Origin of the sequence: Exercitatus varius (genome assembly GCF_029577735.1) — a bacterium.
GTDB classification, from domain to species: domain Bacteria; phylum Pseudomonadota; class Gammaproteobacteria; order Enterobacterales; family Pasteurellaceae; genus Exercitatus; species Exercitatus varius.
Genome location: NZ_JARQTO010000006.1, coordinates 1 through 49,067 on the forward strand (window position 1 = coordinate 1; position 49,067 = coordinate 49,067).

Below are 49,067 nucleotides of genomic sequence, written 5' to 3' on the forward strand. Positions count from 1 at the left end.
AAGGGTACCGAAAGGTACCCTTTTTATTGCAGTTTATCGTGAAGTGTTGATATGAAGAATTCTGCCAGTCGGAAATATTTGTATTCGATTCGCTTTATGCCGTCGGCCAAAGAATTATAGATGAACGTTGCGGTAAGCTTATATCCAAGGTGACAGTCAATTTATTCAGACGGATGATGCTATGAACGACAATTTTGCCTTTAACAACGTTCACGTTATGGAAAACAAAAAAGAGCGGAATCAAAGATTCCGTTATTTTTTATAAAAAAACTTGATTTTATTCGGTCTATCTAGTAATTAATTAATCTCACACAAACATAATCTTAATCATAAGGAATAAAACATGAAAAACGTTGGTTTTATCGGATGGCGCGGGATGGTCGGTTCCGTATTAATGGATCGTATGCAGCAGGAGCAGGATTTTGCAAATCTTAATCCGGTTTTCTTCACCACCTCTCAAGCGGGGCAAAAAGCGCCGGTATTCGGCGGCAAAGAAGCGGGAACGTTGAAAGACGCTTTTGACATCGAAGAATTAAAAAAACTGGATATTATCGTCACCTGCCAGGGCGGAGATTACACCAATGAAGTTTATCCGAAACTGAAAGCCGCCGGTTGGGATGGCTATTGGGTGGACGCCGCTTCCGCGTTACGCATGGAAAAAGACGCCATCATCGTCTTGGATCCGGTGAACCAACACGTTATCGCCGACGGCTTAAAAAACGGCATTAAAACCTTTGTCGGCGGTAATTGTACCGTCAGTCTGATGTTAATGGCGCTAGGCGGTTTATTCGAACGCGATTTGGTGGAATGGATTTCTGTGGCGACTTACCAGGCCGCTTCCGGCGCCGGCGCCAAAAATATGCGCGAACTGGTTTCACAAATGGGTTTATTGGAAAAATCCGTCAGCGCGGAATTAGCCAATCCGGCCTCTTCCATTTTAGAGATTGAACGCAAAGTCACCGCCGAAATGCGCGCAGACAGCTTCCCGACGGACAATTTCGGCGCCGCATTAGCGGGCAGTTTAATTCCGTGGATCGACAAATTGCTGCCAAGCGGTCAAACTAAAGAAGAATGGAAAGGCTATGCGGAAACGAACAAAATTCTGGGGTTAAGCGACAACCCGATTCCGGTGGACGGCTTATGCGTGCGCATCGGTGCATTGCGCTGCCACAGCCAGGCGTTCACAATCAAACTGAAAAAAGATATTCCGTTAGACGAAATCGAACAAATCCTGGCTTCACATAACGAATGGGTGAAAGTGATCCCGAATGATAAAGAAACCACCTTGCGCGAATTAACGCCGGCGAAAGTCACCGGCACCTTGAGCGTGCCGGTTGGGCGTTTACGCAAATTGGCGATGGGACCCGAATATTTGGCGGCTTTCACCGTGGGCGACCAATTATTGTGGGGCGCCGCAGAACCCGTACGCCGAATCTTGAAACAGTTAGTGGCTTAAAAGAAAAAGTGCGGTCAAATTTAACCGCACTTTTTGTTTCCTCCCGAGAATAACGAAAGAAAATTCCATGTATCGAGAACCGCATTTTGGCAAATTCGCGCTGAGCCGGCTGGCTCCGTTCGCGGAACAGTTTCCCGTTCAATATATGGACGGGCAGAACGGCTGTCGTCTGGCGTACCGTTATTTTCATCATCAGGCGCATTGCAAATTAGTGATTCTGGTGAACGGACGGGCGGAAAATCTGCTGAAATGGACGGAAGTCGCTTACGATTTTTATCATCGCGGTTATGACGTGCTGGCGTTTGATCACCGCGGACAAGGCTTTTCACAGCGTCTGTTGCAGGATAAGCAAAAAGGTTATTTGGACGAGTTCCGTTTTTATGTGGCGGACATGGCAAAAATTATCGAAAAATCGACCGCACTTTTTGCTTACCAAAGCCAACATATTCTGGCGCATTCCATGGGCGGCCTGATTTCCTCCTATTATTTGGCGGATTATGACCACCGCATCACTAACGCCGTGCTTTCCGCGCCGTTTTTCGGCATGCCGCTGAAGCATCCGATTCGGGATCAGCTTATCATCGGTTTGATGTTGCTGCTCGGGCAAGGCGAGCGTTATGTATTCGGCAAGCAGCCGTATCGTCCGGTGCATGTTTCGCTGAACGATTTAAGCAGTTGTGCGACGCGAATGAGATGGATGAATCGGGTAAACCGAAAACATCCCGAGTTGGGATTGGGCGGGCCGACTTTCCGCTGGGTCCATTTATGTTTGCAGGCGATTCGCCGTCTGCCCCGGGTTTTGCCGAAAATCGATATTCCCGTGCTGATTCTGCAATCGGAACAGGAAAAGATTGTGGCGAATAAAAATCTTGAAAATCTGACCGCACTTTTACCGCAGGGTAAATTGGAACAAATCCCGCTGGCGAAGCATGAAATTCTGTTTGAAAAAGATGCGGTGCGGGAAAATGCGCTGCAGAAAATCTGGACATTCATGGAAAATCCGTTAAATTGAACGTGCACTTTTATGCGCGATGATTGTCATAATAAACGCGTTAATGCGGCGTGCGTTAACGAAATTTCAATTTTTATCAGAAGGAAACTCAAATGGCGGCAGAACAGGCCCAAGAAACCGTTCCGAACATTGATGTGCAGGAACAGGCAAGTAAAGTGATTGACACCGTAAGTTCTATGAATATGGACACTTTACTTCACGACTGGATTATTCCGTACGGCACCAAAATTTTATTGGCGGTCGTTATTTATGTGGCGGGCAAATGGATTGCGCGGTTAATCAGTAAATTGTTAGGTAAAGCGGCGTTGGCGTCCACCAAAGACGAAATGCTGCAGAGTTTTGTGTCATCCATCAGTTATTTTCTGATGCTGTTAATCGTTATAATTGCGGCATTGTCGCAGTTGGGCATTAACACCAGTTCGTTGGTTGCTCTTATCGGTGCGGCGGGTTTGGCTGTGGGTTTGGCGTTGCAAAATTCGCTGCAAAATTTCGCGGCAGGCGTGATGTTGTTGGTGTTCAAACCGTTTCGTAAAGGGGATTTGATCGAAACCGGCGGCATGACGGGAACGGTGGAACAAATGGGATTGTTGGTGTTGGAATTGCGCACTGCGGACAATAAAACCGTATTAATTCCGAACGGCAAAGTGTTCAGCGACAGCATTGTGAATAATTCGGCGAATAAAACCCGCCGTATCGATTTTATTTTCGATATCGCGTACGACGCGGATATTGCCACGGCCAAAGAGATTGTTGCGCGCGTATTGGACGAGGATCCGCGCGTGCTGAAAACACCGGCGCCGACGATTGCGGTCGGTGCGCTGGCGGCAAGCAGCGTACAATTATTTGTGCGCCCTTGGGTGAATACGCCGGATTATTGGGGCGTGCATTTCGATGTGACGGAACGAATCAAGCTGGAATTTGATAAAGCGGGCATTGACATTCCGTTTGCACAAATGGATTTACATTTGCCGGAAAACGCAACGATTTCCACGAAATAATATTCTTCCCGCCCAAAGACAAGGCGAAACCATCTTACTTAAAAATCAAGGCCCGAATTACACCGGGCCTTTAATTTTATTCAGCATGCGATAAGTATGCTTGCTTAAATATCCATTTATTTCCTGATTTTTTAAAACAAGTTTAGTTTTTATTTTACGAGATTTAATCCTTTAACTTAATATAAATTTAGTTTTAAATTCTAAGATTCTATTATATGCGATATTTTTGTTATTTTAGTGTCGAAATTTAAAAGCTAAATCGAACTATTAACCTTATTTTATATATTGACATTATTCCGAATTAGCGCAATATTTAACCTATTCGATTTAAGCTGAAGGAATCCGTTATGCGCGCACTTAAACAGATAAGTCATTATCTTACAAAATTTACCGCTCTTTTTATTATTCTCACCGCCTGTGTGACTTTTTATGCTCCCGATTTGTTCGCTTGGGTGAAAGGTGATGCCCAGGTGTTGGTGTTGGGCGTTATTATGCTTTCTATGGGGATGACGCTCGGCGCCAACGATTACAAAATTCTGGCTCGGCGTCCCTTTGATATTTTCGTCGGCGCGGTGGCGCAATACACCATTATGCCGTTTGTTGCGATTGCCATTGCCAATATGTTTAATCTGTCTCCGGGTCTCACTTTAGGCCTGGTGTTGGTGGGTTGTTGCCCGGGCGGTGTGTCGTCCAATATTATGAGTTTTTTATGTAAAGGTGACGTGGCTTTTTCCGTGGGAATGACCACCGTTTCCACTATTATCGCACCGGTCATGACACCGCTGTTGATCAATTACCTGGTGGGCGAAAGTATTGATATGGACGGCTGGGCGATGTTCAAATTTATGCTGTGGGTGACGATTTTACCGGTAGGCGTCGGCTCCGCATTCAACATTTTTTTCCATAAAAGAAAATGGTTCCACGACGTACAAGCCACGATGCCGGGTGTGGCGGTGATCAGTTTTGCCTGTATCGTGGGCGGCGTAGTGGCGGTTCACGGCGCGAAATTTCTGGAATCGGGGTTGATTATTTTCGCTTGTATCGCTTGCCATAACGGCATCGGTTATGCATTAGGTTATTTTGTCGGCGAATTAGTCGGCATGACTACCGCCAAAAAACGCACCTTATCCATTGAAGTGGGCGTGCAAAACGCCGGTTTGGCAACGGGATTAAGTTCCAAATTCTTCCCGACCAGCGCGGAATCCGCCATTGCCTGTGCGGTGTCTTGCGTATGGCATTCCATTTCCGGCACCATTCTGGCGAACTTCTTCCTGTGGTGGGATAAAAAACAGGGTAAACCGGTTTCCACCGTACATTCCGTGGCGGAAAGCTGATTCGGACATCTCGCTATATCTTAAAGTGCGGTAAATTTTGACCGCACTTTTTGTTTATCACGACTTTCTCTTCCGACCTTGAACTTGCTTCTGGTAAAAGTGCGGTCGAATTTTGCTAAGTTTTTTTTAAAAATTTGAAGTTCGTCACATTTATTACAAAAATGTTACATAAATGTAAATTTACACTTTACGTTATTCACAATCGAGGCGTATAGTGTAAATATCAATCAGAAATCGCTGATTTGATAACCAATGGCGAATTTGACTTTATTTCTTGCGGAGGTAGCGATTATGTCAACATATTATTTTTTACCAACCAGAAATGTATTCGGCGAAAATGCAGTTGAAGAAGTCGGCACATTAATGAAAAGTTTAGGCGGCAACAATCCACTGATTGTGACCGACGCGTTCCTTGCCAAAAGCGGCATGGCGGATCAATTGTCCGCCGTATTGAGCAATGCGGGATTAAAACCGGTAATTTTCGGCGGTGCCGAACCGAACCCGACGGATAAAAACGTGGAAGACGGCGTGGCGTTTTATCATGAACACGGCTGTGATTCCATCATTTCCCTGGGCGGCGGTTCTTCTCACGACTGCGCCAAAGGTATCGGCTTAATCGCCAGTAACGGCGGACGCATTCAGGATTACGAAGGCATCGACCGTTCCCATAATCCGATGGTGCCGCTGATGGCGGTCAATACCACGGCGGGGACGGCGTCCGAAATCACTCGATTCTGTATCATCACCGACACGGCGCGCAAAGTCAAAATGGCGATTGTGGACTGGCGCGTCACGCCGCAAATCGCTGTGAACGATCCGCTGCTAATGAAAGGCATGCCGCCAAGTCTGACCGCAGCGACCGGCATGGATGCGCTGACTCATGCGATTGAAGCCTACGTCTCCACCGCCGCCAATCCGCTTACCGATTCCGCGGCGTTAATGGCGATTACCATGATTCAGCAATATTTGCCGAAAGCGGTGGCAAACGGCGAATATATGAAAGCGCGCGATAAAATGGCATACGCGCAGTATTTGGCGGGAATTGCCTTTAACAATGCGTCTCTCGGTTACGTGCACGCCATGGCGCATCAATTGGGCGGCTTCTACAACCTGCCGCACGGCGTTTGTAACGCGATTCTGCTGCCTTATGTGGAAGAGTTTAACCTCATCGGCAATCTCAACCGATTCCGCGACATTGCCAAAGCCATGGGTGAAAATATCGACGGCTTATGCACCGATGACGCAGCGTTGAAAGCCATTGCCGCCATTCGTCGGCTAAGCAAACAAGTGGGCATTCCGGCCAATCTGCGATTGCTCGGCGTGAAACCGGAAGATTTCGACGTGATGGCGGAAAACGCGATGAAAGACGTGTGTATGCTCACCAATCCGCGCAAAGCCACCAAACAACAGGTTATCGAAATTTTCCAACGGGCTTATGACGGCGATTAATTTTCCCAAACGCGATTGTAAACCTGTCCTCTAAAAAGTGCGGTCAAATTCGACCGCACTTTATTTTTCTGTTTCGCAATTAATGGTAAACTAAGCGGAATTTTTGAGACAACCAAACAGGATACAGAATGCGTACGAGTCAATATTTATTTTCAACCCTAAAAGAAACCCCGAATGATGCTCAGGTGGTGAGCCATCAGCTGATGTTGCGGGCGGGCATGATTCGCCCGATGGCGTCCGGTTTGTACAACTGGCTGCCGACGGGTATTAAAGTGTTGAAAAAAGTGGAAAATATCATTCGCGAGGAAATGAATAAAGGCGGTGCCGTTGAAGTGTTAATGCCGGTGGTGCAGCCGGCGGAATTGTGGCAGGAATCCGGTCGTTGGGAACAATACGGTCCCGAACTTCTTCGTTTCAGCGATCGCGGCAATCGCGATTTCGTACTGGGGCCGACGCACGAAGAAGTGATTACCGATTTGGTGCGTCGTGAAGTCTCTTCTTACAAGCAACTGCCGCTGAATTTATATCAAATCCAAACCAAATTCCGCGACGAAGTGCGCCCGCGTTTCGGGGTGATGCGTTCCCGCGAATTTGTGATGAAGGACGCTTATTCCTTCCACACCACGCAGGAAAGTCTGCAACAGACTTACGAGGTGATGTATCAGGTTTATACCAATATTTTCAACCGGTTAGGTTTGGATTTCCGTGCGGTGCAGGCGGATACGGGTTCCATCGGCGGTTCCGCTTCACACGAATTTCAGGTGCTGGCATCCAGCGGCGAGGACGACGTGGTGTTTTCCACCGAAAGCGATTTCGCCGCCAATATCGAACTGGCGGAAGCGATTGCCATGGGCGAACGCCGGGCGCCGGGCAAGCCGATGGAATTAGTGGATACGCCGAATGCCAAAACCATTGCGGAATTGGTGGAACAGTTTAATCTGCCGATTGAAAAAACCGTGAAAACCTTGATCGTGAAAGGCGCAACGGAAGAAGCGCCGTTGGTCGCGTTAATTATTCGCGGCGATCACGAGTTGAATGAAATTAAAGCGCAAAAACATCCGTTGGTGGCGGATCCGCTTGAATTTGCCGATGAAGCGGAAATTAAGTCGAAAATCGGTGCCGGCGTGGGATCATTAGGGCCGGTTAATCTGAATATTCCGGCGATTATCGACCGTTCCGTCGCTTTGATGTCCGATTTCGGCGCCGGCGCTAATGTTGACGGTAAACATTATTTCAACATAAATTGGGAACGCGATACGGCGATGCCTGAAGTGTTCGATTTGCGCAATGTGGTGGAAGGCGATCCGAGTCCGGACGGCAAAGGGACGCTGCAAATCAAACGCGGCATCGAAGTGGGGCACATTTTCCAATTAGGCAAAAAATATTCCGAAGCCATGAAAGCCACCGTTCAGGGCGAAGACGGCAAACCGTTGGTGATGACCATGGGATGTTACGGCATCGGCGTGACCCGTGTGGTGGCGGCAGCGATTGAACAGCATCACGACGAACGCGGAATTATCTGGCCGAGCGATGAAATTGCGCCGTTCACCGTCGCTATCGTGCCGATGAATATGCATAAATCGGAAAGCGTGCGGGCATTTGCGGAAGAATTGTATCAAACCCTGAAAGCGCAAGGCGCGGACGTGATTTTTGATGATCGCAAAGAACGTCCGGGCGTGATGTTCGCGGATATGGAGCTCATCGGCGTGCCGCATATGTTGGTGATTGGCGAGAAAAATCTCGACAAGGGCGAAATCGAATATAAAAACCGCCGCAGCGGCGAAAAACAGATGATCGCCAAAGATCGGCTGCTTGCGTTCTTAGCGGAAACCGTGAAAGCGTAATGCCATAAAAAACATTGAAAAAATCGACCGCACTTTTGAGCCGAAACGGCTTTAAAGTGCGGTCATTTTTGTCTATTATGTTCTTAAGAATGCTATTATTGAGGGGGGATTCAGAGAGTAATTATTCTTATTGCCTCTTGAGGGAACAATGCCATTGCTATAAAAGGGATATTATAATCTTCTTAAATATCTGTGATTCTACTAAAGTATAAAAATTACGATGTTTGTTTTAGTGGTTTTTTCTTCCAACGTTTAGCAAGCCATTCAAATTCTTGATAAAAGGTCTTATTATTTTGTTTACGGCGGATTTCATAAACCAATGGACAAAGCCTATCCCACATCGATGTAATACTAGTGTATTGCATTTGTTTATAAATTTTTTCTTCAAAAGCTTTATTACGAATGCTTTGTGCAATAAACTCATAGCGATTGAGTAGCATTGTGATTTGTTTGTATCGTTCGGATTGTTGCTCTTTTTCTTGGAAGTAGATTACAACAAATGAATTTTCATTATCCCGTGCAAGATTGAATACTGCAAATTTCGCTTCACGCAATTCTACATCTTGGTTTTCTTGTAACAGAACATCAATCGTTGTACGTTTTCTTGCCATTCTTCCATTATGATGGATAGCTAATACTGCCATAAGAGCAGATAAAACTACGGCTCCTGTTTGAATCCAGAAGCCGTAACTTTCACCAAGAAATCTTGCAGTTTCATTCATTAGAAACCATCCCAACCTTCATTTAAATCGAATTTGTTCATTGTTTCCTCCTTTGCCTTTTTAGACTAAAAAAGCTTACTAAAGTTCTCTTTAGCAAGCTAACTACATTCAAATGTACGTTAAAGAACAATGATTACTGTCACTAATCAACATTTTGTTTAATGTTGATTATTATAATCTGATTACTTAGTCTGTCAATATGACTGTCAACATTATGCAACTATTGTTAGTGTTTTATATTTTATAATAAAGTGCGGTCAATTTTTTATGAGTTTTTTTCCTGCCGGCGGAGCGGGCCGCTTAACAGGGTTTGAGTGTCGCCGTAAGCGGTGACTTTGCCGTTATCCATCAGAATAACCCGTTGGGCCAGCGCCTTAATTTCGTCCGGGCTGTGCGAAACATACAAAATCGGAATCCGGATTTCGCGGGAAAGGGTTTGCAGATAGGCAAGCAGTTCCCGTTTACGCGGTAAATCCAGCGCGGACAGCGGTTCGTCCATCAGTAGTATTTCGGGGTCGGTGAGCAAGGCGCGCCCGATGGCGACCCGTTGTTTTTCGCCGCCCGAAAGCGTGGCGGGGTAGCGTTTCAGTAAAGCTTCAATGCCGAGTAAATGTAAAACTTGCTGAAAATCGACCGCACTTTTCTTCTTCATGCCGTAACACAAATTGCCTTTCACCGTGTAATGAGGAAACAGGCGCGCGTCTTGAAACACATAGCCGATGTGGCGTTTGTTCGGCGCAAGATTGATGTGTTGCGCCCGGTCCACCAGAGTTTTGCCGTTCAGGCGAATAAAACCGCTATCCGGTGTGAGCAGACCGCTTATCATGTTAATCAACGACGTTTTGCCCGAACCGGATAAACCGAAAACGGCGGTGACGCCTTGCGCCGGAATTTGCAGATCGGCTTCCAATTGGAATTCGCCCAGGGTTTTGGTGACGTTGATTTCCAGCATGTTATTCCCGTCCTAATTTTGCTTGAGTGTGTTTTGCCAGCCATTCGGAAATCAGCAGGGAAATCAGCGAAATAATGATGGCGATGAAACAAAGTCTTGCCGCCGCGCCTTCCGCATTAGGCGTTTCGATAAAAGAATACATGGCGAGCGGAATAGTGCGCGTCACTTCGGGAATGTTGGATACGAAAGTGATGGTGGCGCCGAATTCGCCGAGGGAGCGGGCAAAACCTAAAATCACGCCGGCTAAAATACCGGGCGAGGCTAATGGCAGCGTCACGGTGAAAAAAGTGCGCAAAGCGGACGCGCCAAGGGTGCGCGCCGCCTGTTCCAGTTTGATATCGATGCTTTCAATGGCAAGGCGAATAGCACGAACGACCAGCGGAAAGGTGACGATCGCCGAAGCCAACGCCGCGCCGTGCCAGGAAAAAGAAAAGCTGAAGCCGAACCAATCCGACAGAAATTTGCCGATAACGCCGTTGCGTCCCATGGTGGTGAGCAATAAATAACCGATTACCACGGGCGGCAGCACCAGCGGCAAATGAATAATGCTGTTCAGCACGGATTTTCCCCAAAAGTGGCAACGGGCCAACAGCCAGGCGGTGGCAATCGCCGGCGGCAGGCTGGATAAAATTGCCCAGAAGGCAACTTTCAGGCTCAACCGAATGGCATCGATTTCCGCCTGGGAAAGAGTGATATATTCGATCATATAACGAATTCGTATAGAAAAAAACACGAGATACCTCGCGTTTTTTATTTATATCAATTACTTACGGGCGATAGGCGGCACAAAACCCAAACCTAAATCCCAAGGTTGTTCAATCCAGGTGCCTTGCGGAATGTCGATCACGTAATCGTCCACTAACGGCGCGCCCGCCGGTTTGGCGAAGACGGTAACGAATTTGGCTTTCGGATACATTTTGCGGATTTCTTTCGCCGTATTGCCGGTATCGACTAAATCGTCCACCACGATAAAACCTTCGCCGTCGGTTTCGGCGGCATGAAGAACGCGCAATTCGCCTTGCTGGTCGTGATCATAACTGGCGATACACACGGTTTCCACATGGCGAATACCGAGTTCGCGCGATAATACGGCCGCCGGGAATAAACCGCCGCGGCTTACCGCAATAATTCCTTTCCATTGTGAAGCGGGCAATAGACGTTCCGCCAGTTTGCGGCTATGCATTTGGAACATATCCCAAGTCACCACATATTTTTCACTCATAATTTCTTCCTTTCGACCGTTTCTAAAATGGCGTAAGGATAACCCGAAACGGGTTTTTATGCTATCATTTTGCATCAAAGTGCGGGCAAAAATCCGCAGATTTTTAGAAAAGGAAAAAATATGTCAGAAATTCAAACGTTACAACCTGCAAAATTATGGCAATGGTTCGATAAAATTTGTGCGATTCCTCATCCTTCATATCATGAAGACGCTTTGGCGGAAGCGATCGTGGCTTGGGCGAAGAGCAAAAATCTGTTTGCGGAGCGGGATGAGGCGGGCAACGTGTTGATTCGCAAAGCAGCCTCCAAGGGCATGGAAAACCGCCCGTCCGTGGCGTTGCAGGCGCATTTGGACATGGTGCCGCAGGCAAATGAAGCGACCCATCACGATTTTCTCAAGGATCCGATTCTGCCGCGGATTGAAGGCGATTGGGTGCGCGCCGGCGGCACCACGTTGGGGGCGGATAACGGCATCGGTATGGCATCGGCTCTGGCGGTTTTGGACAGTGACGATTTGGCGCATCCCGAACTGGAAGTGCTGCTCACCATGACGGAAGAAGCCGGTATGGAAGGCGCTGTGGGATTGCGCCCGGGCTGGTTGCGATCCAAAGTGATGATTAATACGGACACCGAAGAAAGCGGCGAAATTTATATCGGTTGCGCGGGCGGTGAAAATGCGGATTTGAAACTGCCGGTGAACATGCAGCCCAATAAATTTCCCCATTGTTTCGAGGTGGCGATTAAAGGCTTGCGCGGCGGACATTCCGGTTGCGACATTCATACCGGACGCGGTAACGCCATTAAATTATTAGGCGTATTTCTGACCGCACTTTCCTGCGCGACGGAAGAGTTTGCCATTGTCGCGATACGCGGCGGTTCCGTGCGTAATGCGATTCCCCGCGAAGCTTTCGTCACGCTGGCGTTGGATGATGCGGACGCGTTACATGCCGTAGTTGAGACGTTCAGAACGCATTTGAAAGCGGAATTAACGGAAGATTCGAATGCGCAAGTGTTGGTGAATCGGGTGGCATTGCCGCAACAAACCTTTGATGCCGCCAGCACGCAAACCGTCGCTCATGTGCTGAATACGCTGCCGAACGGCGTGATTAAATTCAGCGATACCATCAAAGATGTGGTGGAAACTTCGTTAAGTATCGGCGTGTTAAACATGAAAGAGGGCGCATTGCACGGCACGATTCTGCTGCGTACGTTGATTGAGCACGGCACCGATGAGGTGAAAGCGGAGTTAAACGCGCTGGCGCAGCAAAGCGGCGGTGAGGTGACGTATTCCGGTTATTATCCGGGTTGGGAGCCGCATCCGGACACCGAGATTTTAGCCTTAACCAAGCGAGTTTATTCGCAGGTGATCGGTAAAGAGCCGAAAGTCAAAGTGATTCACGCCGGTTTGGAATGCGGTTTGCTGAAGAAAATTTATCCGGAGCTGGAGGTGATTTCTATCGGACCGACCATTCGCAACGCCCATTCGCCCGACGAATGCGTGCATATTCCGGCGGTGCAAACCTATTGGTCGGTGTTAACTCGGGTGTTAGCCGATATTCCGGCGAAATAACCGACGATTATTAAGTTTGATAGACATAAAGTGCGGGCAAAAAATACGATGTTTTTCATAGGATCCGCCTTTGGCGCAAAGTCGAAAAAACGTTGAAAAAATTGACCGTACTTTTGTAAACGAATTTGCCCACTCCTAGCGAAGCCGCCGGCATAGCCAACATTCAAAAAAACGTCGTATTTTTTATTCGCAATTCTTTTAAGGATTGCTCCCAAGGGCCGTTGGTAAAGCCAACGTTCAAAAAGCGATGGTTTTTGTGACCGCACTTTTACTTTATTGCGCCAGCGCCTGTCGCAATTTGCCTTGATGACGGTTTAACAATTGTACGGCGGCGGCTTTTTCCAATCCGCTGAGAATCATCATAATCGCCAGCTTGGCGTTGTTATCCGCCCGTTGCAGGGTTTGTTGCGCCGTTTCTTCGCTGCATTCCGTCGCCTGCATCACAATGCGAAGAGCGCGAGCCCGCAGTTTTTCGTTGCTCGCCTGCACGTCCACCATAAGGTTTTGATAGCATTTGCCCATTAAAATCATGCTGGCGGTGGTGAGCATATTCAGCACCAGTTTTTGTGCCGTGCCCGATTTCATACGGCTTGAACCGGTCAGCACTTCTTGTCCGACTACGGTTTCAATGGCGATATCGGCGATTTTTGCCATGGCGGAGCCGGGATTGCTGGCGACGGCGATTGTCACCGCATTCAGGGATTTGGCATAGTTCAAGGCGCCGATAACATAAGGCGTGCGCCCGCTTGCGGCGATACCGACTAAGACGTCTTTGGCGCTAAAACGGATTTTCTCCAAATCCGTTTGTCCTTGTTGCGGATTGTCTTCCGCGCCTTCGATGGGACGGCGTAATGCCTGTTCGCCCCCGGCGATGATGCCTACCACCATGTCCGGCGATACGCCGTAAGTGGGCGGACATTCCGAGGCGTCTAACACGCCCAGACGCCCGCTGGTGCCGGCGCCGATGTAGATTAAACGTCCGCCCTGCCGGAAGGCGGCGACGATTTTTTCCACCGCCTGCGCGATTTGCGGCAGACATCGTTCCACCGCAAGAGGAACCCGCTGATCTTCCCGATTGATGATTTTCACGATTTCGAGGGCGTTCAAGCGGTCGATGTCCATTGAATCGGTATTGCGTTGTTCCGTTACCATTTGCGCCAGCGATTGCAGTAAATTTTGTTCTGTCATGTTATTCCTTCGGATAAATTACGCCCAAACTGACCGCACTTTGCGCGCCCGTTACGGCGGGTAAATTGCTCGGCAACCGATTCATGCGGCAATAAGCCAGCCAGGCAAAGGCTGCGGCTTCTACATAATCCGCGTCCATGCCGTATTCTGTTGTGACGGCGGTTTGCCAGTGCGGCAAAGCGGTTTTCAACCCTTGCATAATTAACGGATTGTGAGCCCCGCCGCCGCAGACCAGCAATCGGCAAGGCAAAGAAGTGCGAATTCGGTTTAATTCCTGCACAATGCTTTGTACCGTCAGTTCCACCAGGGTTCGTTGTACGTCCCGGGGCGAAAGTGCGGTCAGATTTTCCTGTTTTTTTGCCAGCCAGCGCAGATTGAATAATTCCCGCCCTGTGCTTTTCGGCGCGGGTTGGCGGAAGAAAGGCTCGTCCAACAGCGCGGTTAACAACGCTTGATTTACCTTTCCGGTTTTCGCCCATTCGCCGTTTTTGTCGTAACGCTGGCCCAGATGTTGTTCAATCCAGCCGTCCAGCAAGGCATTGCCCGGCCCCACATCGTATCCTGTGGTGACGGCGTGCGGATTCAGAATAGAAATGTTGCTGATACCGCCGATATTCAGCACGACGGTTAAATACTGCGGTGAGGCAAAGACCGCTTGGTGAAAAGCGGGGACGAGAGGTGCGCCCTGTCCGCCATATGCCATGTCTTTACGGCGGAAATCGGCCGCCACGGTAATGCCTGTGCGGGCTGCGACCAGATTCATGTCGCCAATCTGCATGCTGAAAGGGAAGTTGCCCTGCGGTGAATGCCAGATCGTTTGCCCGTGGCAGCCGATAGCTTGGATTTGTTCGGCGGAAACGCCCTGTTCGGCGAGAAATTGATTGGCGCTGTAGGCGTAAAGTAGCCCGAGTTGATGATCGATTTCGCCCAGATTTTGCAGACTGGTGCCGCCTTCATGCAAAAGTGCGGTCAATTTTTGCCGCAAATTTTCAGGCATCGGCGTGAAACCGCTGGCAACAATACGAAAGGGCTCGTGATGAAAATCCACTAATGCCAGGTCTACGCCGTCCAGGCTGGTACCGGACATCATGCCAAGATAATAATTGTTCATTTTTTATTCCGAAAAATGTGCCGAAATAAAGCCCGAGCGCTTGCCCGGGCTTGGTGAGATCAGGCGTCCGGTTCGTTTAAGAAACCGCCGCTTTGATGTTGCCATAATTTGGCGTATAACCCGTGTTGCGCCAGCAATTCCGCATGGGTGCCCTGTTCTACGATTTTTCCCTGATCCAACACGATCAGGCGATCCATCGCCGCGATGGTCGATAAGCGGTGGGCAATGGCGATAACGGTTTTGTTTTCCATCATTTTGTCCAGGCTTTCCTGAATCGCCGCTTCCACTTCGCTGTCGAGGGCGCTGGTTGCTTCGTCCAGCAGCAGTATCGGCGCATCTTTCAGCATCACGCGGGCGATAGCAATCCGTTGGCGTTGCCCGCCGGATAATTTCACTCCGCGTTCTCCCACATGAGCGTCGTAACCGCGACGACCCTGCGCATCGCTTAGCTGCGGGATGAAATCGGCGGATTCCGCGCGTTCCGCGGCGGAAATCATGTCCGCTTCAGTGGCATCCGGACGACCGTAAATAATATTGTCCCGCACCGAACGGTGAAGCAAAGAGGTGTCCTGCGTCACCAGACCGATTTGCGCGCGCAGACTTTCCTGTTTCACGTCCAATACGTTTTGTCCGTCAATGGTAATGGTGCCGCTTTGCGCTTCATAGAAACGCAGAAGCAGGTTAACGATAGTGGATTTTCCGGCGCCGGAACGTCCGATTAAACCGACTTTTTCACCCGGTTTGATGGTTAAATTGAAATCCCGTAACAAAGGTTTGTCCGGCGAGTAGGCGAAATTGACATGATCGAATTTGATTTCTCCCCGTTCAACCGTTAATGAGGCGGCATTCGGTTTATCCACGATGGTGTGAGGTTTGGAGAGGGTTGTCATGCCGTCGTTCACGGTACCGATGTTTTCGAATAAACGGGCGGATTCCCACATAATCCAGTGCGCCAGTCCGTTAACCCGCAATGCCATTGCCGTCGCCGTCGCGATAGCGCCTACACCGACGGCACCCTGATGCCAAAGCACAATGCCTAAAACTGCGGTGCTTAAGGTTAAGAAAATATTACTTGCGTAAGTCAGGGTGTCTAATATTGTAGCCAGGCGCATTTGGGCGTGTACGGTGACCATGAACTCTTCCATGGAACTTTTCGCGTATGCCGCCTCACGGGCGCCGTGCGAGAATAATTTTACCGTAGTGATGTTGGAATAAGCGTCGGTGACGCGTCCCGTCATCAGTGAGCGGGCATCCGCCTGACGTTCCGCCGTGCGAGCTAATTTGGGAATTAAAAAATACAGAATGCAGGCGAAAATGGCAATCCAGAGAATGAACGGCACTAACAGCCAACCGTCGAAGGAGACTAAAATCGCTCCCGAGGTAATGAAATAAACCCCGACATACACCGCCATGTTGGCGACGGTTAACACGGTATCCCGCACGGCAAGGGCGGTTTGCATGACTTTTGCCGAAACCCGGCCGGCAAATTCGTCTTGATAGAAACTTAGACTTTGTCCCAGCATTAAACGGTGGAAATTCCAGCGTAACCGCATGGGAAATACGCCCTGCAGAGTTTGCAGGCGCACGGCGGAAGTTAAAAACGTCCACCCGATACTGACGACCAGAACAACCGCCATGCCGATGAGATAATGGCCTTTTTCAGCCCATAAAGTCGCCGGCGTATAGCTACCGAGCCAGTCGACGATTTTTCCCATAAATTGGAACAACAGGGCTTCAATGACGCCGATCCCGATGGTCAGAAAGGCAAAAAAAGCGATCCACCCTTTTAAACCGTCCAAACTTGACCAAATAAAGCCCCAAAGTCCTTTACGCGGCGCTTCCGGTTGTCCTTCCGGATAGGCATCGATACGGCTTTCAAACCATGTAAAAATTTTATTAATCATTCTTTGTGTTATTACCTTAAGCGAAAAATAAAGGCAACATGAAAGTTCTGTTGCCTTAAAGTGCGGTCATTATACCGTTTATTTTTCAACCATCCAATGATTTTTCAAACGCTTGCGGAACGCCGCCGCTTTAATCAAAAATCGAAGCTGTCGCCGTTTCCGATAAAATCGGCGAAATCATCAGAACTGAAACCGTGCGATATCATATAACGCCAGATTTTTTGCTTAGATTGCGGATTTTGCTTTTTGTGATAATCGGGAAATTTTTTATTGAGTACCGTATGCACTATTTGGTTCCAGTTGAGATCGCTTTCCGCTAACACCTCTTCGATAATCACCGGCGGAATACCCTTTAACCGGATAAGCTCTTGCTTGATTCTTGCCAATCCGTAGCCTCGTTGAGCGCGGAAATTCAGATAATTTTCGGTAAAACGGAGGTCGCTTTGCCAATTTTTCTGTCTGCAGTGCACAATAACCGCTTCAATATCTTCTTCACAAAAGGCTTTTTCTTGCATTTTGCAACGAATTTCATATTCGCTGTATTCTCGGCGGGCGAGCAAATTCATTACATAACCGAGAGCAAGCCGGAAGTTGGTCGTATGGGTTTCCGTAATTTCCTGGTGCATATTGTTTATCACTGACTTAGATTCTGTCCGGGTTTATCTGAAAGGGCCGTTTTGATGGAAAAAGTGCGGTGGAAAAACGTTGAGATTTTTCACCGCACTTTGCATGTTCACGAGCCTTACCGGTTAATGCTTATTCAAAATCGGCGCTGTTATCAGATTCATCAATTTCACTGTTTTTACCGGAACCGTCAAGCTCGGCGATCAGCGATTTTTCCGGATTTGCCTGGAATTCCGCACGGATTTTACTTTCAAGTTCCGCCGCTTTTTCCGGGTTTTCAGCCAGCCATTTCATCGCATTGGTTTTACCCTGCCCGATTTTCTGACCTTCGTAAGCGAACCAGGCGCCGGATTTTTGCACCAGTTTTTGTTTAACACCCAATTCGATTAATTCGCCGTTTTTAGAAATACCTTCGCCGTACATGATTTGGAAATCGACCGTACGGAACGGTGCGGCCAGTTTGTTTTTTACGACTTTCACGCGGGTTTCGTTACCGATGATTTCTTCACCGGCTTTCACGGAGCCGATGCGGCGGATATCCAAACGGACGGAAGAGTAGAATTTTAATGCGTTACCGCCGGTTGTGGTTTCCGGATTACCGAACATCACGCCGATTTTCATGCGGATTTGGTTGATGAAAACTACCAAACAGTTGGAAGATTTGATTTGCGCGGTTAATTTACGTAATGCCTGAGACATTAAACGTGCCTGTAAACCGACATGCGCATCGCCCATGTCACCTTCGATTTCGGCTTTCGGCGTTAACGCCGCGACGGAATCCACGATGATGACGTCAATGGCGCCGGAACGGACGAGCGCATCACAAATTTCAAGCGCCTGCTCACCGTTATCCGGTTGGGAAATGAACAATTCTTTTACGTCAACGCCTAATTTAGCTGCATAAATCGGGTCGAGCGCGTGTTCCGCATCAATAAATGCACAGACTTTTCCCGCTTTTTGCGCTTGTGCGATAACGGAAAGCGTTAACGTCGTTTTACCGGAGGATTCCGGCCCGAAGATTTCTACGATACGTCCCATCGGCAAACCGCCGATACCCAACGCCACATCTAAACCGATGGAGCCGGTGGAAATGGATTCTACGTCCATATCCGGACGATCGCCGAGTTTCATGATTGCGCCTTTACCAAATTGTTTTTCAATCTGGCCCAATGCGGCGGCAAGGGCTCTTGATTTTTCTTCTGCGCTAGGTTTAATTTTATCGTTCGGAGTGGCCATATGAAATCCTTGAATAGGTTGATCTGTAAATTTGTGCATATATTATCTGGTATAAAACACAGTATCAAGTTTTTTTTAATCTTTTCGTTTGAAACCTGATCTTCATTCCAAAAAGAGAAAATTTCTCAGTATCTGTTCTCCGTATTCCGAAATGTAGGATTCCGGGTGGAATTGTACGCCGTAAACGGGCAAATGACGGTGCTGAACCGCCATAATGATCCCGTCGCCGCAGGTGGCGGTGATGTCTAATTGGCTCGGAAAATTCTGCTGCGATACCGCCCAGGAATGGTATAAACCGACGGTGAATTCCGAGGGCAAGCCGAAAAATAAGCGAGAATTTGACCGCACTTTTAGGCGTTGCGCGTGCCCGTGCCGTACGTCGGGCAGATTGAATAACGCGGCGCCGAAAAATTCGCAGAGCGTTTGATGCCCTAAACAAACGCCAAGAATGGCTTTTGACGTATGAAACCGTTTCAGCATGGAAAAAAGTTGCGGATAAGATTGAGGTACGTCCGGCCCCGGCGAAATCAAAATATGGCTGTAGTTTTCTATTTGATCCAAATCGAGTTTTTCCACGTCAACGACGTGAAAATGTACACCGATACGGCGGATTAAGTCCACTAAGTTATAGGTAAAGGAGTCGTGATTGTTGATAATTAACAAGCGTTGCATAAGTTTTTCAATTGGACGGAAATGTTCGGATTATAAATGATTTTCCTCTTATTTTAGGCTAAACTTTACTCCCTTTTTCAATTTAATTTATTGATTATGCCTTTCAATCGTTTTATTTCACAGGCAAATGCATTCGGAAAACGGCGCCGGCCTTTTTTCTTTCTGATTGATTTTGAACAGCGAAAACCCTTGATTTTTCCTTTATCGGAAGCGGTAAGCCAAGGCATTCGGTTTGATATCCGCGGACGAACCAATACGCCGGACGAAGAAAACGACCGATTGCCCGAACTGGAATTAACGGCGTCACCGATCGAATTCAAACGCTATAAAAACGGATTTGATTTAGTGCAGCGGGAATTACAAAAAGGGAATTCTTATCTGCTAAATTTAACTTATCCGACGGCGATTGCGACAAATTATAATTTGGCCGAAATTTTTCAACGCAGCCGCGCGCCCTATAAGCTTCTGCTTGATAAGCGGTTTGTGTGTTTCTCGCCGGAATGCTTCGTGCGAATCGAAGGGGAGCGCATTTTCACTTACCCGATGAAAGGCACGATTAAAGCTTCCGAGCCGGATGCGGAAAAACGATTGCTGAACGATGAAAAAGAACAGCGCGAACATTATACGATTGTGGATTTAATGCGTAACGATTTGGCGACGGTGGCGGAAATGATAGAAGTGCGGCGTTTCCGGTATGTGGAACGGGTCGGCAACGGCGAGCGCGCCGTTTTGCAGACCAGCTCGGAAATCTGCGGACGATTGCCCGAAAACTGGCAGGCGCATATCGGTTCAATTTTAGCCGAATTATTGCCCGCCGGTTCTATCAGTGGTGCGCCGAAAGAAAAAACGGTGGAAATTATTCGACGGGCGGAAGGGAGCGAACGCGGTTATTATACGGGCATTTTCGGTATTTTCAGCGGCGACGGCCTCGACAGCGCGGTCGCCATCCGTTTCATCGAACGGCAAGGAGAACAACTGTATTTTCGCAGCGGCGGCGGCATTACCCGTCACAGCGTCGCCGAAAACGAATACGCCGAATTAATCGCTAAAGTTTCTATTCCGTTAAAGGAGTAAACCGATGGAATTTCCGCTGATTGAAACCATTTGCATCGAAGGGGGCGAGATTCAGAATATCGCGTTGCATCAGCAACGTTATGAGCAATCTTTGCGACGGTTTTACGGCAAAAGTGCGGTCAAAATTTACGATCTTTTTTCGTTAATTCAAAATTCGACGGATTTTTCGCCCGCACTTTTTCAGCCGTTGGTTCGTTGCCGCGCGGCGTATCATCATTCGGCGGTGCGGCTGCAATTTTTCCCTTACCGACGCAAAGCTTACCGCGCTTTTCAGCCGGTGATTTGCGATGAGATTGATTATGCACTGAAATACAGCGATAGAACGTTGCTGAATCGGTTACTTGCACAACGCGGGCAGTGCGATGAAATCATGATTATCAAACACGGCTGGGTGACGGATTGCAGCATCGGAAATTTGGTTTTCCGCCGCCAGGGCGAATGGTTTACACCGGACACGCCTTTATTGAAAGGCACGCAGCGGCAAAAATTATTGAATGAAGGAAAAATCCGGGAAATAGCGATTTCCTTGCGGGATATGGATCGGTTCGATGAAATTCGACTGATTAACGCGATGAACGGGCTGGCGGACTGAAAACGGCGATAAGTTCGCCCACTTTTAAACGGCGTTCGGATTTTTGGCTGATACTTCGTTGCACCCGTATTTTTTTGAGTTTGGCGGTCTGGTAGATTTTACGCGTGAATTGGGTGTCGTGGTTTGAAATGACGACGGGAATGTTGCGCTCAAGCCGCGTTTGATGGGCTAAATCGGCCAGGGCTTTTTGGTGTTCGAGGGAAAAATCGTTGCCGGCATATTTCGTGAAATTACTGTCCTGCTGCAGTGGCGCATAAGGCGGATCGCAATAGATAACGGAATGTTCGTCGGCAAGACGGAACGTTTCCTGAAAATCACCGCAAATAAATACCGCACTTTGCGCTTTCTGCGCGAAATAGCGCATTTCCGTTTCGGGAAAATAATGGGTTTTGTGGGAACCGAAAGGCACGTTGAATTCGTTGTTGGCATTGTAGCGGCACAGGCCGTTAAAGCCGAAACGGTTGAGATAAACAAACAAAACGGAACGTAGAAAAGCATCGCGGCTTTGATTGAATTCCTGGCGCCGCGCATAATAATAATCCGCGGTGTTGGCGTCCGGATGAAAGAAAATCGGTTTGAGCGCCGCGATATAGCATTCCACATCCTGTTTCAGAATGTTGAACAGATTAATTAAATCGGGATTGATGTCCGCCAGAATGTAGCGTTCGTAGTGGCTGTTTAAGAACACGGAACCCGCGCCCACAAAGGGCTCGACCAAGCACGTTTTCTTTTTCGGCAACAGGCGGTTGATGTCGTCCGTCAGACGATACTTTCCGCCCGCCCATTTCAGGAATGAGCGGTTTTTAGCGGATTTTGCTTTATGAACGTGTTTGGTCATAAATATTAATCGGCTTGCGTGCAGGCGCGAATCGCCTCAAGAACCAATGTCGGATCGCTGTCCGTCGTCACATAGGCCTGACCTAAGGTTTTCAGCAGCACTAGCCGCAGTTTGCCCGCCAGTACTTTTTTGTCGCGCATCATGTGCGGCAGATAATCTTCCGGCTGCATGCCGTCCGGGCTGAAAGTCGGTAAGTTGGCGCGCGCGAACAGTTTTTCCAAACGGGCTACGTCGGTATGGGTTAAATCGCCGAGTTTTTCCGATAACGCCGCCGCCATCATGCTGCCGGCCGCCACCGCTTCGCCGTGTAGCCAATTGCCGTAACCGAGATGCGTTTCAATGGCGTGACCGAAGGTATGCCCCAGATTCAGTAGGGCGCGTTCGCCTTTTTCCGTTTCATCGTGCGCCACCACGTCCGCTTTAATTTGGCAGCAGCGGGCGATACAGTATTGTAAGTCCTGTTGATTTAACGCCACCAAATTGTCAATATGTCGTTCCAGCCATTCAAAGAACGGATAATCCAGAATGGCGCCGTATTTGATCACTTCCGCCAATCCGGCGTTCACTTCCCGCTTCGGTAAAGTATTCAGCGTGGTGGTGTCGATAATCACCGTAATCGGCTGATAAAACGCGCCGATCATGTTTTTGCCCAGTTCATGATTCACCGCCGTTTTGCCGCCGACGGAAGAATCCACCTGCGATAATAAAGTGGTCGGAATCTGGATAAATTTAATACCGCGTTGATAACTTGCGGCGGCATAACCCGCCACATCGCCGATCACGCCGCCGCCGAGAGCGATTAAAGTGGTGTCGCGACCGTGGTTTTGTTGCAACAGTGCGGTGAAAATTTGGTTTAACGAATCGAGCGTTTTATATTTTTCGCCGTCTTTCAGCAAGACGTGATCGACCTGACAACCGATTCGTTTCAGCGTGTTTGTCACGGTTTCAAGGTACAAAGGCGCAATGGTTTCATTCGTTACAATCATGACTTTGTCGCCGGATTTCAGCGGATAAACCGACGAATCCGTCAATAAATGCTCACCGATATAAATGGGATAACGACGTTCTTTGAGTTCAACATTTACACATTGCATAAGCGAATCCTTGAAAGGTTAAATGTGCGGTTTTCGGGCAATCGGGGAAAACCGTCGTTTTTTGTTGGCAATCCTTGAAGGGTTTGCTCTTTAGCCGTTCAAAAAACGTTGCTTTTTTTGACCGCACTTGGTTCCGGAAGGGTTATCCGTGGAAATTATCGATTAGTTCAATAATTTGGTTTGCCATCACTTTTGCGCTTTGTTCATCGGTCGGCAACGTGATGTCCGCCACTTCTTCATACAGCGGATTACGGATAACGGCTAAATTTTCAAGCACTTGGCGCGTGTCGTCAACACCTTGCAATAACGGGCGTTTTTTATCGCGCTGAGTACGCTCGAATTGTTTTTCCACGGTGGTTTGCAAATAAATCACAATACCGCGGGCGGATAAATGATTGCGGTTTTCCTTGGATAATACGACACCGCCGCCGGTGGACAGCACGATTCCCTGTTTTTGGGTTAATTCGTTGATAATGCGTTCCTCGCGTTTGCGGAAACCGTCTTCCCCTTCAATATCAAAAATCCAGCTGATTTCTGCGCCGGCGCGTTCTTCAATAACGTTATCGGAATCGAAGAATTCCATGCCGAGCTGTTGCGCTAACTGACGTCCTATGGTGCTTTTTCCCGCGCCCATAGGACCGACTAAAAATATATTACGTTTTTCTGCCATTGTTATTTTTCTTCAAATTAACTAAAAATTTGACCCCTGAAATGCAAAAAATCCAAGCGAAAAAAGAGGGATCACCTAAACCGGTGAATTATCGCAATAAATTGGGTGTTTTTTCAAGTTTATTCGGGCGCTTATTCTGTGTTTGTCAATAAAAGTGCGGGCAAAAATCGGCACGTTTTTTTCGGTTTCTGATGAAATTCGGTTATAAACAGGGCGTTGCGGCAGCAAAACGGCTATAAAAAATCTCCGTCGCGACGGCAATGTGCGGCGGAGATTTTTATTGCAAAACTTAATTAAAGTATTTCTTTGGCTTTTGCGACCACGTTTTCTACCGTGAAACCGAAAAGTTTGAATAATTGATCGGCTGGTGCGGATTCGCCGAAGCGATTCATGCCGACGATGCGGCCTTCAAGACCCACATATTTATACCAGAAATCGGCGATTTGCGCTTCAACGGCAACACGTTTGGTGACGGCACTCGGCAGAACGGATTCGCGATAGGCTTCATCCTGTTTGTCGAACACATTGGTGCTCGGCATGGAAACCACGCGAACCGCTTTGCCTTCCGCCGCTAAGGCTTCCGCCGCTTTCACGGCTAAATCCACTTCGGAGCCGGTGGCGATTAAAATCAGCTCCGGCGTGCCGGCGCAATCTTTTAAGATATAACCGCCGCGGGCGATGTTCGCCAGTTGTTCGGCCGTGCGTTCTTGTTGCGCCAGGTTCTGGCGGGTGAAGATTAATGCGCTCGGGCCGTCTTGGCGTTCAACCGCCGCTTTCCAGGCAACGGCGGATTCCACTTGATCCGCCGGACGCCAGGTTTCCAGATTAGGAATTAAGCGTAATGAAGCGGTTTGTTCTACCGGCTGGTGAGTCGGGCCGTCTTCGCCCAGGCCGATGGAATCGTGGGTATAAACGAATAAGGTGCGTTGTTTCATTAATGCCGCCATACGCACGGCGTTGTGGGCGTATTCATAGAACATTAGGAAGGTTGCGCCGTAAGGAATGAAGCCGCCGTGCAAAGCGATACCGTTCATAATGGCGGACATGCCGAATTCGCGTACGCCGTAGTTGATGTAATTGCCGTCTACATTTTGTTTTGCGCGAATCGGTTTTGAACCTGACCATAGGGTGAGATTCGAACTCGCCAAGTCGGCGGAACCGCCTAGGAATTCGGGTAGAATGCGGGCGTAAGCTTCAATGGCGTTTTGTGACGCTTTACGGCTGGCGATGGAAGCCGGGTTGGCTTGTAATTTTTCAATGAACGCCTGAGATTCTGTCGCCCAGTTTGCCGGTAATTCACCGTTGATACGACGCGTAAATTCAGCGGCTAATTCCGGGTAGGATTTGGCGTAAGCCGCGAATTTTTCATTCCATGCAGCTTCCGCCGCCTGCCCTGCCGCTTTTGCATCCCATGCGGCGTAAATATCCGCCGGGATTTCAAACGGTGCATAATTCCAGCCCAACGCTTTGCGGGTTAATGCGATTTCTTCTTCGCCCAGTGGTGCGCCGTGGCTGTCGTGGGAGTTGGCTTTATTCGGCGAGCCGTAACCGATAATGGTTTTGCAGATAATGAGGGACGGTTTTTCCGTTTCCGCTTGCGCCAGTTTTACCGCCGCCGCGATTTGTTCCGGATTATGGCCGTCGATATTGTCGATCACTTGCCAGCCGTAGGCTTCAAAACGACCTTTGGTGTTATCGGTGAACCAACCGTCAACATGTCCGTCAATGGAAATGTTGTTATCGTCGTAGAACGCGATTAATTTGCCTAATCCTAAGGTTCCCGCTAATGAACAGGCTTCATGGGATACGCCTTCCATTAGGCAACCGTCACCTAAGAATACGTAAGTGTGGTGGTCAACAATCTGATGATCTTCGCGGTTAAATTGCGCCGCTAGCGTTTTTTCCGCAATTGCCATACCGACGGCATTGGTGATACCTTGACCAAGCGGACCGGTGGTGGTTTCAACGCCCGGCGTATAACCGTATTCCGGGTGACCCGGTGTTTTAGAGTGAAGTTGACGGAAATTTTTTAAATCTTCGATGGAAAGATCATAGCCGGTTAAATGTAAAAGACTATAAATCAACATGGAACCGTGACCGTTGGAAAGTACGAAACGGTCGCGATCTGCCCATTTCGGATTGGTCGGGTTGTGTTTCATGAAACCACGCCATAACACTTCGGCAATATCCGCCATCCCCATTGGAGCGCCGGGGTGACCGGATTTTGCTTTTTGCACGGCGTCCATACTTAATGCGCGAATCGCATTTGCCAATTGTTTTTGATCTGCCATTTTATTCTCCTAACTTGACCAAGTTTGTATCAGCCTAAAATTAACACGTAACGTTATATAATTACCAATATTTATTTAGTGTATATTGTTTCGACGGTTGGCTTGTCATTTTCGCCAACAATCGCACGACCTGCAATGAAAACTTTCGTTTTTTCTAATGTAACCGAATCCAATGCGGTTTGTAATAGTGGTTTTGCCAAAACATTCATTTTCAGACGCTAAGGTGTCCATCCTAATTCTTGTGAGATAAGTTGTGCCGTAGGTTTGATTTTATTTAATAAAAATTCAATGCCGAGTTGTTGTAGTTTGGCTGTCGAGATAGACACGGATAAGGCGTATTTTACATGGTTTTGCGAATCGAATATCGGACAGGCGAGACATGAAATGCCGATTTCATTTTCCTCTTTGTCAACGGCAAATCCCTGTTTTTTCACTTCTTCCAGTTCTTTTTTCATTAACGGTAATTCGGTAATCGTATTACAGGTCAGCCTTTCGATTTTTGCTTCATTTTCTTGCCAGTAGCGGTCCAGACAGGCCGGTTGATCATATGCCAGATAAAGTTTTCCCATCGCGGAACAGTATAGCCGAAGATGTTGACCGATATATGCCCGGGTTCGCATGATGCCCATAGTGGGTTCCAGCTTATAGATCATGATGGCGTGGTTATTTTCCCGCATGGAAAAATTGATGGTTTCTCCCAGCTCTAAATTCAGCGCTTCTAAATAAGGCGATACCAGATTAATGATATTAACGGAGGAAAGGACTTTCTGACCGATAGAAAGGCATTTGCTGGTAAGACGATAACTACCGGTTTGCGTGGCCGGTTGAACGAATCCTTCCTGTTGCAATCCTTGCAATAGTCTATGTACGGTGCTTTTGTTTAACTCCGCGATATTGGATAGCTGTAACAGAGAACAGCCGTTGGGGAACTGACTTAAAATTTCAATTAAGCGTAAACCTCTGATAAGGCTTTGATTACCATTGTTTTTTTCCATGTCATTTTCTCTTTTGCGTATTCTGAAAAATAGCTTAAATATACATGATAAAGAAAAATGAGATCGAGATCACAAATTAGCGAATTGATTCTTAACTTTTTCTTATTTAAAGCATATAGTTCAAATATGAAATCAAGTTTCAATATGTGAAATATACCAGCGGGAGAGCAAAAATGAAAGTATCTTATGAAGAATTAAAGTCCGAGTTTAAACGCGTATTATTGTCACGGAATGTGAGAGAAGATATTGCGGAAGAATGTGCAACGGTTTTTGCCGATACCACACGGGCGGGCGCGTATTCGCACGGCGTGAACCGTTTTCCGCGTTTTATTCAGCAACTGGAAAACGGCGATATTAAACCTGAAGCTCAGCCAACCAAGGTACTTTCACTAGGCGCAATCGAACAATGGGACGCTCACCAGGCGATCGGTAATTTAACGGCGAAAAAAATGATGGATCGCGCTATGGAGCTGGCGTCTCAAAACGGTGTGGGTATTGTGGCGCTGCGTAATGCTAATCACTGGATGCGCGGCGGTTCATACGGCTGGCAGGCGGCGGAAAAAGGTTATATCGGTATTTGCTGGACGAATGCGCTTGCGGTTATGCCGCCTTGGGGCGCAAAAGAATGTCGTATCGGTACCAACCCGTTAATTGTTGCCGTGCCGACAACGCCGATCACCATGGTGGATATGTCTTGTTCTATGTATTCTTACGGCATGCTGGAAGTTCACCGGTTACAAGGTCGCCAAACTCTCGTCGATGCGGGTTTTGACGATAATAACAATCCGACTCGCGATCCGGCGACAGTAGAGAAAAACCGTCGTTTAATGCCGATGGGATTCTGGAAAGGCTCCGGTTTATCCATTGTGTTGGATATGATTGCTACGCTGCTTTCTAACGGCGAATCTACCGTTGCGGTAACTGAAGATAAAGATGACGAATATTGCGTATCGCAAGTGTTTATTGCCATCGAAGTGGATCGTTTGATTGACGGCAAGACAAAAGACGAAAAGCTTAACCGCATTATAGATTATGTAAAAACCGCCGAGCCGGTGGATCCGAATCAACCGGTACGCCTACCGGGGCACGAATTTACAACCATCCTTGCGGATAATATGGCAAACGGTATTCCGGTTGACGATACGGTCTGGGCTAAATTGAAATCGCTTTAATTCTAGCAAGAGCAGACTATATTTTTGCACCGGGTTTTTCTTTATAAAGAGGTATTCCATGATCTTCGGCCATATTTCAAACGTTAATTCCGAACCCTACCCGCAAGCCATTCGGTTCGCATTGGATTATTTAGCCAAAACGAATTTTGACGTTATGGCACCGGGACGTTATTCGTTAAAGGGCGACAAAATTTACGTTCAGGTCTTGGATTTGGAAACAACACCCAAAGCAAAAAACTTCCCGGAAATTCACCGCACTTTTATTGATGTGCAGTATCTGCATTCCGGTACGGAAATAATGGGCGTGTCAACCGACTTAGGGAATAATGAAATTGCGACGGAATATAATCCGGAGCGCGATATTTTATATTACGCCGATGCGGAAAACGAACAGGAATTACATTGCAGGCCGGGAAATTTTGCGGTGTTTTTTCCGGAAGATGTGCATCGAACCGCAATTTATAACGGTACCGAGAAGATTCGTAAAATCGTGGTTAAAATCGCCATGAGCGAAATTTAGGAGTGATCTATGAAAACCTTAGCTCAATTCGTCGGAAAAGCCATTGAAACGATTTGTGTCATTATTTTGGCCGCCATGTCTATTCTGGTTTTCTTAAACGTTGTGTTGCGTTACGGATTTAACAGCAGCATTAATATAACCGAAGAAGTTTCCCGTTATCTGTTTGTGTGGCTCACTTTTTTAGCCGCCGTCCTCGCCTTTAATGAAAATCAGCATGTCAGCGTAACCGTGTTTGTCGAAAAATTTTCACCGGCGGCAAAGAAACTGCTCTTCATTATCACCGATGTCATTATGCTGTTTTGCTGTTATCTCATTGTGGACGGTAGCTGGATTCAATTTAATTTGAACCTCAACAATCTCGCACCGATTTCCGGTTTACCTCAGGGGATTACCTATCTTGCCAGTACGGTTGCCGGCTTATTAATCGGCCTGTTAATTTTAGCTCGTATCGCAACAAATCTTGTCGCCTTAGCTAAAGGAGAAACAAAATGACAGTGGTAATTTTTCTTTCCGTTTTGTTAGGCGCAATTATTTTAGGCATTCCGGTTGCCTTTGCCTTGCTTGTCTGCGGCGTGGCATTAATGCTTCACCTGGATTTATTCGATTCTCAGATTTTAGCTCAACAAATCGTAAGCGGTGCGGACAGTTTCTCTTTAATGGCGATTCCGTTCTTTATTCTTGCCGGCGAATTAATGAATGAAGGAGGATTATCCAAACGTATTATTGATTTACCGATGAAACTTGTCGGTCATAAACGGGGCGGTTTAGGTTTTGTTGCCATTCTTGCCGCGATGATTATGGCCAGTCTTTCCGGTTCGGCGGTGGCCGATACCGCCGCTGTCGCCGCGATGCTGTTGCCGATGATGAAAACCACCGGCTATCCGCTTGACCGTTCCGCCGGTCTGATTGGTACCGCCGGTATTATCGCGCCGATTATTCCGCCGTCTATTCCGTTTATTGTTTTCGGCGTGGCAAGCGGCGTATCTATCACTAAATTATTTTTAGCCGGTATTTTCCCGGGAATTATGATGGGGATTTGTTTAGGTTTGCTTTGGTGGTGGCAGGCGAAACGTCTGGATTTAATGACGTTCTCAAAAGCCACCCGACAAGATCTTTGCGTTTCCTTTAAAAACAGCGTTTGGGCATTATTGCTGCCGGTGATTATTATCGGCGGTTTCCGTTCCGGTATTTTTACTCCGACGGAAGCCGGTGCGGTAGCGACATTTTATGCGTTAATCGTATCCTTGTTCGTTTACCGTGAATTGAAAATTAAAGATTTGTATAAAGTTATTCTGGCTGCGGCAAAAACCACCGCTGTCGTTATGTTCCTGGTTGCTGCGGCGAACGTCACCGGTTGGTTAATCACCGTTGCCGAATTACCGACCATGTTAACCGAATTGCTGGAACCGTTGCTCGGCAGCCCGACAACGCTATTACTGGTTATCATGTTAGCCGTATTTATTATTGGTATGGTCATGGATTTAACCCCGACAGTATTAATCTTAACCCCCGTGTTAATGCCGTTAATTCAGGAGGCGGGCATTGATCCCGTATATTTCGGGGTGTTATTCATTTTAAATACCTCCATCGGTTTAATTACCCCGCCTGTCGGTAACGTATTAAACGTAATTACGGGGGTTTCCAAACTTCCGTTTGATCAGGCGGCGAAAGGCATCCTTCCGTACATGATTATGATGGTTTTACTGCTCTTATTATTTATATTCGTTCCTTCGCTTATTCTCGAACCGTTAAGTTGGATGTTATAAAAAATAACCGGATATAGGCCGCCCTGTATCCACAAGGAATAATCAAGATTTACCCATAACATTAGGAGAATCCTATGAAATTTTTTAATTTAAAAACGTTAGCCGCGTTAGTTGCCGGCGTTGCCGTCATGTCCGGTTCCGCATCGGCGGAAACCGCATTACGTTTCGGCTATGAAGCGCCCCGTTCTGATACTCAACATATTGCGGCGAAAAAATTTGCGGAATTGCTTAAAGACAAAACGAAAGGCGAAATCAAATTAAAACTTTTCCCCGACAGCACGTTGGGCAATGCGCAAACCATGATTAGCGGCGTTCGCGGTGGCACGATCGATCTCGAAATGTCCGGTTCGCCGAACTTTACCGGCCTGGAACCGAAATTAAATGTGATTGATATTCCGTTTATTTTCAAAGATCGCGCTCACGCATTCAAAGTGTTGGACGGCGAAATCGGCCAAGGTTTGCTGAAAGATTTGGAAGCTCAGGGTTTAAAAGGTTTGGCGTATTGGGATGTGGGATTCCGCGCCTTTTCCAACTCTAAACATACCGTCACCAAACCGGAAGACATTAAAGGCTTAAAAGTTCGTACCAACCAAAATCCGATGTATATTGAAGCCTTTACGTTATTAGGCGGCAATCCGGTACCGATGCCGTTATCCGAACTGTACACCGCCTTAGAAACCCGCGCCGTCGATGCGCAAGAGCATCCCGTCGGTATTTTCTGGTCGTCAAAACTTTATGAAGTACAAAAATTCTTAAGTTTGACCAACCACGGCTATACGCCGTTAATCGTGGTGATGAACAAAGCGAAATTCGATGCGCTTTCGCCGGAATTACAACAAGCCCTGCTGGATTCCGCTAAAGAAGCGGGCGCTTACCAACGTCAATTAAATATCGACAATGAAAAAGAAATCATCGCCAATGTGCGGAAAGAAGGCGTGGAAGTCACCGAACAAATTGATCAAGCGCCGTTTAAAGCCGTGATTGAAGAAAAAGTGCGCAAAACGTTTATTGATAAATACGGTAACGAGTTAGTCGAAAAAATCGACGCCTTAGCTCAATAACCCGCCTGAATAAGCGGTGACGGCACGTTGCCGCTTTTCGCTTTACGAACGGATGCGTTTGCCGTGCAAGTCAGGCGATCGCAACCCTAAAAGTGCGGTAAAAAAACTTCACGTTTTTTGCCCGCACTTTGAGTGACGAAAGGATAAAATCATGAATTATTATCTCGGTATAGATTGCGGCGGCACCTTTGTCAAAGCCGCTTTATTTGACGAAGCAGGCAATTTGCGGGGCATCGCCCGCGAAAACGTGCCCGTAATTAGCGATAAAGCCGGTTATGCGGAACGGGATATGTCGCAGCTTTGGCAAATATGCGCCGAAGTGATACGCAAAACGATTGCCGAGAGTAAACTTCCGTCCGATTCAATCAAAGGAATCGGCATTTCGGCGCAGGGAAAAGGCGCGTTTTTGTTGGATCAAAACCGACAGCCTTTAGGTCGCGCGATTTTATCTTCCGACCAGCGCGCTTTAGACATTGTGAAGCAATGGCAAAAAGCGGGCGTTCCCGAAAAACTCTATCCGCTTACCCGGCAAACCTTGTGGACGGGGCATCCCGTTTCCATTCTGCGTTGGCTGAAAGAGTACGAACCCGAACGTTACGCGCGCATCGGCTCGGTGCTGATGTCCCACGATTATCTTCGTTTCTGCTTAACCGGCGAACTTTATTGCGAAGAAACCAATATTTCCGAATCCAATCTCTACAATATGGAAAAAGGGGAATACGACCCGGTTTTAGCGGATTTATTAGGTCTGGAAGGCATCATTGAAAAATTGCCGCCGGTGATTCAATCGGACCGAATTGCCGGTTATGTGACGGAACAAGCCGCGAAAGTGACCGGTTTAGCGGCGGGAACGCCGGTGGTCGGCGGTTTATTTGATGTGGTTTCCACCGCACTTTGCGCAGGATTGGAAGACGAAACCAAGCTGAATACGGTTTTCGGCACCTGGTGCGTGGTCAGCGGCATTACCGATCATATTGACCCGAATCAATCGCTGCCCTTCGTGTACGGGCGTTATGCGGAAAAAAACAAATTTATCGTACACGAAGCCAGCCCGACTTCCGCCGGGAATTTAGAATGGTTCGTCAAACAATGGAACCTGGATTATCAACGGATTAACGAGGAAATTGCCGCCTTGCCGCCGGCCGTCGGTTCCGTCTTGTTCGTGCCGTTTTTATACGGTTCTAATGCCGGATTAGGCATGCAGGCGGGCTTTTACGGTATTCAATCTCATCACCGGCGGGCGCACTTGCTGCAAGCCGTTTATGAAGGCGTACTGTTCAGTTTAATGTATCATTTGGACAGAATGCTACAGCGTTTCCCGCATGCCAATGCGCTACGGGTGACGGGCGGTGCCGCCAAATCGGCGGTTTGGATGCAAATGCTGGCGGATTTCACCGGCATGAAGCTGGAAATTCCTAAGGTGGAAGAAAGCGGCTGTCTCGGTGCGGCGGTGATCTCCATGCGGACTTCCGGCAAAACGCTTAATCTTGGTAACATTCTAAATAAAGCCATGACGGTAGTTCAACCGAATCCGGACAACTACGCCGCTTATCGGGAAAAATATCGGCGTTACGTGAAATTCACCGAAGCGTTAAAAGCGATGATTTGATTTTTGTGGGGTTTTATTGGTATTTTTAGTAAAAAACAAGTTGACTCCGCCGTTATTTTCATTATGCTTAGCGGCGGTAAAATTATGCTCGATTTTTGAGCAATATTATTTGATAAACTTAAGGGACATTCATTTCATGAAGTTAACGGCTTTAGCGACGGTGGGCATGTTGTTGCCGGTCATCGCTTATTCCGCTTCGAATGAAGCGGATTTAAACCGGCTGGATGCTGCCCAGCAACAGCGTCAAACGGAACAGGAACAAGCCCGCCGGCGGCAACAGGTTAATCCGCGCGAAGTCAGATTGAATGCGGGAGAGACAAAATCAGCGGCTATTCCGCAAAACGATACGCCTTGCTATCCTATCAATCAGATTCTGTTAACCGATTACTCCGAACATATTACCGATTTTTCTTCAATTCCTACCGCCCGTCTGCCGGTCAGTCAATTCCATTCCGCATTAGATGCCGTTTATGATGAAAAAGATTTTTCTTTACCACACTGCGTGGGCGGAAAAACTATCAATATCTTATTAAAGAGAATTCAAAACCGACTAATCGAACAGGGTTTTGTGACTACCCGTGTGGTTGTACAACCGCAGGATTTACGCAATCAACGGTTAATTATTACGGTAATTCCCGGTCGCATTCGTCGGCTGCAACTCCAGGATACCAGCGAAATCCCATTTGCCACTCGTGCCACCCGTTGGTTTGCCATGCCTATGGATAACGGTGACATCTTAAATTTACGAGACATCGAACAGGGACTGGAAAATTTAAAACGCAACCCGAGCGCCGATGCGGATATTCAGATTGAAACCACGGAAAATGTGGGTGAAAGCGATGTGATTATCACTTATAAGCAAACCCGCCCCGTCCACTTGACGGTGGGAGTAGATGACAGCGGCACTAAAGCGACGGGACGGTTGCAATACAGTATTACCGGTTCCTGGGATAATCTGTTCACTTTGAACGATTTATTTTATGCCGGTTTCAGTGAAGGCATTAAACGTCACAGCGATGCAGTGGACGGTAGTCATGGCAGTCATAATTTGACTCTGTATTATTCAGTGCCCTGGAAATACTGGCAGCTCACCTTAACCGGCTCCGATTATCAATATCATCAAACCATAGCGGGCGCTTATGAAGATTACCGTTATAGCGGTAAAAGTCGTCAGTTGAAAGGTACATTAAGTCGCTTGTTATATCGCGATAGCCATCGTAAAACCTCCCTTGCCTTTTCCCTGTGGCACCGACGCTCTTCTAATTTTATCAATGATACGGAAATTCACGTACAACGCCGTCGTATGGCAGGCTGGCAGGCGACGTTGTCGCATTTGGAATATCTCGGACAATCCACGTTGAATCTCGAATTGGGTTATAAAAGGGGTACCGGCGCATTGGACAGCTTACCCGCGCCGGAAGAAGATTTCGGCGAAGGCAGTGCCCGACCTAAAATTATCACGGCGGATGCGACGTTCAATTATCCTTTCAGTCTGTTTGCACAATCATTCCGTTTTAATACTGCCTGGCACGCTCAATGGAGTAAAACGCCGCTAATTCCTCAGGACAGACTGGATATCGGCGGTCGTTACAGCGTGCGTGGTTTTGACGGAGAATGGACATTGTCCGGCGATAACGGCTGGACATGGCGCAACGAATTGGGTTGGAACGTAGCAAATCTGGGACAGGAGCTGTATGTGGGCATTGACCGAGGCGAAGTTCGCGCTCGTCGTCCGGAGGAGCAACTGGGTCGCAGCTTAGTCGGCGGCGTGTTGGGATTGCGCGGGTCAGTTTTTGGCTTGAACTACGATTATTTTGTTGGCGTACCGATACATAAACCTCAAGGGTTTAAAACGTCCCACGTGGTTACCGGATTTAATTTGAGTTACCGATTCTAATGTCGCGAATTTGCTGAATCGTTTAATTTCACCATATCGGTTTTATGTTTTTTTGAATGTTAATGAAGGGTTTAACATGAACAAATATTGCTATCGGGTTATTTTTAGTCGCAAAAAACAACGTTTCGTGGTCACTTCCGAATTATCAAAAAGCGCCGCTGCTTCTTCCGTCTCGAAAAAAACTAATGAAAATTCGACCGCACTTTTCGTCTTTAGAGGGTGGCAAAACGGATTAAACGCCGGTTTAAGTGCGGTCAATTTCGCCTTGTTTTTGGCACTGGGTTTTGTGTTTATGAGCGAAGCGCAGGCAGAGGATTTAGCTATTCGCGCCGACAAATCCGCGCCCGGTAACCAACAGGCCACCGTTTTGCAAACTGCCAATGGTTTGCCGCAGGTGAACATTCAAACGCCGAGTGCCGGCGGAGTGTCGCGTAATGTGTATTCGCAATTGGATGTAGCGGAAAAAGGGGCGGTTTTCAATAACGCCCGCAAAGCCGTGCAGACTCAATTGGCGGGTTGGGTGCAGGGCAATCCGAATCTAGCGACGGGTGAAGCCAAAGTCATTTTGAACGAAGTAAACTCCAATCAGCCGAGCCACCTGAAAGGATATATGGAAGTGGCGGGGCAAAAGGCGGATGTGATTATCGCCAATCCGTCCGGCATTCATTGTGACGGTTGCGGTGTGATTAACGCGGGCAGAGCCGGCTTCACCACCGGCAAGCCGGAGCTGGAAGATGGGAACTTGAAGGGTTTTAACGTTCAAACGGGCAAAGTGACGGTATCCGGCAAAGGCATGGACACTTCAAGAGCGGATTATACGGATATTATAGCCAAAGAAGTGGAAGTAAAAGGCGGTGTGTGGGCGCAGGAATTGAAAATTACCACCGGACAAAATCGGGTAAGTAGCAGCCACGACGACGTGGTATACGTGGGCGATAAAAACGCGGAAAAAAACAGTGAAAAAATCGACCGCACTTTTAACCCGCGTTATGCGGTGGATGTCAGCGAACTGGGTGGCATGTACGCGGGCAAAATCCGCCTGGTGGATAATGACAACGGGTTGGGCGTGCGCAACGCGGGACATATCGGCGCAACGGCGGGCGAGGTGAAAATCGATAGTCGCGGACAGATTGTCAATCGAGGCACCATCAACAGTCCTCATGATGTGAGTTTAAGCGCGCAAAAAGATATTGATAACTCGGGCAATATTGAAAGCAAACGGGGCAATGTTCAACTCGGCAGCAGTCAAAGCGTTCGACAAAGTGGTTCTATCATCGCGCGTCAGGGCGATACGGATATTCGCATCAAAGGTAAATTGAATCAGTCGGGCGAGACGGTTTCGGGCGGTAAAATCCGAATCCAAGCGCAAAGCGTACAGGCGGAACGATCCGCGTTATTGGCGGCGGGTGTCGAGGTGACGGAATCGGCACAAGGCGTCACGAGAACGTTGTCTTTGCAAGGTAATAACAGCAAGGATTTAGTGATTGACGCCGAAGGGCAAATCGTCTTAAACGGTAAAAATGTTGCCGCCGGAAATATGTCGGTAGCAGGCGCTCAGATAGATTTAAACCACAGCCAAACTGCGGCGAATAATATTGACGCTTCCGCCCGTCAAGGAGATATTCAGGCGAATCGAGCCAACTTGACCGCACGGGAGAGTCTAACATTCGCCACGCCGAAAACCTTATCTGCCCAATACAGTCAGGTGACGGCAAAACAATTTGTTACTCGACAACAGATTTTTGATGTCGAACAAGGTGTTTGGCAGCAAACGGGCAACGGCGATTTTAATCTTCGCGCACAACAAATTAAAAATAATCAGGGTGCATTGATAACACAAGGGACGTTATTGACGGATGCGGATACAATTGAGAATCGTCGGGGCATGATTTATAGCCCGCGATTCTTAGCGAACGCACAAAAGTTGGATAATGAAAACGGAGAGATTTATGCCGACGACATTCATCTGACTAACCAATATTTAGATAACCGAAAAGGGCGGATTTATGCTCGAACTTTTAATGCCTTCAGTCAAAATTTAGATAACCGGGAGGGTGTTCTTGCAGTAACGGATCTCGGATTAACCTCTTCGACTATTCAAAATCAGGCGGTAAGCGGAACAGGTTCATTAATTAACGGCGCAAATCTGACTATTCATGTCGATACGCTAAATAACCAAAATACGAAAGCCACCCAATCCGTTCCGACGCAAGGCATTTTAGCCGGTAACCTGACGATTCGGGCGAATCAACTGAATAATCAACAAGGCGGATTGTATGCGGAAGATAGCCTGAAGACAACGGTTGAGAACGCTTTGGGGAACACACAGGGAGAGATACTTTCCGCCAATTTGGTGGAAATTGCCAGCCGACAAGCGCGGTTGACGGTAGATAACTCGGAAGGGAAAATAGAAGCGGGAAATCGGTTAACGCTGAAGGCTAAAACGCTGGCGCATGAAGGCAGTATCAACACCGGGGGGGATGCAGAGATCGCATTAAAGGACGATTTTACGCTCAACCGAGCGTTTGGTGTAAATGGAAATCTTACTTTCAGTACCGAAGGAAATTTGAAAAACAATACGGTTCTTCGGGTAGGGAATAAAGCGTCAATTTTCGCCGATGCTATTGAGAATGTTGCGAACGGCGAAATATCTGCGACGGATACCGAAATCACGGCGCAAAGCCTGCTTAACCGGGGATTGATTGACGGTTACAAAACCGTTTTAAATGTTACCGAACTGGAAAATAAAGGTACCGGACGTATTTACGGCAATCATCTGGCGATTCAATCGCATCATCTGCGTAATCTGAATGAAACCGTATCTGGTACTACTTCGGCAGGAACTATTGCGGCGCGGGAACGTTTGGATTTAGGTGTAGGCACCCTAACCAATTATAACCATTCATTGATATTAAGCCTGAATAAGCTTTATATCGGCGGTAAACTGGATGCTAATTATGAAGCGACGGGAAATGCGGCATTTATTGATAACGGTAGTGCCGATATCGAAGCGCTTGGTGACGGTGTTATCAACACAACGCGTTTGTGGAATCATGATTTACATCTGGTTTTAGGCAAAAAATATGATTATGAATTCATTCAGCAATATCATTTGCTAAACAGCACGACAGTGTATCGAACCGGGGTAGACGGCACTATGAACTGGAATAATGACAATCGCCATGATAAAAACGCCTACTTTGATTTTTATGATAAAAGCAAAAGCAGTATCGGTTCGCCGGACTGGATTCAGGAAGAATTTACCCGGGAAACCATTACGCCGACCATTGAACACCAGGAACCCGCCAGAATTTCCATCGGTGGCAATCTGGATTTGCGCGGCGACGATTTAACCAATGAAGCGTCCCGTTTTGAAATCGGTCGGCGTTTAACGCTGGGTAATACGGATTTCGTATCGAACCGTCTTAACTCGGATTTAACCGGTGCCGATGGCGTTCAACTGAAAAATATCGATATTGAAGACGATATTATCCGAATCGACCGCGGCATAGCAAAAACAATCGGGGCGGAAAGACATCGTTGCGGTCGGCACCATTGTTGGGGGCATTACGATCACGGCTCCGTTGTGCTGGATAGGGTTTTACCACCGCTTAAGTATTCATTCCGTTTTGTCAGCAATCCGATTGGTCAGGGCATCACGAACAGCGGTACCGATATTGCACAAAAAGCTTATGCTAATCAGGTCAGTCTGACCCAGTTGAAAGTCAACTCGGTCAGCGGTACGCCGACCACGATTAAAACTTCACGGACGGATCTTAGTTTGCCGACGGCAAGCCTGTACCGGATCAACCCGAAGGCAGGGCAATATCTGGTGGAAACCGATTCCCGTTTTACCGATCGCCGTCAATGGCTGAGTTCCGATTATATGCTGAATACCTTACGTACCCAAAATCTGCTGAAACGCTTGGGAGACGGTTATTACGAACAACGACTGGTGAACGAGCAAATCAACCAACTTACCGGACGCCGTTTCCTGGAAGGCTATAGTTCGGATTACGACCAGTATAAAGCGTTAATGGATAGCGGGATTCAGTACGCCCAACGATTCAATCTGATTCCTGGGGTAGCGTTAACGGAAGAGCAAATGCAAAATCTCACCTCGGATATGGTGTGGCTGGTGAAAAAACGGGTCACCCTTGCCGACGGCACGCAAACCGAGGTATTGGCGCCGCAGGTGTATATTGTGGCGCGCAATACGGACGTAGACAGTCAGGGCGCGGTGATTTCCGCCAATGACATTATTATCAACACGCAAGGTAATATCCAAAACGGCGGTATAATTGCCGGTCGGAACCTCACCGGCTTGGCGGCGAATAATATAGAAAACCTCGGCGGACGCTTACAGGGGCGGGATTTATATCTGTTTGCGAAGAACCGGCTGCTGAATGCGGGCGGAGAGCTGAGCGCCGGCAACAGCTTACTGGCGCAGGCGGATAATATTGTGCTTGAAAGCACCGTCACGGAAAGCGAGAAAGTGACGGCAACCCGCGATAAAGCGGGCTTCTCTCGACAGGAAATCGACCGGGTGGCAACGGTCAATGTCGGTGAAGATTCGGGCGGAAACGGTCATGCCGAGTTATTTGCGCGGGAAAATCTCAGCATTAAAGGGGCGAATATCAGTGTGACCGGCAATGCTGCTTTCACGGCGTTAAACCGCCTGAATCTGGGCGGGGTTAGCACGCAAAACCAAGAACATATCGTGCCGAACGCGGATAATTACTATAAGCTGGAGCAAAGCCGGGAGGTTGGCAGTCAAATTAATGTCACGGGTGACAGCCGATTGGCGGGGAAAAGTGCGGTCGATTTAACGGGAGTTTTTTTACACAACGAAGGCGCCCTGCAGATAGCCTCCGAAGGGGACATTCGTGTTCAGGCAAGTAGAAGCCTGGAACGAATAGCCAGCGGCTCGACCAGCAAATCGAAAGGCGAGTTAAGCAGCAGTCGAACCATTAAAAAACACGAACATGATTATGATTTAGCGCAGGGTTCGCAGTTGGATGCGGACCGTATTCAGATTTATTCCGCACAGGGCAATGTAACGATTGCGGGCAGCGATGTGGTGGCGGAAAACGACTTGGCGATATCAGGTAAAAATATTCTGATTCAGGAGGCGGAAAATGCGGTCTATGAAGAAAATTACGAACAAACCAAGAAATCGGGCTTATTAGGTTCAGGTGGAATAGGATTGACTATCGGACAACGCAAAACCACGCTTGAAACCGACCAAACCAAATATTATGCAAGCGGTAGTCAGGTGGGTAGCTTAAACGGCGATGTAAGTCTTACCGCGGATAATCAATACCGCCAGCAAGCCAGTCAGGTAACGGCAGTGGATGGCGATGTGAATATCGCGGGTAAACAGGTAGACATTGTGGCGGCGGATGACCGATATGAAACCAATTACAAACAGACTTATGAGCAAAAAGGATTGACAATATCCGTAACGGCACCGGTGATTTCGGCGATTCAGGCAACGGACAGTGCGTTAGAATCCATGTCCCAAATAGGTAAGAGCGAAAATAGACGTATTAATCTCATGGCGGGTGCGAATACGGCTTGGGATGCGGCTCGCGCAGCCGAAAGTATAGGAAGAGCTATCGCGCCGACACAGGCATTGCTTAACGGTGATATGAAGAATTCAGGTGTCGGTATATCGTTAACATACAGCCAGCAGAAAAACGTCGATAGCACGCATACGCAAGGTTCGACGGCAACGGTGTCTAAAATCAATGCGGGCAAAGCGGTGAATATTGTTGCTAAAGGCGACGAACACGGTTCGGATATTCATATTAGCGGCGCAGACATCAGCGGCAAACAAGGCACCTATTTATCGGCGGATAATGATATTCTCATCAGTGCAGCGAAACAAAGCCATCAGGAGCGAAGTCAAAATAAATCCAACGGGTTTAATGCCGGCGTTTCCGTTACTTATGGACGGAACGGCTTTGCCATGGGCGTGACGGCAGGCGGTAACTACGGCAAGGGATACGGTAACGGTGACGAAGTGACTTACGCATATAGCCATGTAGGTGATAGTGCTAGTCAAACCTTGTTACGGAGCGGACAAGATACTCATATCCAAGGAGCGCAAATTCAGGGCAAAGGAATTAAAGTGAACGCTGAGAATCTGTGGATTGAAAGTTTGCAGGAAACCATGACCTATGAAGGCAAGCAACAGAATATGAGCGGACAAGTCACGGTGGGTTACGGATTCTCCGCTTCAGGTAGCTATAATCGGTCTAAAACGGATGCGGATTATGCCAGTGTGGTGGAACAATCCGGGATTTATGCGGGAGATGAAGGTTACCAAATCGACATCACGCATAATACGGATTTAAAAGGTGCCGTTATCACCTCGACGGACAATGCCGAGACGGCTGGGAAAAATATGTTGTCAACCGGCACCTTAAGTTATGCGGATATTCAAAATTACAGCAATTATGACGCGGAAGGATTTGGTTTAAGCGGTGGTTTTACTGTAGAGGGAGATTTTACGATTCCATTAGGCGGTCGATCAGACAATGGATCCAATACAGATAATATATCTTCAGCAACAGTTGAAACAGATAAAGATAAAAGGGTTGTTCAAACTATTGAGAATATGGGTGGACGCGAAATATCGAAGAATGTAAATAAACAAGATAAAAATGTGGTTGATAACGTACAGTTAAATGGTGTTGCAGGCATCTTTAGTCAAGGTAACTGGGGAATTGCAAAAGCATTATCCTCAGCGGTCTTAGGACAAGTTAGTGATAAAGGTAACCAAACCGGTATGACTAAAAGTAGCATTAATACAAAAAACATCATTATTAGAGACGGAGATGAGCAGCGGAAATTAACCGGTTTAACTACGGAAGAAACGATATCTGAAATAGATAAGGAAAATACACATCGTACAGTAAATAAAGTAAATATAGAGGATATTAAATCCAAAATTGAAAGAGATTTAGATATAAGTCAGGATTTCGTCAATAACTTAAATCAAATAGGAGATAAACTCTATTATGAAGTCGAGAAAAAACAAAACAATATTGTGGTGAAATATAAGTCAGAAAGTTGTACGGATCCAAGTTGCTTACGCACTTTTGAATTGGATATGGACAAAATTAAGAATAGAGAACTGACCAGCGAAGAAGCCCAGATTCTATCAAGAATGTATGTACACGGCATCTTCAATATGACAGATAAAGATCGGATGGAGGGCGGTATTTTATACGGCGGTTCCGATACGCTAAACAATGCGTCGATACTGGTTCGTAAAGCGTATGCGGGCGTGGCGGAGGAATTAACTTATGCTGTCTTTGAACGCATAAGAGCAGGGCTTGATCTTCCGATGATATTCGGCGCATCTAATGCCAGCCGGGATCAGGCGACGATTTGGGATAAGTTAAATCAATACAATCAGGCAAACCCTGTCGATCAAGTTGATTTGAACCATGTTGCGCACAGTCTCGGCGTATCCGGTACGAAAAATGCGATGAACTGGGCGAATTCACAGGATATGAACTTTACTCATCTGAATGCCAATCTAACGGCACTTGGTACGTCTTATCCGATAAACAGCGATATTGAAACCGGTTATTTCGATGCGGCAGCCGGGTTATTCGGAAAAACAAAATTGGATTATTCGATTGCCCCGAGAGATTGCATTGGAACCTGTTTATTAATCGGCAGAACGGCTTCAACGGCGGAAAATACAAAGATTGGGCAACCTCTTATTGATTTATTAACTCATCATGTTTCTTATGTTAAAGATATGACAGCGTTTAAGTTTTATAATCAATATTTATCTCCTGAAGAATATAATTTTAGATTGAATAATCTGAAACAGATTTGGAGTGTTGATGATTATAACGGACCTAAATTTAATACATTAGAGAGTGATAGGTAGGTGAATTTATGAGAATTATATTAATTATTTTTTCTGAATTTATAATTGCTTCATGTTCTACTTATTATCAATTGCATTCTTTAGGTGGTTTATCATCTATGCCATCAAGAAATGCCTGGGTAAGGAATGGGCAATATATTAGTTTTTATGAAATGAAATTATGTAGGGAATATGCAGATAGTTATAAAAATGTAAATGATTATACTCTAAGTTCTAAAATATATTTTGATTGTATTTATCAAAAAGGTTATAGGTTTAAACCGGAAGTGGGATATTGTTCATACTGGAAAGATACTTATATTTGTAAAAATGCTAGTAAGTACAAATAATCTATAATTTTATTTATAGCTGTTGAGAATTTACAAAAGGTTTCTTCAAAAACAAAATTGGATTACTCGATTGTACCGAGAGATTGCATTGGAACTAATTATGAAAAGGTTTATACTTTTATTCTGTTTATTTGGTTGTAGTTCTATTTATCAAGTGAGATATATGGATACATCTTTTGGTGGAGAAAAGAAACAATGGGTAAATTCAAATTATTCTTTTAATGATTTTTCTATTTGTAAAGAAAATGCTAAAAATATTTTGACAGCTAAAGAGAAAGAGATTTTGGGTGATATTAGATCTCCTAAAGATAGTTTTGAACCTGTAATAGAAAAATTCTCACCTGTATATTATGATTGTTTATATAAAAAAGGATATAGATTTAGACCTGAAATAGGATATTGTTCTTACTGGAAGGATAAATATGTTTGCAGAAATAGGAATAAATATTCCAGATAGTTTTTCTTTTACAAGCCTATTTAAACATTATTTATAAATTAAAGCGCAATCAACTTTTAAAAGTTTTTTAAATTAAAAATTGAAAGTTGATTGCGTTTCTATTCCAGATTATTCTCCGGAATAAAGGACGGGATTCCGGCATCACGACAAGTGCGGTCAATACTAACAATATTTTAATCAAGGATGGTGAGAGTCAACATTGGTTATTCGGTGAAAGCTCGGAAGCAACCATTCACAAACTGAATCGGGAAAATCTTCATCAAAGGGTCAATAAAACTGATGTGGAAAAGGTTAAATCGGATTTAGAACGGGATTTAGATGTGGCAACTGCGTTAGTGAAAAACATCTCGGATTCCGGTGACGAACTTTATTACAATGCGGAAAAGAATGAAGACTCCAGTTTTATCGTGAGTAAAAAGACGTCGGATTGCGAACATATTTCCTGTTTAGATATAGAAAACGATAATTCACCGCAATTAAAAGCGTTAATTTACAGTGATGATATTTTAACGGAAGAACAAGCTAAGCTGTTGAGTAAGATTTCCATAGCCGGCATGCTTAATTTTACGCGAGAAGAGAAAGTGGCAAGTGCCATTTTATATGGTGACGACTTAGCTTCTTTAGATGATTTGGGCGTTATTCTGAACAGAGGTAATGCGGGGTATTGGAATGAATTTCTGTATGCCGGTTTTGAACGGTTCAGAGCATGGGTGAATATGCCGATGGTTTTTGGTGCTTCTAATGCCACGAAAGACCATGCACAAATTGTGAAGAAACTAGATGAATATAACGCCTACGCCGCCGCAAACGGCAAACCGCAATATAAATTGCAGGATACGGCACATAGTCTGGGGGTATCGGAGCATAAAAATATGCTGAATTGGTCTGAATATTTAAATCAGGATTACAAAAATACCGAAGTGGATTATTTGCATGCAGGGGGTTCTTACCCGTCGGAAGAGATTGACCATCAGGCAAAAGGCATCTTCAAGGACACAAACACTCGCTATATCGGCGTGGATGGTGACAAGGTTTATTCGGGTATATTGGGCGGTCATTTCATTGGGAATAATAAAAATGCAGTACCGAATAATGGTATTAGTGGTTTAGAGGCACATTCGGAGGCTAATCAGAATATTAATAATTTAAAATTTGTTGATGATAAAGAAACCATTAAATATAAATCAAATATTTTAAATAAAACTCATAATAATGGCGTTAGACAATATAATGTTATAGGGGAAAAACAATGAGAGTGATTTCTTTTTTGTTGTGTTTATTCTTATCAGGATGTATTGATTTATTAACTTACAGAGATAGTTATACTATTGATAAAATGGCTTATTGGGAGCATGTTTCTTCGAAAGAAATAGCATCATTGAAAGTTAGAAACGATTGCTTTGATAAAGTAAATAAAAATAATGAATTTACACAAGATAGATATGGTAAATGTTTATATGAGAAAGGATATAGATTTAAGACTAATAATCTGCTTTATTGTTATCATCGAAAAGAAAAATGTGAAGTCTATGATAAATATAGGAAATAAGTTAAAGGGGGTTTTATTGTATTTATCGGCGTGGATGGTGATTGGGTTTATTCAGGTATATTGGGCGGTCATTTTATTGGGAATAATAAAAATGCAATGCCGAATAATGGTATTAGCAGTTTAGAGGCGCATTCTGAGGCTAATCAGAATATTAATAATTTGAAGTATATAGATAGCGACATTAATCCTCAAGATAGAAATTATGAAATATTACGATATATTTATCCAGATAGTGATGGTGTAAGAAAATTTTATACTATAGGTGAATATAAATGATTAAGAAATTTGTTACATTTTTAAGTTTTTTTTATCGGGATGCATTCTCCTGTATAGAGAAAGTTATAGTCTAGATAAGATGGCTTATTGGGTAAATCCTATTACTCAGGAGATACCGCATAATGTAGGATGTCGCAATATATCGAAGAGAAGTCTGATAAAAAGAAATATACATATATCATATAAAAATATGAGACCTTTTTATGAAGAATTTGGTAAATGTATGCATGATAAAGGCTTTATTTTCAAAACAACAAATTGGTTATATTGTTATCATAGAAAAGAAGAATGTGAGGTCTATGATAAGTACAGAAAGTAAATTAAAAGAAATATTCTAATCTATATATAGTATAAAAGTGCAGTTAATTTTCAGTTTATTTTTAACTAAAACTAGCGAAAATTAACCGCACTTTATTATTTAGTAATACAAGTTTTATCCAGAATATATGTACACGGCATTTTTAACATGACAGATAAAGATCGGATGGAAGGCGGTATTTTATACGGTGGTTCCGATACGTTAAACAATGCGTCGATACTGGTTCGTAAAGCGTATGCAGGCGTGGCGGAAGAATTAACTTACGCTGTCTTTGAACGTATAAGAGCGGGACTTGATCTTCCGATGATATTCGGCGCATCTAATGCCAGTCAGGATCAGGCGACGATTTGGGATAAGTTAAATCAATACAATCAGGCAAACCCTGTCGATCAAGTTGATTTGACCCATGTTGCGCACAGTCTCGGCGTATCCGGTACGAAAAATGCGATGAACTGGGCGAATTCACAGGGAATGAACTTTAATCACTTAAACGCCAATTTGACGGCACTTGGTACGTCTTACCCGATAAACAGCGACATTGAAACCGGTTATTTCGATACGGCAACCGGGTTATTCGGGAAAACAAAATTGGATTACTCGATTGCGCCGAAAGATTGCATTGGTACGTGTTTATTAATCGGTAGGACGGCTTCAACGGCAGAAAATACAAAGATTGGAATACCGTTAGTGGATTTGTTGTTGCATCATACAGTTCCTTGCATAAAGGATAAAGAAGTTTTGGAATTTTATATAAAAGATCAATCAAAACTAAATGAAAAAATAAATGAATCTCAGAAGATTTGGGGGCGGAGTAATAGTGATGAATTCGGTCCGAAATTGAAAACATTGGAGTGATTGCATGAAGTATATATTTTTTCTCTCAAGTATTGTGTTATTAATAGGATGTAGTTCATTTACATTATTACGTAGCCCTAGTGCTAATTCTACGGAGCAATGGAAAAAAAATGAACAATATTCATATAAGGTGATGAGTGATTGTTCTTCATTAGCTAAAAAAAAACTTAATATTGATGAAGCTAAATTTTTTACTGTAGAGAATATAAATACAGGTAGATATAAAAGTATTTCATTGAAATATCAAAAGTATTTATATGATTGTATGTATGATAACGGGTATAGGTTTAAACCCAATATTGGTTATTGTGATTATTGGAGAAACAGTTACGATTGTTTAAATAAAGAATATTATTCTGATTAATCGGAATATATTTTTTAGATAGTGCGGTCAAAATTTCAACTGTTTTTATAAAAAACAAACTGAAATTCCGACCGCACTTTCACGAGACACAGAACACAGCAACGCCAAAGTGCAGCAGTACGACAAAGCGGAGTACGAAGAACGGCTGGAAACGGCGCAGCTTATCGGCGACATCAGCCAGAACCAAATTGATATTCAGTGGACACCGAAAGTGCGGGAAGCGGAAGCTAACCGACAGCAAGCAGAAGCGGTGCTAAACAACCAAAACGCTACGGCAACGGAAAAGGCCGAGGCACGGCAGATTAAAAGTCAGTCGGAGCAAATCATCGCTACTTATGGCAAAGGCGGTGATTATCAGATGGCGGTACGTGCCGTCACTGGCGTACTGCAGGGCCTGGCGACGGGCAATCAAAACGCCGCATGGGTAAACGGCTTATCGCCGTATGCCAATAATCTCATTAAAACCTACACCACCGACGAAAGCGGCCAGGTGAACACTACCGCCAACTTAATGGCGCATGCTATGCTCGGCGCGTTGGAAGCCTATGCCACCGGTAATCATGCGGCAGCAGGTGCGGCTGGAGCAATCACAAGCGAAGTGGCGGCAAAACTTATCACCGAACAACTTTATCACACTGACCCAAGTAAACTCACCGACGACCAAAAGCAGGTAGTGGCCACCCTCAGTCAAGTCACTGCCGGATTAGCCGGTATAGTAACAAGCGACAGCACACAAAGTGCGGTGAGTGCGGCGGAGATTGGGAAACGGGCGGTGGAGAATAATGAATTATTCGGATATTCCGCAGATACGCTCACCGGATTGGCGATGAAAGCCCGAGCGGATGCAGTTATTGCTCCAATAGAACAGCAAGCGAATGAACAGGTTCAGGAAATTGCGACAAAATTAGCTGAATTTGGTGTGGATATGACACCGTTATTAGGCGATGGAAAAGCATTTTATGATGCTGAAGACGGCATTGATTATATCTTAGCGACGATAGGTGTTCTTCCCGGAGCAGATGCTATAACGAAGCCTTTGAAAGAAGCGAAGGATTTGTATCAGGCGGCTAAAAAAGCAGAGTTATTGGGAGATTCTGCTAGTGTATCTAAGTATTTAGAGAAAGCCTTTAAACAGTTAGAACAAGTTAAAGCTCTGGATGTTGATAGTTATAAAAATTTACGAACTCGTTCAGTGGTAGGTGATAATATTGATTTAGATCATATACCATCATTTGCTGCATTAAAGAAATCTAAAGAAAGTGAATTAGGAAGAAAATTGTCTCCGATAGAGGAAAAATCTTTAAGAGATGAGGCTACAGCGGTGGCAGTACCTAAAGATGTTCATATGCAAAGTAGAACATATGCTGGTAGAAATAGTAAAGATCAAATTGTTCATGATGCCAATAACTTATGTCGAGCTCAAGAATGTGATCTTAATAAAATGAGAACTTCATTAATTGAAAAGGGATATAACCCATCTTCTGTTGAAGATGCGATAAATGAAATTATTCAAAGAAATAATAGTAGAGGAATAAAATGAAAAATGTTTCCGGAGATTTAAATACTTTTCTAGAGGCGTTAGGAAAAAAACAAGGGGATAATTTAATATTGAAAGCAATTACTATTATTGCTATGGATTTTGAAATTGAAAATTTTGAATGTGAAAACATTAAAAATACATATTTCCATTTTTATAAACGAGGTGTTGATTTTGTTTTTACTAAAAAAAATGAGTTTGAGTTTCTTGAGTCTATATTTTTTTATCTTAATCAGGTAGATAAATATAGTATTTATCCTTTTGTTAGGGATCTGATCAAAGAATTAGATTATCCCTTTAATAGAAAATCCATTATAGATAATTTGGGAAAACCAGAAAAAGAGTCAGATTCATGGATTAGATATTCTATTAAAAATAAATATATTCACTTCGAATTTAATAGTGATGGAGAAGTTTCTTTAATTACCTTGTTTATTGAAATTTAAGACATATGGACAGAGATAACGCGATAAAAACGGCTGTTGGTCGATGAAGTGCAACGGTATGATAAAGCGAACTACGAAGAACTGCTGGAAACGGCGCAGCTTATCGGCGACATCAGCCAGAATCAGATTGACATTGAGTGGACACCGAAAG

At 45.9% G+C, this 49,067-nt stretch carries 40 protein-coding genes and 1 pseudogene; 26 read left to right on the forward strand and 15 right to left on the reverse strand.

What is annotated here, in order from left to right; translation table 11 throughout:
* Positions 1-343: 343 nt before the first annotated feature.
* The 6 genes from asd to proS all read left to right on the forward strand — a co-directional run bounded on the left by asd (position 344) and on the right by proS (position 8,093).
* A complete protein-coding gene (gene asd / locus P7M01_RS06135) occupies positions 344-1,456 on the forward strand; it encodes an aspartate-semialdehyde dehydrogenase (RefSeq protein ID WP_317483567.1) in 1,113 nt (370 codons plus the stop codon).
* 67 nt (positions 1,457-1,523) lie between these two features.
* Complete coding sequence (locus P7M01_RS06140; RefSeq protein ID WP_317483568.1) at positions 1,524-2,468, forward strand: alpha/beta hydrolase; 945 nt, start codon at positions 1,524-1,526, stop codon at positions 2,466-2,468.
* 92 nt (positions 2,469-2,560) lie between these two features.
* Positions 2,561-3,466, forward strand: coding sequence for a mechanosensitive ion channel family protein (locus P7M01_RS06145; RefSeq protein ID WP_317477740.1), 906 nt, complete (start codon positions 2,561-2,563; stop codon positions 3,464-3,466).
* Positions 3,467-3,813: 347 nt separating this feature from the next.
* Positions 3,814-4,800, forward strand: a complete 987-nt coding sequence (locus P7M01_RS06150; protein WP_317477741.1) for a bile acid:sodium symporter family protein — start codon at positions 3,814-3,816, stop codon at positions 4,798-4,800.
* A gap of 291 nt (positions 4,801-5,091) precedes the next feature.
* The gene (locus P7M01_RS06155) at positions 5,092-6,249 is read left to right on the forward strand and encodes an iron-containing alcohol dehydrogenase (protein WP_317477742.1); all 1,158 of its coding nucleotides are present in this window, start codon (positions 5,092-5,094) and stop codon (positions 6,247-6,249) included.
* 128 nt (positions 6,250-6,377) lie between these two features.
* Entirely contained in the window at positions 6,378-8,093 is a 1,716-nt protein-coding gene (gene proS, locus P7M01_RS06160) for a proline--tRNA ligase (protein WP_317483569.1), read from the forward strand.
* A gap of 215 nt (positions 8,094-8,308) precedes the next feature.
* On the opposite strand, the gene P7M01_RS06165 is transcribed toward proS, so the two are convergent.
* The 4 genes and pseudogenes from P7M01_RS06165 to gpt all read right to left on the reverse strand — a co-directional run bounded on the left by P7M01_RS06165 (position 8,309) and on the right by gpt (position 10,989).
* Entirely contained in the window at positions 8,309-8,815 is a 507-nt protein-coding gene (locus P7M01_RS06165) for a DUF4760 domain-containing protein (RefSeq protein WP_317483570.1), read from the reverse strand.
* A gap of 289 nt (positions 8,816-9,104) precedes the next feature.
* A pseudogene (gene modC / locus P7M01_RS06170) lies at positions 9,105-9,767 on the reverse strand (molybdenum ABC transporter ATP-binding protein); the annotation flags it as partial.
* Position 9,768: 1 nt separating this feature from the next.
* Positions 9,769-10,473 carry a molybdate ABC transporter permease subunit gene (gene modB, locus P7M01_RS06175; RefSeq protein ID WP_317477744.1) on the reverse strand — a complete coding sequence of 235 codons (705 nt, stop codon included), beginning with the start codon at positions 10,471-10,473 and terminating at the stop codon, positions 9,769-9,771.
* 57 nt (positions 10,474-10,530) lie between these two features.
* Positions 10,531-10,989, reverse strand: a complete 459-nt coding sequence (gene gpt / locus P7M01_RS06180; protein ID WP_202936447.1) for a xanthine phosphoribosyltransferase — start codon at positions 10,987-10,989, stop codon at positions 10,531-10,533.
* Between the two features lie 120 nt (positions 10,990-11,109).
* On the opposite strand from gpt, the gene P7M01_RS06185 reads away from it, so the two are divergent.
* A complete protein-coding gene (locus P7M01_RS06185; protein WP_317483571.1) occupies positions 11,110-12,558 on the forward strand; it encodes an aminoacyl-histidine dipeptidase in 1,449 nt (482 codons plus the stop codon).
* A gap of 273 nt (positions 12,559-12,831) precedes the next feature.
* On the opposite strand, the gene murQ is transcribed toward P7M01_RS06185, so the two are convergent.
* From murQ to P7M01_RS06215, 6 genes are all read right to left on the reverse strand, one after another.
* Complete coding sequence (murQ, locus tag P7M01_RS06190; RefSeq protein WP_317476217.1) at positions 12,832-13,746, reverse strand: N-acetylmuramic acid 6-phosphate etherase; 915 nt, start codon at positions 13,744-13,746, stop codon at positions 12,832-12,834.
* 1 nt (position 13,747) lies between these two features.
* Positions 13,748-14,857 carry an anhydro-N-acetylmuramic acid kinase gene (locus tag P7M01_RS06195; protein WP_317483572.1) on the reverse strand — a complete coding sequence of 370 codons (1,110 nt, stop codon included), beginning with the start codon at positions 14,855-14,857 and terminating at the stop codon, positions 13,748-13,750.
* 59 nt (positions 14,858-14,916) lie between these two features.
* On the reverse strand, positions 14,917-16,761 hold the full coding sequence (locus P7M01_RS06200) for an ABC transporter ATP-binding protein (RefSeq protein WP_317483573.1): 1,845 nt from the start codon (positions 16,759-16,761) through the stop codon (positions 14,917-14,919).
* A 134-nt stretch (positions 16,762-16,895) separates the two neighbouring features.
* A complete protein-coding gene (recX, locus tag P7M01_RS06205) occupies positions 16,896-17,387 on the reverse strand; it encodes a recombination regulator RecX (RefSeq protein ID WP_317481403.1) in 492 nt (163 codons plus the stop codon).
* Between the two features lie 130 nt (positions 17,388-17,517).
* Positions 17,518-18,621 (reverse strand): recombinase RecA, encoded by a 1,104-nt coding sequence (gene recA, locus P7M01_RS06210; RefSeq protein ID WP_202936441.1) that lies wholly within the window; start codon positions 18,619-18,621, stop codon positions 17,518-17,520.
* A 102-nt stretch (positions 18,622-18,723) separates the two neighbouring features.
* The gene (locus P7M01_RS06215) at positions 18,724-19,293 is read right to left on the reverse strand and encodes an anthranilate synthase component II (protein ID WP_317483574.1); all 570 of its coding nucleotides are present in this window, start codon (positions 19,291-19,293) and stop codon (positions 18,724-18,726) included.
* A gap of 96 nt (positions 19,294-19,389) precedes the next feature.
* Here P7M01_RS06215 and P7M01_RS06220 point away from each other — a divergent pair, with 96 nt between their 5' ends.
* Together P7M01_RS06220 and P7M01_RS06225 are read left to right on the forward strand one after the other, a co-directional pair.
* Positions 19,390-20,367: an aminodeoxychorismate synthase component I gene (locus P7M01_RS06220; protein ID WP_317483575.1), complete on the forward strand. Its 978-nt coding sequence runs from the start codon at positions 19,390-19,392 to the stop codon at positions 20,365-20,367.
* Positions 20,368-20,371: 4 nt separating this feature from the next.
* Positions 20,372-20,959, forward strand: a complete 588-nt coding sequence (locus P7M01_RS06225; RefSeq protein ID WP_317483576.1) for an aminotransferase class IV family protein — start codon at positions 20,372-20,374, stop codon at positions 20,957-20,959.
* Here P7M01_RS06225 and P7M01_RS06230 read toward each other — a convergent pair.
* The 5 genes from P7M01_RS06230 to P7M01_RS06250 form a co-directional block, all read right to left on the reverse strand.
* Positions 20,931-21,797, reverse strand: a complete 867-nt coding sequence (locus P7M01_RS06230) for a Dam family site-specific DNA-(adenine-N6)-methyltransferase (RefSeq protein ID WP_317477753.1) — start codon at positions 21,795-21,797, stop codon at positions 20,931-20,933. The genes P7M01_RS06225 and P7M01_RS06230 overlap by 29 nt on opposite strands.
* A 5-nt stretch (positions 21,798-21,802) precedes the next feature.
* Positions 21,803-22,891: a 3-dehydroquinate synthase gene (gene aroB, locus P7M01_RS06235; RefSeq protein WP_317481398.1), complete on the reverse strand. Its 1,089-nt coding sequence runs from the start codon at positions 22,889-22,891 to the stop codon at positions 21,803-21,805.
* 142 nt (positions 22,892-23,033) lie between these two features.
* Complete coding sequence (gene aroK / locus P7M01_RS06240) at positions 23,034-23,561, reverse strand: shikimate kinase AroK (RefSeq protein WP_202936435.1); 528 nt, start codon at positions 23,559-23,561, stop codon at positions 23,034-23,036.
* A 293-nt stretch (positions 23,562-23,854) separates the two neighbouring features.
* Positions 23,855-25,852: a transketolase gene (gene tkt / locus P7M01_RS06245; protein WP_317483577.1), complete on the reverse strand. Its 1,998-nt coding sequence runs from the start codon at positions 25,850-25,852 to the stop codon at positions 23,855-23,857.
* A gap of 218 nt (positions 25,853-26,070) precedes the next feature.
* A complete protein-coding gene (locus P7M01_RS06250; protein WP_202936433.1) occupies positions 26,071-26,847 on the reverse strand; it encodes an IclR family transcriptional regulator in 777 nt (258 codons plus the stop codon).
* Between the two features lie 173 nt (positions 26,848-27,020).
* Here P7M01_RS06250 and yiaK point away from each other — a divergent pair, with 173 nt between their 5' ends.
* The 17 genes from yiaK to P7M01_RS06335 all read left to right on the forward strand — a co-directional run bounded on the left by yiaK (position 27,021) and on the right by P7M01_RS06335 (position 48,916).
* Complete coding sequence (gene yiaK / locus P7M01_RS06255) at positions 27,021-28,019, forward strand: 3-dehydro-L-gulonate 2-dehydrogenase (RefSeq protein WP_317481395.1); 999 nt, start codon at positions 27,021-27,023, stop codon at positions 28,017-28,019.
* A 58-nt stretch (positions 28,020-28,077) separates the two neighbouring features.
* Complete coding sequence (locus P7M01_RS06260; protein WP_317481394.1) at positions 28,078-28,539, forward strand: YhcH/YjgK/YiaL family protein; 462 nt, start codon at positions 28,078-28,080, stop codon at positions 28,537-28,539.
* A gap of 9 nt (positions 28,540-28,548) precedes the next feature.
* On the forward strand, positions 28,549-29,031 hold the full coding sequence (locus tag P7M01_RS06265) for a TRAP transporter small permease (RefSeq protein WP_317481393.1): 483 nt from the start codon (positions 28,549-28,551) through the stop codon (positions 29,029-29,031).
* A complete protein-coding gene (locus tag P7M01_RS06270) occupies positions 29,028-30,305 on the forward strand; it encodes a TRAP transporter large permease subunit (RefSeq protein WP_202936429.1) in 1,278 nt (425 codons plus the stop codon). The genes P7M01_RS06265 and P7M01_RS06270 overlap by 4 nt, the downstream gene beginning before the upstream one ends.
* Before the next feature lie 74 nt (positions 30,306-30,379).
* Positions 30,380-31,366, forward strand: coding sequence for a TRAP transporter substrate-binding protein (locus P7M01_RS06275; protein ID WP_317476229.1), 987 nt, complete (start codon positions 30,380-30,382; stop codon positions 31,364-31,366).
* Positions 31,367-31,517: 151 nt separating this feature from the next.
* A complete protein-coding gene (locus tag P7M01_RS06280) occupies positions 31,518-32,975 on the forward strand; it encodes an FGGY-family carbohydrate kinase (RefSeq protein WP_317483578.1) in 1,458 nt (485 codons plus the stop codon).
* A gap of 136 nt (positions 32,976-33,111) precedes the next feature.
* Positions 33,112-34,872, forward strand: coding sequence for a ShlB/FhaC/HecB family hemolysin secretion/activation protein (locus P7M01_RS06285; protein ID WP_317476231.1), 1,761 nt, complete (start codon positions 33,112-33,114; stop codon positions 34,870-34,872).
* Between the two features lie 76 nt (positions 34,873-34,948).
* On the forward strand, positions 34,949-42,784 hold the full coding sequence (locus P7M01_RS06290) for a two-partner secretion domain-containing protein (RefSeq protein ID WP_317483579.1): 7,836 nt from the start codon (positions 34,949-34,951) through the stop codon (positions 42,782-42,784).
* Positions 42,785-42,792: 8 nt separating this feature from the next.
* Complete coding sequence (locus P7M01_RS06295) at positions 42,793-43,113, forward strand: hypothetical protein (protein ID WP_202936424.1); 321 nt, start codon at positions 42,793-42,795, stop codon at positions 43,111-43,113.
* Between the two features lie 163 nt (positions 43,114-43,276).
* Complete coding sequence (locus tag P7M01_RS06300) at positions 43,277-43,570, forward strand: hypothetical protein (RefSeq protein WP_202936423.1); 294 nt, start codon at positions 43,277-43,279, stop codon at positions 43,568-43,570.
* 86 nt (positions 43,571-43,656) lie between these two features.
* Positions 43,657-44,823 (forward strand): hypothetical protein, encoded by a 1,167-nt coding sequence (locus tag P7M01_RS06305; protein ID WP_317483580.1) that lies wholly within the window; start codon positions 43,657-43,659, stop codon positions 44,821-44,823.
* The gene (locus P7M01_RS06310) at positions 44,820-45,119 is read left to right on the forward strand and encodes a hypothetical protein (protein ID WP_202936421.1); all 300 of its coding nucleotides are present in this window, start codon (positions 44,820-44,822) and stop codon (positions 45,117-45,119) included. Before P7M01_RS06305 ends, P7M01_RS06310 begins: the two co-directional genes overlap by 4 nt.
* 30 nt (positions 45,120-45,149) lie before the next feature.
* Positions 45,150-45,395 (forward strand): heme transporter CcmA, encoded by a 246-nt coding sequence (locus tag P7M01_RS06315; protein ID WP_238398838.1) that lies wholly within the window; start codon positions 45,150-45,152, stop codon positions 45,393-45,395.
* A gap of 466 nt (positions 45,396-45,861) precedes the next feature.
* A complete protein-coding gene (locus tag P7M01_RS06320) occupies positions 45,862-46,569 on the forward strand; it encodes a hypothetical protein (protein ID WP_317483581.1) in 708 nt (235 codons plus the stop codon).
* Positions 46,570-46,573: 4 nt separating this feature from the next.
* The gene (locus P7M01_RS06325; protein ID WP_317483582.1) at positions 46,574-46,933 is read left to right on the forward strand and encodes a hypothetical protein; all 360 of its coding nucleotides are present in this window, start codon (positions 46,574-46,576) and stop codon (positions 46,931-46,933) included.
* Positions 46,934-47,042: 109 nt separating this feature from the next.
* Positions 47,043-48,473 carry a VENN motif pre-toxin domain-containing protein gene (locus P7M01_RS06330; RefSeq protein WP_317483583.1) on the forward strand — a complete coding sequence of 477 codons (1,431 nt, stop codon included), beginning with the start codon at positions 47,043-47,045 and terminating at the stop codon, positions 48,471-48,473.
* Positions 48,470-48,916 (forward strand): hypothetical protein, encoded by a 447-nt coding sequence (locus P7M01_RS06335; RefSeq protein WP_317483584.1) that lies wholly within the window; start codon positions 48,470-48,472, stop codon positions 48,914-48,916. The genes P7M01_RS06330 and P7M01_RS06335 overlap by 4 nt, the downstream gene beginning before the upstream one ends.
* Positions 48,917-49,067: the final 151 nt, after the last annotated feature.

What these genes read in the sequence shown, in the direction of transcription:
- P7M01_RS06265 (WP_317481393.1), top strand. Translation starts at nt 28,549, where the DNA reads ATGAAAACCTTAGCTCAATTCGTCGGAAAAGCCATTGAAACGATTTGT.
- P7M01_RS06280 (WP_317483578.1), top strand. Translation starts at nt 31,518, where the DNA reads ATGAATTATTATCTCGGTATAGATTGCGGCGGCACCTTTGTCAAAGCC.
- P7M01_RS06200 (WP_317483573.1), bottom strand. Translation starts at nt 16,761, where the DNA reads ATGATTAATAAAATTTTTACATGGTTTGAAAGCCGTATCGATGCCTAT.
- P7M01_RS06325 (WP_317483582.1), top strand. Translation starts at nt 46,574, where the DNA reads ATGAAGTATATATTTTTTCTCTCAAGTATTGTGTTATTAATAGGATGT.
- P7M01_RS06295 (WP_202936424.1), top strand. Translation starts at nt 42,793, where the DNA reads ATGAGAATTATATTAATTATTTTTTCTGAATTTATAATTGCTTCATGT.
- P7M01_RS06165 (WP_317483570.1), bottom strand. Translation starts at nt 8,815, where the DNA reads ATGAATGAAACTGCAAGATTTCTTGGTGAAAGTTACGGCTTCTGGATT.
- P7M01_RS06310 (WP_202936421.1), top strand. Translation starts at nt 44,820, where the DNA reads ATGAGAGTGATTTCTTTTTTGTTGTGTTTATTCTTATCAGGATGTATT.
- P7M01_RS06250 (WP_202936433.1), bottom strand. Translation starts at nt 26,847, where the DNA reads ATGGAAAAAAACAATGGTAATCAAAGCCTTATCAGAGGTTTACGCTTA.
- tkt (WP_317483577.1), bottom strand. Translation starts at nt 25,852, where the DNA reads ATGGCAGATCAAAAACAATTGGCAAATGCGATTCGCGCATTAAGTATG.
- P7M01_RS06155 (WP_317477742.1), top strand. Translation starts at nt 5,092, where the DNA reads ATGTCAACATATTATTTTTTACCAACCAGAAATGTATTCGGCGAAAAT.
- asd (WP_317483567.1), top strand. Translation starts at nt 344, where the DNA reads ATGAAAAACGTTGGTTTTATCGGATGGCGCGGGATGGTCGGTTCCGTA.
- P7M01_RS06300 (WP_202936423.1), top strand. Translation starts at nt 43,277, where the DNA reads ATGGATACATCTTTTGGTGGAGAAAAGAAACAATGGGTAAATTCAAAT.
- P7M01_RS06220 (WP_317483575.1), top strand. Translation starts at nt 19,390, where the DNA reads ATGCCTTTCAATCGTTTTATTTCACAGGCAAATGCATTCGGAAAACGG.
- P7M01_RS06215 (WP_317483574.1), bottom strand. Translation starts at nt 19,293, where the DNA reads ATGCAACGCTTGTTAATTATCAACAATCACGACTCCTTTACCTATAAC.
- aroB (WP_317481398.1), bottom strand. Translation starts at nt 22,891, where the DNA reads ATGCAATGTGTAAATGTTGAACTCAAAGAACGTCGTTATCCCATTTAT.
- P7M01_RS06285 (WP_317476231.1), top strand. Translation starts at nt 33,112, where the DNA reads ATGAAGTTAACGGCTTTAGCGACGGTGGGCATGTTGTTGCCGGTCATC.
- P7M01_RS06150 (WP_317477741.1), top strand. Translation starts at nt 3,814, where the DNA reads ATGCGCGCACTTAAACAGATAAGTCATTATCTTACAAAATTTACCGCT.
- P7M01_RS06140 (WP_317483568.1), top strand. Translation starts at nt 1,524, where the DNA reads ATGTATCGAGAACCGCATTTTGGCAAATTCGCGCTGAGCCGGCTGGCT.
- P7M01_RS06185 (WP_317483571.1), top strand. Translation starts at nt 11,110, where the DNA reads ATGTCAGAAATTCAAACGTTACAACCTGCAAAATTATGGCAATGGTTC.
- P7M01_RS06270 (WP_202936429.1), top strand. Translation starts at nt 29,028, where the DNA reads ATGACAGTGGTAATTTTTCTTTCCGTTTTGTTAGGCGCAATTATTTTA.
- P7M01_RS06275 (WP_317476229.1), top strand. Translation starts at nt 30,380, where the DNA reads ATGAAATTTTTTAATTTAAAAACGTTAGCCGCGTTAGTTGCCGGCGTT.
- murQ (WP_317476217.1), bottom strand. Translation starts at nt 13,746, where the DNA reads ATGACAGAACAAAATTTACTGCAATCGCTGGCGCAAATGGTAACGGAA.
- P7M01_RS06145 (WP_317477740.1), top strand. Translation starts at nt 2,561, where the DNA reads ATGGCGGCAGAACAGGCCCAAGAAACCGTTCCGAACATTGATGTGCAG.
- P7M01_RS06335 (WP_317483584.1), top strand. Translation starts at nt 48,470, where the DNA reads ATGAAAAATGTTTCCGGAGATTTAAATACTTTTCTAGAGGCGTTAGGA.
- P7M01_RS06260 (WP_317481394.1), top strand. Translation starts at nt 28,078, where the DNA reads ATGATCTTCGGCCATATTTCAAACGTTAATTCCGAACCCTACCCGCAA.
- P7M01_RS06225 (WP_317483576.1), top strand. Translation starts at nt 20,372, where the DNA reads ATGGAATTTCCGCTGATTGAAACCATTTGCATCGAAGGGGGCGAGATT.
- P7M01_RS06230 (WP_317477753.1), bottom strand. Translation starts at nt 21,797, where the DNA reads ATGACCAAACACGTTCATAAAGCAAAATCCGCTAAAAACCGCTCATTC.
- yiaK (WP_317481395.1), top strand. Translation starts at nt 27,021, where the DNA reads ATGAAAGTATCTTATGAAGAATTAAAGTCCGAGTTTAAACGCGTATTA.
- recA (WP_202936441.1), bottom strand. Translation starts at nt 18,621, where the DNA reads ATGGCCACTCCGAACGATAAAATTAAACCTAGCGCAGAAGAAAAATCA.
- P7M01_RS06290 (WP_317483579.1), top strand. Translation starts at nt 34,949, where the DNA reads ATGAACAAATATTGCTATCGGGTTATTTTTAGTCGCAAAAAACAACGT.
- P7M01_RS06195 (WP_317483572.1), bottom strand. Translation starts at nt 14,857, where the DNA reads ATGAACAATTATTATCTTGGCATGATGTCCGGTACCAGCCTGGACGGC.
- aroK (WP_202936435.1), bottom strand. Translation starts at nt 23,561, where the DNA reads ATGGCAGAAAAACGTAATATATTTTTAGTCGGTCCTATGGGCGCGGGA.
- modB (WP_317477744.1), bottom strand. Translation starts at nt 10,473, where the DNA reads ATGATCGAATATATCACTCTTTCCCAGGCGGAAATCGATGCCATTCGG.
- proS (WP_317483569.1), top strand. Translation starts at nt 6,378, where the DNA reads ATGCGTACGAGTCAATATTTATTTTCAACCCTAAAAGAAACCCCGAAT.
- P7M01_RS06320 (WP_317483581.1), top strand. Translation starts at nt 45,862, where the DNA reads ATGACAGATAAAGATCGGATGGAAGGCGGTATTTTATACGGTGGTTCC.
- gpt (WP_202936447.1), bottom strand. Translation starts at nt 10,989, where the DNA reads ATGAGTGAAAAATATGTGGTGACTTGGGATATGTTCCAAATGCATAGC.
- recX (WP_317481403.1), bottom strand. Translation starts at nt 17,387, where the DNA reads ATGCACCAGGAAATTACGGAAACCCATACGACCAACTTCCGGCTTGCT.